Consider the following 56,019-nt stretch of genomic DNA (forward strand, 5'->3'; position numbering starts at 1 on the left):
CCCCTCCCCCATCCCACCGCCCCCCCCCCCCCCCCCCCCCCCCCCCGCCCCCGGCTGGCGCCCGGGCCCCCCCCCCCGGGGCCCCGTCCCCACTGCCGTGGCCGCCGTGCGCGGAAGTGCGGGGAAGCGTGAGGGTGACGGCGGCTCGTGCCCACCGCCCCCACCGGTCCCGCATGCGGATCCGGTGGCAGATCCGCGGCGCATCCCTCGCGTGAAACCTTCCTCGTCCCGGCCCGCGCGCTCATCCGCCGGTGCCCGCCGACGTGCCTCGGCGCCGCCGCCCACCGGGAACAGAGGGCTGCCGCCCATCGGGAACAGGGGAGAGTGCCCCCGCACTCTCCGGTTGCGGGGGCACTCTCTTCGGGCGGCTCACAGGAATCGCCGGATCGGGAGGACCGCGGACTCCTTGGCGCGTTGCAGCACCGCCCGCCGTCTCCACCGCCTGAGGTCGACGTCCATGCTGTCGCGCAGGTCCGCGTCGTAGTCGCGGTCGAGCACGGCGGTGAACTCCTCGTCCAGGACGGCGAGCATCACCTCCTCGTCGTGGTCCATGGACCGGCGGTTGAAGTTCGTGGACCCGATGAGGGAGGCCACCGAGTCCACGGTGATGATCTTGGCGTGCATCATGGTCGGCTGGTACTGGCGGATGTGCACGCCGGCCTCCAGCAGCCGCGTGTAATGGTGCTGACCGGCGAGCTGGCAGGCCCGCTGGTCGGTATGGGGCCCGGGAAGCAGGATCTCGACGCGCACGCCGCGCCGCGCGGTCTCGCACAGCAGGTCGATGAAGTAGGTGTCCGGGGCGAAGTAGGCGGTGGCCAGCCGGAAGCGTTCCTCGGCGGAGGTGAGCATGACCCGGATGAGCGTCTGCATGTCCTGCCAGCCGATGCTCGCGGAGCCGCGCACCACCTGCACCACCGAGGAGCCGGCCTGCGGGTGTGCCGTGAAGCGGTCACGGTCGTCGAAGAGGTCGTCGTGGCACTCCGCCCAGTTCTGCGCGAACGCGGCCGCGATGCCGTCCACGGCCGGACCGCGCACCTGGACGTGGGTGTCCCGCCACTCGCCGGGGTTGCGGGCGTCGCCGCTCCACTCCTCCGCGATGCCCACGCCGCCGGTGAAGGCGGTGTGCTCGTCGACGATGAGGGCCTTGCGGTGGCAGCGGTGGTTCTGCTTGAACGGCGACAGCCACGCGGGTTTGCGGAACCAGGCCACCTGGACGCCCGCCTCGCTCATCAGGTCCAGCAGCCGCCCTTCGATCTCCTTGGCGCCGAAGCCGTCGAGCAGCAGTCGCACGCGCACTCCCTCGCGGGCGCGGTCGGCCAGGGTGGCGGCGAAGTCGTGGGCGATCTGACCCCGCCAGTACACGAAGGTCATCATGTCGATGGTGTGCTCGGCCGCACGGATCGCCCCGAGCATCGCGGGGAAGATCTCGTCACCGTTGCGCAGGGGCACCAGCGCGTTGCCTTCGGTGGCGGCCACGCCGATCAGCCGCTCCAGGCGACGGCGCAGACGCTGCTTGCGCGCCGCCGCGTCGGGTGCGCCGTCGTGAGCGCGGGGTGCCGGTATGTCGTCGAGTATCACGCGGAATCTCCCACTGGACCGTGAAGGCGAACGTCGAGGGCCGCCGCGACGGCCCGGACAACCGGATGCCCGGTCGGCGGCGCGGCACTCCAGCCGTCGCGGGCCGGATTGAGGCCGGGGCACAGGGGCACGTGCATCCCACAGGGACGGCCCCGCCGTACGGGCGGGGGCGGGCGGCAGAGGAGAGGCGGGTCGAGGATGGCGGAGCGAGCGGCGGTGTCCGGGCGGGAGGCCGGGCCGGCGGGCCCCGGTGGCGTGCGGAAACCGCCACTGCGGCCCGGTGGATACGACCCGGCCGACTACGCCCCGCAGGTGGTGCGCTGCGCCGCGGAGGCCGGAGTGTCACCCCTCCTCGTGATGACCGTCCTTTACAACGAGGCGTACAAACCGCACCACCCGCTGCTGGAACGGCTGTGGCAGTGGTGGAAGCCGGGAGCGTCCTTCGGACTGGCCAACATGCACCGTGCGACGTTCGAGCGGGTCCGGCGGACGCACGGCCTGTCGAAGCGGTGGCGGGACCTCCGCGAGGATCCCGCGTTCGCCCTCCAGGCGGCGGCCCTGCATCTGAAGGACCTCGACCGCACCCTTCCGGAGCGGCACGTGCGCCGCTACACCCGCGACGAACTCCTCGCCCTCGGCTACAACACGGGCGAACGCAACATGCGGGCCTTCGCCCGCGGGGTCCCGCCGGGTCCCATGGCACGGTCGTACCTGCGCCGCTTCCGCGCACACCGCGACCGGGCCGCCCGCGCTCTGGCCGCTCCGGCCGACGGCGGCCGGGCGGCGGCGCCTCCGGCCGAGCGGTCGCGGTAGGGGCGGCGGTGCAGGTGCCGTCGGCCGCGCGGCGGATCCCGCACGATCGAGTCCGCGGCCACGGCGGGCGGCGCGCCTCGGCTCAGCCGCCGGCCAGCGACAGCTTGACGGCGAACCCGAGGAAAAGTGCTCCCGCCGCCGACGTGGCCCCCGCCGCCAGCCGCTTGCGCCGCCGGAACGCCGCCGCCAGGCGCGTCCCGCTGAAGATCAGCGCGCTCAGGTACAGCACACTCGCCAGCTGCGCCAACACGCCGAGGACGACGAACGACAGCGCCGGGTAGGCGTAGGCCGGGTCCACGAACTGCACGAAGAAGGCGACGAAGAACAGGATGGCCTTGGGGTTGAAGAGGCTGATGACCAGGGCCCGCCGGAAGGGGCGCTCGTCGGCGACGGCGGCGGACCGCACATCGGACGTGGTCCGCTCGCGCCGGCTGCGCCACATCCCCCACGCGGCCCGGAGCATCCCGACGGCCAGCCAGGTCAGGTAGCCGGCACCCGCGTACTTCACGATGCCGAAGAGCACGGCGTTGCTCTGGAGCAGGGAGGCGACACCGGCGGCGGAGAGCGTCATCAGCACGGCGTCGCCGCACCACACGCCGGCCGCGGCGGTGTAGCCGGCCCGCACCCCGCGCCGGGCGGCGACGGAGAGGACGTACAGCGAGTTGGGGCCGGGCAGCAGGACGATCAGGGCGAGCCCTGCCAGATAGGTGGGGAGGTCGTTGACGCCGAACATGGCAGGAAGTGTCGCACGTCGGTACGGCGTCTCCCAGAGGGATTCTCGGACGCCGTACCCGCATTTACGCCCCGGCCCCCCTCGCGTCTCCGGCACGATCCCCGGACAGGCCCCCGGCCAGCCCTCGAACAGCCCCGGTAGCGCCGCCCCTCGTCGTCACCTCGGCCGTGCGGTCTCCTCGTCGTCCAAGGGGATGCCCAGGCGGTCGGTCACGGCGGTGAGGGCCGTTCCCAGCGGAAGCGCCACCCGGGCCGTCGCGTGCCGGTCGCCCCGGGTCGGGTCGAGGTTGACGATGTGAACCGGTTTCCCCGCCTCGGCCGCCTGGCGGACGAACCGCAGCCCTGACATCACCGTCAGTGAGGAGCCCAGGACCAGCAGTGACGTCGCTCCGCGGACCAGTTCACGACAGTCCTCGACCCGCTGCGGCGGAACGGACTCACCGAAGAACACCACGTCCGGTTTGAGGATGCCGCCGCAGTCCGCGCAGGGCAGCGCGCGGAAGTCTCCGACCTGGTCGTCGGTGAGGTCGGCGTCGCCGTCCGGATTGACTCCCGCGGCCACCGGTTCGAAGCCCGCGTTGGCCTCCGCCAGCCGCCGGGCGAGTTCCCGGCGCGCGCTGACGGCGCCGCAGGAGAGGCAGACGACCCGCGCCAGGCTTCCGTGGAGTTCGACGACGTCCTCGCTGCCGGCGGCCTGGTGCAGGCCGTCGACGTTCTGGGTGATCACACCCGAGAGCAGTCCGTGCCGGCCGAACGCGGCCACGGCCCGGTGCCCGGCGTTGGGGCGGGCGCGGCCGAAGGTGCGCCAGCCGAGGTGGCTGCGCGCCCAGTACCGGCGCCGAGCCCGGGCGCTGGCGGTGAACTCCTGGTAGGTCATCGGGGTGTGCCGGCTCAGGCTTCCGTCCGCGCCCCGGTAGTCGGGGATGCCCGACTCCGTGGAGATGCCCGCCCCGCTGAGGACCAGCACACCGCCGGCGCTCAGCGCCTCGACGACCGGCTCCGGGTCCGTGGTGCCCGGCGGCAGGTCCTCGGTGGGCGTCCAGCTGAGGGTGGGGCGCGTGCGCATGCGAACCAGGGTACGGAACCGGCCGCCGCCGGCAGCGGTCCCCGGACGGCCGGCCCACCGGCCGGTGCGCGGCAGGCCGCGAGGCCGGCCCCGGCACGACGGTGTGGACGGCGCCCCTCGCGGAGTGCGCCTGGGCGCCCACCGTCGTCGACGCCTCCGGTGCCGCGGACCGGCAGAGCCGGTAGCCGACCTCGAACTGCGCTGCCTCGCCGACGAGTTCGGCGTCGTGGGCGTGCAGGCGGGTCGAGGTGTCCTCGATGCCGTCGGCGGCGGACACGACGCGGCGGATGCCCGGTGCGCTCGCCGGCGGGTGCTGCGGCGAGGACGTCGTCCGTCCGCCGGATCGCCAGGCCTCGCCTCCCGGGCGTGCCCCGGCGGGGTACCGCCGCGGCGGACCGCACGGGCGGCCGCCGCGCGCGGGCCTCGGTCATCGAAGCGTGGGGGTCTGCGGGTCGGGGTGGTTCCCGGGGCCTTCGGTCCGGGCGGTCAGCGGGGTCGGTGAGAGGGCCGTGTCCTCCTCACCCGGTTCGAGGAGGGTGGCGGCGGCACCGACGACGAGCGGGTCCGGTTTGCCGATCGCCTCCGGGTCCTTGAGCGTGTAGTCGATCCGGTGGAGCAGGCTGCGCATGGCTTCGAGGCGGGCACGTCGCTTGTCGTTGCTCTTGACGACGGTCCAGGGGGCGTGTTCGGTGTCGGTGGCCCGGAACATCTCCACCTTGGCCGTGGTGTAGTCGTCCCACAGGTCGAGGGACTGGACGTCGGTCGGCGACAGTTTCCACTGGCGGACCGGATCGACCTGGCGGATCGCGAAGCGCGTCCGCTGCTCCGCCCGGGAGACGGAGAACCAGAACTTGACCAGGATGATGCCGTCGTCCACCAGCATCTTCTCGAACGGCGGACACTGCTCGAGGAAGAGCTCGTACTCCCGCTGCGTGCAGAAGCCCATCACGCGTTCGACCCCTGCCCGGTTGTACCAGGAACGGTCGAAGAAGACGATCTCCCCCGGTCCGGGAAGATGGCTGACATAGCGCTGGAAGTACCACTGTCCCCTCTCGCGCTCCGTGGGCTTCTCCAGCGCCACGATGTTGGCGCCGCGCGGATTCAGACGCTCGGCGAAACGCTGGATCGTGCCGCCCTTGCCCGCGGCGTCCCGGCCCTCGAACACCACGACCAGGCGGCCGCCGGTGTCCTTGATCCAGCGTTGCAGCTTGAGCAGTTCGATCTGCAGGACCCGCTTGCGCTGCTCGTACTCCTTGCGCCTCACTTTCCGGTCGTAGGGGTGGTTCTCCCGCCAGGTGGTGATCGGTTCTCGGGCTTCGTCGAGCAGTATCGGCTGTTCCGGGCGGCGGTCGTCGACCGTCAGGCCGTCCAGCAACCGTGCCTCGATCTCCTCGTGGTCCATTCGGTCCTCGCTCCCTGCGTGGGCGGCCGTGCCTTCTGGGCTCCACGGGGCGATTGCCCGAAACGGAGGGCTTCTCACCTCGGCGGCCGCGCGCCGGGTCACTTCCCCGGCACCTGCCTCGAGATGCTGTGCGGACTCCGCGGCGGCCTGCTCGACCGGCTCCGGCGCCGCGCTCTCCGTGAGGCCGGACGCCTTCCGCTCCGCGCATCCGCTCCTCGCGGCGGTGCGCCGCCCGCCCAGGGCACGTGCGATCGCCGAGGTCGCCGAGGTCGCCGAGGTCTCCGCCCCGGCCTTCTCCCGGGCCGTCCCCGTTGCGGTCTGTACGGACTCGGTCATCGGCGGCTTCTCCTCGTCGGATGTGCCGCGTGCAGGGGAGGGAGATGTCCGAGCGCATCGGTGGGGCGGTGCCCGGCCGTCCCGCCGCTGGGGTCCGGTGGTTGGAGGCGCAGGTTCCGCTGCTGCACCGGACCCCAGCTACGAGGCCTGGTGCCCGGGAGTGGACTGCTTCCACCGTTTGTCCGAAGAGGGCTCTGATGGTGGACACGCCTGTGGGCCCCGGGTGTTCCCGGGGCCCACAGTCACGCTGTCGTCCAGCGGGTCACCAGCGGTACCAGCGGCCCTTGCGGCCGCCGGTGTCCGCGCTGCGCATGACGAAGCCGAGCAGCCAGACCACCAGCACGATCACGGCGATCCACCACAGTGCCTTCAGCGCGAAGCCCGCGCCGAAGAGGATCAGAGCCAGCAGGAGAACAAGAAGCAGGGGAACCATGGTTATCAACCTCCGCCGCTCCTGGTGCCCGGTCAATCGCAGAACACACAGCCGAACCACCTGGTTTCTTCGCCGCACGTGCGGGCAGCGGTCACGGACCCGCCACCGGTGTCCGCCTCGCCCGCCCCGGGCACATGGCGCCGGACGACCGATGAGTTTCACGGTGATCCGCAGTCAGAGATCATGGTTGGTGCGCCACAGCCGCGAGTGCGACCCCGTCGCGCGCCTTCCGCACCTCCCGACATCAGAGAACCGGACACGAGACAACCGAGGAACTTCCGATGCGCACCCTGATCAGCACCGCTTTCGTCTCCCTCGACGGCGTCGTCGAGGCCCCGGGCGGCGAGCCCGGCTACCGGAACTCCGGCTGGACCTTCAAGAACGTCGAGTTCCTCCCCGAAGCCTTCGACATCAAGGGGCGCGAGCAGCAGGAAGCCACCGCGATGTTGCTGGGCCGGACCAGCTACGAGGCGTTCAGCCCGGTCTGGCCGGACATGGAGGACTTCGCCGACTACAAGGTGATGCCGAAGTACGTCGTCTCCACCACCCTCACCGAGGACGACCTGGTGTCGAACTGGGGCGAGACCAGCATCCTGCGCTCCCTCGACGAGGTCGCCGCGTTGAAGGAGACCGAGGGCGGCCCGATCATCGTGCACGGCAGCGCGGCCCTGAACCACGGTCTGTCGGACGCCGGCCTCATCGACCGCTACCACCTGCTCGTCTTCCCGCTCCTGCTCGGCGCGGGCAAGCGCCTGTTCAGCACTTCCGACAAGGACGCCCAGAAGCTGACGCTGGTCGAGCACGAGGCCTACGCCAACGGCGTGCAGAAGAACGTCTTCGACGTCGTCCGCTGACCGGGCGGCGGGCCGCACCTCCGGACGGCGGCGGGCCGCACGCCGTCCGGCACGACCGGCCCGTGACCGACGCCGGTCACGGGTCGGTGGACGGCCGGGCCGCGGCCACGTCCACCGGCCCGTGCCCGGCCGGCGCGCTCGGGGGCGCGGGGTCACCGTCGCTCACGTGAGCCATCCGTCGGTGATCCCCTGGCGGTGCGGCCGCGCGGCGCCCACGCCCTCGATGTCGCTCTCGGCGGTCCTCAGCAGCTTCCGGGCGAGGTCGTTCATGGCCCGGCCGGCTGCCAGTTCGTCGCCGATCTCCGGCACGTCCGGGTCCGCCGGATGGCAGTGCGCACTTCCGTGGCCGGTGAGTTCCGTGGTGCCGGTGTCCAGGGTCAGCTGTGCTTTCGTCGTTCCCGAGTCGTCCTCGAACAGATGAAGACGGACCGTCCATTCCGACGTGTGCGACATCGCTTTCCTCCTTGATCCGGATGGGGGCTGTCATGAGGTGCGGGGCCGTGCGGAGGCGGCCTGCATCCTGTCCTCGATGCGGCGCCGGACGCCGGCCGTGAGTTCGCTCAGCCGCTTTGAGGCCGTCGCCCGGGGGGCGACCGGCGCTCGGATCCGGCGGGCGGCCGGGGGCAGTGCCTCCAGGTCCGCGGTGAGCCTCTCCCTGCTCTCGTCGAGCGTGGGCCGCCTCCCGGTGCGCCGCCCCTCCAGCATCACCGTCTCCAGCAGCGGCACGCCGTCGTCGGGGGGCCGCTCGTCGGCGAGCCCGATCACGTCGGCGTAGCCGGGACGGCGGAACACCTGCTTGCGGCCGGGTGCCGTCACCTTCGCCGACGAGAGCTTCATCACCGGCCGGCCGTCGAACTCGACCAGCTTGTAGGCGGAGTCCAGGTAGGGTGCGTCGGCCGACACGCCGACGCGGGTGCCCACGGCGTACGTGTCGATCGGTGCCCCGGAGCGGACGAGGTCGTCCACGGCGTACTCGTCGAGACCGCCGCTGGCCACGATCCGCACATCCGGCAGGCCCGCCTCGTCGAGGAGGGAGCGGGTTCGCACGGCCAGGTTCCCCAGGTTCCCGCTGTCCAGCCGTACGGCCGAGCCGGGCCCGCGGTCCAGGTCCCGCAGCACGCGTGCCGCGACACGGACGCCCTCCTCGGTGTCGTAGGTGTCCACCAGCAGGGTCACCGGACCGGGGTGGGCGCGGGCGAAGGCGCGGAAGGCCTCCTCCTCGGAGGCGAACGCCTCCACGAAGGAGTGCGCCATGGTGCCGACGGCGGGTATGCCGTACGCGGTGGCCGCCGCCACGTTGCTGGTCCCCGCGAAGCCGGCCATCGCGCTCAGACGCGCGGCCCGGAACCCCGCCTCGGGGCCGTGGGTGCGACGCAAGGAGAAGTCGACGACCGGATGACCGGCCGCCGCGAGCGTGCAGCGCACGGCCTTCGAGGCGATCGTCGTCTGGTGGTTGAGCTGGTTGAGCACGTACGTCTCGACCAGCTGCGCCTGCGGAAGAGGTGCGGTCACCTCCAGCAGCGGCTCGTCCGCGAGCACGATCCGCCCCTCCGGGACCGCCCGCACCTGGCCGGTGAACGCCAGCCCGAGCAGGGGTGCCAGGTCCTCCGGCGGCCGGTGCAGCGCCGAGGCGAAGGCGGCGACGTCCTCGGGGCCGACCTGGAAGCCGGCCAGGTAGTCGAGTGCCGACTCGAGGCCCGCCGCCACCAGGAAGCCGCGCCCGGGCGGCAGGGAGCGCGCGAAGAGGCTGAACGTCGCCGGGCCGGTCGTTTTCTCCCGCAGGTAGGACATGGCCATCGTGACTTCGTACAGATCGGTGGTCGTCGCATCCGACATCGCTGTCATCTCCCGGGCTCGGCCGGAGTCGTGTCCGTCACGGGTGGAAGCGCGCGGACCACCGGGGCTCCACGACGTTCCACTCGGCGTCCCACTGCGCGTACCTCCTCCGGTCCAGGACCAGACGCATGCCCGTCCAGGCCGCGGCGGACCCGGCGGCCACGCCGAACGCCGCCATGCCGCCCATCAGCCAGCCGCTGGTCGTCGCGTTGAGCTCGCTCGCGGGCGGACCGGTGACGGTTCCGTTCCGGTTCACCCACACGCGCACGGTGGCGCCCTTGGGGGTTCCCGGTTCGACGAGGGCCGCTCCCGTCCGCACGACCCCGTCGGTGCCGGTCCAGCGGACCTGCGCCGACCGCTTCGCCCAGTCGTCACCCTTGACGTCCGACGTCAGGCGGGCGGTGACCTGGTGCCGTTCCGCCGCCTGGGTGTGCACGGTGTCCATCGACGCCTCGTACACCGTCGTACCCGCGCTCACCGCGGCCGCCGGCAGCCCGATGAGAAGAACCGCCATGAGGGCGCGGCGGCACCAGCACTCGAACCTGTCGGACGGACGCCTCAGGGGGTTAGCGCCCTTGGACGCGTGGTCGCCGTGCCCCGACGGCGGACCTGATGTGTACGGCGAACCTTGTGCGTTCATGAGTCGGCCTCCAGCAACTCGCCGGCCGTTCCCACCACCTGCTCCCACCGTCGGACGGCGGCGGGGCGGGGGAACAGGGCCGGAGGTCCCTGCCGGACCGGTTTCCGGCCCAGTCCGTCGCCCCGGACCGCGGGCGTGCCGGTCGGGCCCGGGGTACGAACGCGCCGGGACCGGGACCGGAGCCGGGACCCGGCGGGTGCTGCGGGTCCGCTCGGACCCGCCGGGGGCCCGGCGGAACCGACCGCCAGGGGAACTGCCATCGCACCCGTCTCCTCTCGCGGTGGGTGCCACCTTCCGGGCCCGCGCCGCGTCGCCGCTCCACATGCGCCGGGAAGGGGATTGGGGTACTCCTCGAAGGAGGGACGCCCCGCGCCGGTGTGCCGGCGGCCTCCGGCGCGTGCACGCCGCCGGATCCGTCGTCCGTCACCCGCCGTCGTACCGCCGTCGTAACGCCGTCGAACCCACCGTCGTATCCAGCTTCGTACGAGACGGAGACCGCCGCCATGCAGCCAGTCGTCACCGTGGGTCCCGACGGCTCGTCCGGACGTCTCTCCGCCGCCCGCGGGGCCGCCGACGGGGCCGCCGACGGGGCCGCCGACCGCGGGCTCACGCCGCGCCCGCCGGGCCCGCCGCACGCGCGGGTCCTGCCGGCGTCCGGACCGGTCCGCGTTCCCCCGCAGGCCGGTCGGAACCGCTCGGCGCAGCGTTTCGTCCGCACCGTGCGGGCGGAGTTCCGAGCCCGTCACCCCCATCGGGACACCGTCGGCAGCCCGGTGGCCGACGCCGCCCGGAACCCCGGGCTCCGGACCGCATCCGGTTCCGGTGCGACCGCGCCCGGCGCACGGCGGCCGGACCCCTTCGGCAGCCGCTGCCCGGCCGGCGTCGGCATGCCGTTCGTGGCCCGGGCGGAACGGCCCGTGGCCCTCCGTGCCGTCGCCCCGGCCGCCGTCCGTCACGGGCGCTTTGCCGCCGTGGTCCCCCATGACTGAGCCCGGCCGTGACGGACGCGCGGCGCGGCCGGTGACCGGGGCCGACGGACCCGTGCTCCGGTCCGGCGCACCCCAGGACGGCGAGCTGCCGCGCGCCGAGGTGTGCGAGACCCACACCGCGATCGTGTTCTTCGCCGGCGACCGCGCCTACAAGGTCAAGAAGCCGGTGGACCTGGGGTTCCTGGACTACACCACGCGGGCGGCGCGCCGGACCGCGTGTGCCCGCGAGGTCGCTCTCAACCGCCGTTTCGCCCCCGACGTCTACCTCGGCCTCGGCGAGTTCCGCGGCCCCGGCACGGAGACCCCCGAGCCGCTCGTGGTGATGCGGCGCATGCCCGCCGACCGACGCCTCTCCCGCCTGGTACGGGACGGGGCCGCCCTCGACGACGTCCTGCGGGCCGTCGCCCGGCACCTCGCCGCGTGGCACGCGGACGCGCCCCGCGGTCCGGACGTGGCCGAGCAGGGCACGCGGGACGCCCTGTCGTCGCGCTGGGAGGCAAGCTTCGCGCAGGTCCACGCGCTGGCCGACGACGGCTCCGTGCCCGACGGGGTGACCGAGACGGAACGGCTGGTGCGGCGCTACCTCGCCGGCCGCGAACCGCTGTTCGCCTCCCGCATCGAGCAGGGCCGGGTGGTCGACGGCCACGGCGACCTGCTCGCCGAGGACATCTTCTGCCTCGACGACGGCCCTCGCGTCCTGGACTGCCTGGAGTTCGACGACCGGCTGCGCCACGTCGACGGCCTGGACGACGCCGCGTTCCTCGCCATGGACCTGGAACAGCTCGGCGCGCCGGAAGCCGCCGCCTACTTCCTCGCGCAGTACGGCGAATACTCCGGCGACCCCGCTCCCGCGTCCCTGTGGCACCACTACGTCGCCTACCGCGCGTTCGTCCGTGCCAAGGTGTCCCTGATCCAGGCCCACCAGGGCGCACCCGGCGCGCGGACGGCGGCACGCCGGCTGGTGTCGACGACGCTGCGTCACCTGCGCACCTCCGCCGTCTCCCTGACCCTCGTGGGCGGGCTGCCCGGCAGCGGGAAGTCGACCCTGTCCGGGGCGCTGGCCGACCGGCTGGGGGTCACCCTGCTCAGCAGCGACCGCGTCCGCAAGGAACTGGCGGGCATCCCACCGGAGCGGTCCGCGGCGGCCGGCTACGGCGAGGGGCTCTACACACCCGAGTGGACCGCCAGGACCTACGCCGTCCTCCTCGACCGGGCGGCCGCTCTGCTGTCCGCGGGCGAGTCCGTCGTCCTGGACGCCACCTGGTCCGACACGGTCCGGCGCGAAGCGGCACAACGCGTCGCCGAACGCACCAGCGCCGACCTCGTCGCCCTGCGCTGCCGGGTTCCGGACGAGGTGTCGGCCGCCCGCCTGAGCACGCGCGCCCCCGGCCCGTCCGACGCCGGCCCGGACGTCGCCGCCGCCATGGCGGCCCGCGAACCGGCCTGGCCCGAGGCCGTCGCCGTCGACACCGGCGGTCCGCTGGATTCCGCCGTCGCCCGGGCACTGGCGGCCGTACGTCCCTGGGGCACCGGGCAGGCCCCGGTCTTCCGCCGTCCCTACATGGAGCCGGACTGAGGGGACGTCCGACCGAGCGGGGTCCGTGTTGCCGGAGTGCCGCGCCGGGGCGACCGTGGAGGTGGGGGAGCGAGGAAGTGAGTACCGTGCGTGCGCTCGTCTACCACGGTCCGGGGCACATCTCCTGGGACACCGTCCCGGACCCCACGACGCAGGAGGCCACCGACGCCGTCGTGCGCGTCGACGCCACCACCGTCTGCGGCAGTGACCTGCACATCCTGCAGGGCGACCTCCCCGAGGTGAAGCCGGGGACGGTCCTCGGCCACGAGGCCGTGGGCGAGGTCGTGGAGGTCGGGCGTGACGTCCACGACCTGCTCCCCGGCCAGGAGGTGATCGTGTCGTCCGTCTCCGCGTGCGGCCGCTGCCAGGCATGCCGGGAGCGTCGGCACGGCCAGTGCCGCGGAGGCGGCGGCTGGCTCCTGGGAAACCGGATCGACGGCGCCCAGGCCGAGTTCGTGCGGGTCCCCTTCGCCGATCACTCCACCCACCGACGGCCCCCCGCCGTCCCGCCCGACCAGGCGCTCCTGCTCGCCGAGGTGTTCCCGACCGCCTACGAGGTCGGGGTACGCAACGGGAACGTCGGCCCCGGGGACACCGTGGTCGTGGTGGGCGCGGGTCCCGTCGGTCTCGCCACGGTCGCCGTCGCACGGCTGTGCTCACCTCGCCGGATCATCGCGGTGGACCTGTCCGAGGCCCGGCTGAAAGCCGCGGCCGGCATGGGGGCCGATGCCGCCGAAGTGCCGGGCAGGATGATCGCCGAGCTGTCCGAGGGACCGGGCGCCGACGTCGTCGTCGAGGCGTCCGGCGAACCGGAGGGCTTCGTCCTGTGCACGCAGGCCGTCCGGGCGGGAGGGCGCATCGCCAACATCGGGACGCACGGCGGACCGGTCACCCTGCACCTCGAATCCCTGTGGCGCAAGAACGTGACGATCAGCACCGGCCAGGTCGACACGTCCTCCATACCGTGGCTGCTGGAACTGGTGAGGTTCGGACGTCTGCCCGTCGCCCGGCTGGTCACCCACACCCTCGGTCTCGACCGGATGGAACAGGCCTACGAGATCTTCTCGCAGGGCGCCGCCACCGGGGCCCTCAAGGTCGTGCTGCGACGGGAGTGACAGGGGCCGGGACCAGAAACCCGCGCGGGCCGGCCGGCCCCTGGGACGCAGCGCCGGGAGGAGCACCGATGCACCGGGAAACCATCCGCAAGGACACCACGTCGGCCGTCCCACCCCTGCTCGCCGACTACGAGCGGGCCCGCTCGGACTTCACCTGGGCGCAGGCCCGTACCGAACTGGCCGGACTGCCCGGCGGCGGCCTCAACATGGCCCACGAGGCGGTCGACCGGCACGCGGCGTCCGACCACGCGGACCGGATCGCCCTGCGCTGCGTCGCCCGGGACGACTCCGTCACCACCGTCACGTACGCCGAACTCGCCCGCCGCACCGCCCGCTTCGCGAACGTGCTGCGCTCCCTCGGAGCCGGCCGGGGCGACCGGGTGTTCACCCTGCTCGGCCGGTGCCCCGAGCTGTACACCACGGTGCTGGGCACGCTGAAGAACACCGGCGTGCTCTGCCCGCTCTTCTCCGCCTTCGGCCCCGACCCGGTCGAACAGCGGCTGCGGCTCGGCGACGCACGCGTCCTGGTCACCACCGCGGCCCTCTACCGGCGCAAGGTCGCCGAACGCCGGGCCTCGGTACCCGCACTGGAACACGTCCTGATCGTCGGGCCCGGCGCCGCCGACCTGCCCGGCACCTCCTCCTTCGACGACCTGATGTCCGCCGCCCCGGACACCTTCACCATCCCGCCCACCGCGCCCGACGACATGGCCCTGCTGCACTTCACCAGCGGCACCACCGGCACCCCCAAGGGCGCGGTCCACGTCCACGAGGCCGTCGTCGCCCACTACGCCACCGCCGCCTACGCGCTCGACCTGCACCCCGGGGACGTGTACTGGTGCACCGCCGACCCCGGCTGGGTCACCGGCATGTCGTACGGGATCGTCGCCCCGCTCGTCCACGGGGCGACGGTGGTCGTCGACGAGGGCGACTACGACGCCCGGCGCTGGTACCGGATCCTCGGCGAACAGCGGGTCGGCGTCTGGTACACCGCCCCCACGGCCCTGCGCATGCTCATGCGCGCCACACCACGCCAGGGTCCGTACGACCTGCCGCGCTCCCACGACCTGTCGGCCCTGCGCTTCATAGCCTCCGTCGGCGAGCCCCTCAACCCGGAGGCCGTCCTGTGGGGCCGGGACGTGCTGGGCCTGCCGGTGCACGACAACTGGTGGCAGACCGAGACCGGCTGCATCATGATCGCGAACTTCGCCGCCTGCGAGATCCGGCCCGGCTCGATGGGGCGGCCGCTGCCCGGCGTCGAGGCGACCGTGCTGGAGCAGGGCGAGGACGGCCGGGCCCTGGTCACCGGCGGCCGGGTCACCGAGGTGCGCGGCGCCGACGTCGAGGGCGAACTGGCGCTGCGGCCGGGCTGGCCGTCCATGTTCCGCGGCTACCTGCACGACCGGGAGCGCTACGACGCCGCGTTCGCCGGCGGCTGGTACCTGACCGGTGACCTGGTGCGCCGGGACGCGGACGGCTGGTACTGGTTCGTGGGGCGCGCCGACGACGTCATCAAGTCGGCCGGCCACCTGATCGGCCCGTTCGAGGTGGAGAGCGCGCTGATGGAGCACCCGTCGGTGGCCGAGGCCGGGGCGATCGGACGGCCGGACCCGGTCGCCGGGAACGTCGTCAAGGCGTTCGTCTCGCTGCGCCCCGGTGTCCCGCCGACTCCGGATCTGGAGCGTGAACTGCTCGCCTTCGGCCGCCGCAAGCTGGGGCCCGCCGTCGCACCCAGGGAGATCGCCTTCGACCAGAACCTGCCCAGGACCCGCAGCGGGAAGGTGATGCGCCGTCTGCTGCGCGCACGCGAACTCGGCCTGCCCGAGGGAGACCTGTCCACCCTGGAGGGATCCGCATGAGCCCGCCCCGAACCACCCGCCCGCGGAAGGCCCCGGCGACCCGGAAGACCGCGGCGACCCGGAAGACCGCGGCGACCCGGAGGACCGCAGACCCGTCCCCGACGACCGCACGGACGACGAGCACCCCGTCTGCGGACGGCCGCCCCGGCGCCGCGCACCGGACGGACCTGCTGGAGGCCATGGTGCGCATCCGGCGCTTCGAGGAGCGGTGCGTCGAGTTGTACAGCGCCACCAAGATCCGCGGCTTCGTCCACCTGTACATCGGCGAGGAGGCCGTAGCCGTCGGTGTCAACGAGGCACTGACACCCGAGGACGCGGTCGTCGCCACCTACCGCGAACACGGCCACGCCCTGGCCCGCGGAATCACGTCCGAGGCCGTCATGGCCGAGATGTACGGCAGGACGACCGGGTGCAGCGGCGGCCGGGGCGGCTCGATGCACCTGTTCGACGCCGGCCGGCGCTTCTACGGCGGCAACGCGATCGTCGCCGGAGGCCTCCCCCTGGCCGCCGGCCTCGCGCTCGCCGACCGCATGCGCGCAGACAGCCGCGTCACCTGCTGCTTCTTCGGCGACGGCGCCTTCGCCGAGGGCGAGTTCCACGAAACGGCGAACCTCGCGGCCCTGTGGCGGCTGCCCCTGCTGCTGGTCTGCGAGAACAACCTCTACGCCATGGGCACGGCCCTGGACCGGCACGAGGCGCAGACCGACCTGGCCATGCGGGCCGCCTCGTACGGCATGGTCGCCTGGGCCGTCGACGGCATGGACGTCGAGGCCGTGGAACAGGCCGCCCGCCGGGCCGCCGAGGCCGTCAGGGCCGGCGCCGGGCCGCATTTCCTGGAACTGCGCACCTACCGCTTCCGCGCCCACTCCATGTACGACCCGGACCGCTACCGAGGCAAGGCGGAGGTCGAGCGGTGGAAGGAACGGGACCCCGTCGACCGGCTCCTCGACCGCATGCGCGAGGACGGCGAGCCGGTCGACGAGACGCTCGCCGGGATCGAGCGCCGGGTCGCCGCCGAGGTCGACCACGCCGTGCAGGCGGCCGAGCAGGCCCCCGAGGAGCCGGTGGAGCATCTCCTGCGCCACGTCACCAGCGCCGCGAGGGAGGCGAGTTGACCATGGGGGACGGCGGGCCGCAGGAGGCGGCGAGGACGACCTACCGGGAAGCGATGCGCGAGGCGCTCAGGGACGCCCTGCGCTCGGACGACCGCGTCTTCCTGATGGGCGAGGACGTGGGCCGCTACGGCGGGTGCTTCGGCGTCAGCCTCGGCCTGCTGGAGGAGTTCGGCCCCGCGCGCGTCCGCGACACCCCGCTGTCGGAATCCGGGTTCGTGGGTGCCGGCATCGGCGCCGCCCTGGCCGGGATGCGGCCGATCGTCGAGATCATGACCGTCAACTTCAGCCTGCTCGCCCTCGACCAGATCCTCAACAACGCCGCCACCCTGCTGCACATGTCGGGCGGCCAGCTGCCCGTACCGCTGGTCATCCGCATGACCACGGGCGCCGGCCGGCAGCTCGCGGCCCAGCACTCGCACAGCCTGGAGGGCTGGTACGCGCACATCCCCGGCATCCGCGTCCTGGCCCCCGCCACCGTCGACGACGCCCGCCGCATGCTCGCCCCGGCGCTCGCCGACCCCGACCCGGTCCTGATCTTCGAGCACGGAAGCCTCTACAACGCCTCCGGCGAACTCCTGCCCGGCACCACACCCGTGGACCTCGACCACGCCGCGATCCGCAGGCCCGGCACCGATGTCTCCCTGATCACCCACGGCGGTTCGCTGCCCAAGACCCTCGCGGCGGCGGACGAACTGGCCGCCGCGGGCATCAGCGCCGAAGTGATCGACCTGCGCACACTCCGGCCCCTCGACGCCGGGGCCGTCGCCGCTTCCGTGGCCCGCACCCACCGTGCGGTGGTCGTCGACGAGGCCTGGCGGACGGGAAGCCTCGCCGCCGAGGTGTCCGCCCGCATCGCCGAGGAGTCGTTCTACGAACTGGACGCACCCGTCGAACGGGTGTGCAGCGCGGAGGTGCCCATGCCCTACGCCAGACAGCTTGAGGAGGCCGCCCTCCCGCAGACCGCCGACATCGTCGCGGCCGCCCACCGGGCGGTGGACTGACCATGGCCGAGTTCACCATGCCCTCCCTCGGCGCGGACATGGACGAGGGCATCCTCCTGGAGTGGCTGGTGGCACCGGGCGACCTCGTCCACAAGGGCGATCCGGTCGCGGTGGTCGAAACCGCGAAGTCGACCATCGAGGTGGAGTGCTTCGCCACCGGAACCGTGGCCGAACTGCTCGTCGAACCCGGTACGACGGTGCCGGTGGGCACACCGCTCGCGCTCATCGGTGCCGGTGCCGGTGCCGGTGCCGGTGCCGAGACGTCCGGCGGACCGCCGGGGGAGGGGGAACCGCCCCGGACCCCGACGCCCCGCAAGGACGGGCAGCCGGTGGGCACGGAGCGCACCGAGAAGGCCCACAAGGCCCACAAGGCCCACAAGGCCCACAAGGCCCACAAGGCCCACAAGGCCGACAGGGTGGAGAAGGCCGGCAAGGCGGAGGAAGCCGAGAAGGCTGCCAGGACCGACAAGGCCGTCAAGGCGGAGAAGCGCCGAGCGGCCCGTCGTGCGTCGAAGAAGGGCGGGCCTGCCGAGCCGCCGCCCCCGCCTCCCGGAACCGCCGCCGCCCCGGCCCCGGCGCCGACCACCGCGCGGCAGGGCGGCCACCTGGAGGCGGGCCCCCTGGTCCGGCACCTGGCCGAGGAGAGCGGCGTCGACCTGGAGAGACTGCACGGGTCCGGCCCCGGAGGGCGGGTCACCCGGACCGACGTCGAGGAAGCGGCGGCCGCCCGGTCCGTCACCCGGCGCTCGCGCGTGCGGGCCACGCCCTTCGCCCGGCGGCTCGCCGCCGAAACGGGCGTCGACCTGGCCACGGTGCCCGGGACGGGCAGGGACTCGGCCGTCCGCGCCGTGGACGTACGCCGGGCGGCCCTCCGGCCGTCGGCTCCGGCCGCGCTCGCGCAGGCTCAGGTGTCCCCTTCCGCGGAACGTCCGCCGGACACGCAGGTGTCCCCTCGCGCGGAACGCCGGCCGGACACGCAGGGGGCCGACGAGGGGGCCGACGCCCGGGACACGGCCATGCGCCGTGCGATCGCCGGGCTGATGAGCCGTGCCAACCGGGAGATCCCCCACTACTACCTCGCCACGACCGTGGACATGGCCGCCGCGGCGGCCTGGCTGCACGAGCACAATCGGCGCAGTCCGGTCGGTGAACGGCTGCTCCCCGCCGCCCTGCTGCTCAAGGCGGCGGCCCTGGCGGCCCGGGAGGTACCCGAGCTGAACGGGTCCTGGACCGACGACCACTTCACGGCCGGCGAGGGCGTACACCTCGGCGTGGCCGTGTCGCTGCGCGGCGGAGGACTCGTCGCGCCCGTGCTGCACCACGCCGACACCCTGGCACTTCCGCGGTTGATGACGGCCCTGAAGGACCTGGTCACCCGGGCCCGTACCGGCCGGCTGCGGGGATCGGAGGTCTCGGACGCCACGATCACGGTCACCAACCTCGGAGACCAGGGTGTCGAGACCGTGTTCGGAGTGATCCACCCGCCGCAGGTGGCCCTGGTCGGCTTCGGGCGGGTGGTCGACCGGCCGTGCGCCGTCGACGGCCTGCTCGGCGTGCGGCCCGTCGTCACCGCGACCCTCTCGGCCGACCACCGGGCGACCGACGGTGCCGTCGGCGCCCGCTACCTCACGGCGGTCACCCGCCTCCTGCAGAACCCGGAGCGACTGTGAACATCGACCGAACCGAAGCACTGGACATGGTGCGGGAATCGATCTCCCGCGTCGTCCCCGACGCCGATGTCGCCGCCCTGGGGCCCGACGAGGCGTTCCGCGACGCGCTGGAGATGGACTCGCTGGACTTCCTGAGTTTCGTCGAGGTGCTCGGCGAACGGTCCGGGGTCCGCATCGAGGACGAGGACACGCCCCGGCTGACCACCCTGTCCGGCAGTGCCGACTTCCTCGTCGCCCGCTCGGGCTGACGGGCCCTCCGCGTGACGGGCCCCGCGCGACGTGTCCGCCGTGGACGCGAACCGCTCGGACCGCCTCGGCGCGGATCCCGGTGCCGTCACGGATCAGGACACGCAACAGGCCGTACCGGCGCACCACACCGACGAGCCGGCCGCGTACGGCCGGTGACCGCGAGGAGGCCCGGCGCTCCGCGCCGACGCGGCGCCGGCGACGGCCCGAGGCAGCGGCGCAGGAGGCCCTGGCGAAGCGTCTCCCGGGGTGCCCAGGCGCGGCCCGGAGCGGTGTGGCGGGCTTCTTGCTCCGCCCGGCTGTGCTCGAAGTCGCTCACGGCTGCCTTCCGGGAACGACGTTCGCCACGGGCTCACTCTCGCACCGATCAGCCGCCGTGGCCTCTGGGTCGACGCCCCGTCGGGGGCGGGCGGCCGGGACGGCGCGACAGGTCACCGACCACCGGGGAGACTGGGGAGCGGGGCCTGGTCCACTTGGAGGAGAGCGTGTGACGCGTTTCCGGGACTTCCTGACGCGGTTCCGGCCGGCGGTCTCGCCGGGCCGGGCCGCACCGGGCGGTGTCCCCGCGGACCGTTCCGCCGAACTCCGTGCCGAACTCGTACCGCCCCTGGCTCTGCTCGAACAGACGGAGGCGGAAGCCCGGCGCGTACGCGAACGGGCCGAGGCCGCCGCCGCCTCGCGCCGCCGTGCGGCCGAACAGCGGGCCGAGGCCATCGTGGCCGCGGCGCGTGAGGAGGCCCGTCAGGTGCGGGCGCGCACCGCCGAGCAGGTGCTGCGCGCGGCCGACGGCGAGGCCGCGGCGCTGCTCGCCGAGGCGGAACGTGAGGCGACCGCCGTACGCGACCGTGCCGGGAACCGGATCCCCGTGCTCGTCGACCGGGTGCTCGCCCTGGTGCTCGAGGACCTCGCGGCGGACGGGGCGTCGGCCGTGCCGTCGGGAGGCCGCCGGGCCGAGGAGTCGTCGGTCGTGCCGCCGGGAGGCCATCGGGCCCAGGACCCGTCGGCCGTGCCGTCGGGAGGCCGCCGGGCCCAGGACCCGTCGGGAGGCCACCGGGCCGGGGAGCCGGGGAGCCCGCAAAGACCACGGGCAGGGGGTTCCTGATGGGGGCGGGCCGGGTGGCGGGTGTGACCCGGGCACGGGCGCTGCGGACCAGGTGCCTGGGTGCCGAGGGCATCGGGCAGGTGGCGTCCGCAGGCGGACTCGACGACGCGCTGCGCTACCTGGCGGCCACCCCGTACCGGCGCGACGTCACCCCGGGCACCACGCCGGCCGAAGCCCAGCGGGCCGTCTCGACGACCCTGCTGTGGCATCTGCGGGTCCTCGCCGGCTGGCAGCCGGCCGACGGCACGGACGCCGTCCGGGCACTCGCCGCCGGATTCGAGATCTCCAACACCGAACACCGTCTGCGCGCACTCACGGCCGACCCGGAACCCCCGGGCGGGCAACGCCTCCACCCCCCGCCCTACCGTCTGGGCGCGCTGTCGATCGCCTGGACACGGGTCGCCGCCGCTCGTTCGCCCTCGGAACTGCGCACCGCGCTGGCGGCCTCCGCCTGGGGCGACCCCGGGGGCGACCCGCCGGCCGCGATCGCCACCGGCATGCGGGTCGCGGCCGCCCTGCGCCTCGCCGCCGCCGTTCCCGGCGCGCAGCGCTGGGCGGCGGCCCGGCTCGCCCTGCTCCTCGGGCGCGAGGTGTTCGTCGTCGGCCGCCGCCTGCCGGACGTCTCCGCCCACCGGGCGGCACGCCTGCTCGGCCCCCGAGCGGTGGCCGCCGCGTCGTACGCGGAATTCCGGCAGGCGCTGCCGGCCACCGCCGGGTGGCTGCTGGAGGACGTCGAGGACGCGGCGGGCCTCTGGCGGGCGGAGGCCCGGTGGTGGGACGCGGTCGAACGGGACGGCCGTGAACTGCTGCGCCGGGCCCGCTTCGGTCCCCAGCCGGTCGTGGGAGCCGCCGCACTGCTGTCGGCCGACGCATGGCGGACCCGCGGCGCGCTGGAACTGGCCGCACGCGGCGGTGGGCCGGGGGACCGGACCGGGGATGTGTTCGATGGTCCGGGCTGAGCCGGTGGTCCCGGTCAGGATGCGCAGGGTGGCCGTCGTGGCCCCCGAGAAGGCGCTGCGGGAGAGCCTGGTCCGGATCGCCGAGGCGGGCCGCGTCGAGATCGACGTCACCGGCGAAGGCGGGCCGCGAGCACACGGGCCCGCCGCGACGCGCCTGCGACGGCTGCGCACCGAGCCGGCCCGACCGGTCCTCAGCGGGGCTCCCCCCGACCTGGACGCCCTGGAACGCGCGGGCCGGACCGACCTCCTGGCGGGCGAGGCACAACTGGAGGAACGCCTCGGCAGCGCCGTCCGGCACGGCGAGGCCGCCGCGCTCGCCGGCTGGTGCCCCGAGGCGGAGGTGGACGCCACCGCGGCCCGCATCGCCGGTGCCGGGGGCGCGCTGCTGGTGCTGAGGACCCCGCGCGGCGTCGATCCGCCGACCCTGCTGACCGGAGCGGACGGCGCGCACCCGGCGAGAGCCGTGCGCCGCTCCTTCACCCCGCTGGTCAGCACGTACGGCACCGTGCCCTACGCCGACCTCGACCCCACCCTGCCGGCCGGGATCGTCTACGCGGTGATGTTCGGCGTGATGTTCGGCGACGCCGGGCACGGGCTGCTGCTCGTCGCCCTCGCCCTCCTGCTGCGCGCCGGCCGGCCGCGCCGGCTCGCCGCCCTGCGCCCGCTGTGGCCCTTCGTCGCCTCGGCCGGACTCGCCGCCACGCTGGCGGGGGTGGCGTACGGCGAGTTCTTCGGCCCGACCGGAGTCCTCCCCGCGCTGTGGCTGGCACCGCTGGAGGAGCCCATGCGGCTGCTGGCCGCCGCCGTCGTGCTCGGCGCCGTGCTGCTGGCCCTCGCCCACGCCGTGGGCATCGTGAACCGGTGGCGGGAGAACGGACCGGCCGCGGCCACGTACTCGCAGACCGGCATCGCCGGAGCCGTGCTTTACCTCGGTCTCGCCGCCGTCGCCGGCTGCGTGTGGCTCGGCCGGCCGGCGTTCGCCGCCGCGGGAGCCGTCATCGCCCTCACCGGCCTGGCCCTGGCCGGGGCGGGGCTGTACGCCACCACGGCGGGCGGCCCCGGCGGAGCCGTGCAGACCGCCGTCCAGCTCCTCGACACGACGGTCCGCACCGCCTCCAACGTCGTGTCCTTCGCACGGCTGGCGGCCTTCGGGCTCACCCACGCGGCGCTCGGCGCGATCGTCTGGGACGGCACGAGGGCCCTGGCGGGCCGGGGCCCGGCCGGAGTGGCCGCCGCGCTGCTGGTCCTCCTCGCGGGCAACGCCCTGGCCTTCTCGCTGGAGGCACTGGTGGCCGGCGTCCAGGCGCTGCGCCTCGAGTACTACGAACTCTTCTCCCGGCTCTTCGAGGGAGAGGGACGTCCCTTCAGACCCTGGCACCTGCCCGTCGAGCACGTCCCGGGCCCGGCCGGCGGCTCCGGGCCGCCCGCGGCGGCGGAGCCCGCCCGGCCCGGCCCGGCGAGGGAGGAGCACCCGTGACCACCTGGTTCCTGGCACTGCCCGTCATCGCGGCGGGCTTCGTCGCCGCACGCCTGGCGCTGCGGCGCTCGGGCCGCACGGCCCTGTGGTGGATGGTCGCCGCCGACGCCGTGCTCCTGGTCGCCGCCACCGTGGTGCTGACCCTGGCGCTGGGCGGCGGATCCGCACAGGCCGCGACCTCGGCGGCCCAGGACTCGGGCTCCGGCTCCGCCGCCCTGATCGGCGCCGCGATCGCGGTGGCCGCGTCCACCATCGGCGCCGGCATCGCCGTCGCCTACACCGGCGCGGCCGCCCTCGCCGCGCTCAGCGAACGGCCCGAACTGTTCGGCCGGGCCATGGTCATCGTCGGCCTGGCCGAGGGCATCGCCATCTACGGGCTGGTCGTCGCGGTCATCCTCATCGGGAAGGCGTGACCGTGGGACGCGTCGCCGCCCTCGGAGAGCGGTCGCGGGTGGCCGGCCTCGCGCTGGCCGGCGCGGTCGTCCTGGCCGCCGACGACCCCGAGGCCGTACGCCGGGCCTGGCGGAGCCTGCCGGACGGCGTCGACCTGGTGATCCTCACCCCTGCCGCGGCCGAGGCCCTGGACCGGGACCGGGACCTGGACCCCACGGTGTCCACGGGCCGCCGCCGGCTGACCACCGTGATGCCGCCATGACGTCCCGGGCCGCCGACCGCGCGACGCACGCCTGCGACCCGGGCCGGGCCGACGCCCTCGACCCGGTCCGGGCGGAGCTGCTGCGAGCCGCTCACGCCGACGCGGAGGCGCTCTTTGCCCGCGCCGGGCGGGAGGCCGCCGCCCGGCTCGGCCAGGCCGAGGACCGGGCCCGGTCCATCCTCGAGGAGGCCCGGCTGCAGGGCGAGGCCGACGGCGCCGAAGCCGCCCGGGGCCGCCTCGTCAGGGCCCGCCGGGAGGCCGGGTCCCGCACGCTGTCCGCCCGGCGCGAACCGTACGAGGAACTGCGCCGCCGGGCCGCCGAACGAGTCCGTGAACTGCGCCGGACCGACGGTTACGCCGGTCTTTGCGAGCGGCTGGAACAGCGCGCCCGCACGCTCCTCGGCCCGGACGCCGAGGTCACCGAGCCCGCCGACGGGGGAGTGATGGCCCAGGTACCCGGAAAGCTGGTCGACCTGTCGCTGACCGCCCTGGCCGACCGCGCCCTGGACAGCATGGCGGCGGAGGTGCGGACCCTGTGGGAGGAGTGAGGCAGTCCACCGGGACGGACGCGCCGGCCGGCGCCGGGCAGCCGGTCTCCCGGATCCTGCGCGTCACCGGACCTCTGGTCGAGATCGAGTACGCGCGCGGCACCGCGATGTACGACCTGGTCTCGGTCGGCCCCGCCGGACTGCCCGGCGAGGTCGTGGCCATCAGCGGCGACGTGGTCACCGTCCAGGCGTACGAGTACACCGGCGGGCTCGCTCCGGGACAGCCGGCGCTGCCCCGTGGCCGCCCGCTGTCGGTGCGGCTCGGACCGCAGCTGCTCGGGGGGATCTTCGACGGACTGCTGCGCCCGCTGGACGCCGCCGGCGACTGGCTGCTGCCGGGGACGCGGCGGACCGCGGCGGGGGAACGCACCTGGGCCTTCTCCCCCCTCGCGGCGGAGGGCGAGGAACTCGCCGAGGGGCAGCCGCTCGCCGAGGTCGCCGGCGCGGGACCGGCACGGCTGAAGGTCCTCGTGCCCCCCGGCTGCGGGGGCACGGTGACCCGGATCGCCGCTGCCGGGAACCAGGCGCAGGACGCCGTCGTGGCCGTGGTCGGCGGCACCGGCGTGGGACTGGGCGCCCTGTGGCCGGTGCGCAGGCCCCGCCCCGTGCGGGAGCGCGTCGACACCCACGAGGCACTCGACACCGGCCAGCGGGTGATCGACCTGCTCTTCCCGGTGGCCCGGGGCAGCACCGTCGCGGTGCCCGGCGGCTTCGGCACCGGCAAGACGATGCTGCTCCAGCAGATCGCCAAGTGGTGCGACGCGGACGTCATCGTCTACGTCGGCTGCGGAGAGCGCGGCAACGAGATGGCCGACGTCATCACCGAACTGGCGGAGCTCCGGGACCCGCGCACGGGCGGCCGCCTGGCGGACCGCACGGTGACGATCGCCAACACCTCCAACATGCCGATGATGGCGCGCGAGGCCAGTGTCCACACGGGGATGACGGTCGCCGAGTACTTCCGTGACATGGGCCTGGACGTGGTGGTCATCGCCGACTCGACGTCCCGCTGGGCCGAGGCGCTGCGCGAGTTCGCCTCCCGTACCGGCGCCCTGCCCGCGGAGGAGGGCTACCCGGCCGGACTGGCCTCGGCCATCGCGGCGTTCTACGAGCGGGCCGCCGCGGTGACCACACTCGGCGGGGACCGGGGCTCGGTGACCGTGATCGGCGCGGTGTCCCCGCCCGGCGGCGACCTGAGCGAACCGGTCACGGCCCACACCGAACGCTTCGTCCGCTGCCTGTGGACCCTGGACCGCGACCTCGCCTACGCCCGCCACTACCCGGCGGTCTCCTGGGCCGGCTCCTTCTCCCGGGACGTCCCCGTGCTGGCCGCGGGACACCGGGCGGCCGGGGACCCGCAGTGGTCCCGGCACCGCGACCGGGTGGGAGCGGCACTGGCGGAGGCCGACCGGCTGGCCGACCTGGTGGACCTGATCGGGATCGCCGCCCTCCCGGCGCGCGAGCGTGTCAGCGTGCTGGCGGGCCGGCTGGTGCGGGAGGGCGTGCTCCAGCAGAGCGCGCTGTCGGAGCGGGACGCGTACTGCGGGCCGGAGAAGACGGCCGCCCTGGCCGACGCCGTCCTGGCGGTCGTCGACCGCTGCCGGGAACTGGTGGACTCCGGTGTGCCGGCGGCGTCGGTCGAGGAGGTCGACTTCGGCACGCTGCTGCGCGCACGGGAGGACACCGGACCGCACGACGCCGCCGGTGTGACGGCACGGCGGGACGCCATGCTCGCCAGGCTGGGAGAGTTGCGGTCATGAGCCCGTCCGGCGGAATCGAGTACACGGCGGTGCGCGAACTCCGGGGCCCGCTCGCGGTCGTCGAGGGCGTCTCGGGGATCGGCTGGGACGAGTACGCGCACCTCACCCTCGCCTCGGGCGAACGGCGCCACGGCATAGTGCTGGACGCCGACCGCGACCTGGCCGTCGTCCAGGTGCTGGAGGGCACCGCGGGCATGGACCCGCAGGGCGTCCGCGCGGCCTTCACGGGCAGCCCGCTGCGCGTCCCGGTCGGTACGGACTGGCTCGGCCGGGTCTGCAACGGCCGCGGGGCCCCCCTCGACGACGGGCCGCCCGTGTTCGGCTCCCACCTGGCCGAGGTGGGCGGCGCCCCCGTCAACCCGGTGCGGCGCGAACCGCCGTCCGAACCGGTGCTCACCGGCGTCGGCGCCATCGACGCCCTGACCACACTGGTCCGCGGGCAGAAACTGCCGGTGTTCTCGGTGGCCGGGCTGCCGCACCTGGAACTGGCCGCCCAGATCGCCGCGCAGGCCACGGTCGGCGGCGAGGCGTTCAGCGTCGTCTTCGCGGGCATGGGGCTGACGCACGCCGACGCCTCCTCCGTCCGCGACGTCCTGGAGGAACGGTCCGCGGCCGGGGAACTGGTCCTGCTGCTGAACACCGCCGACGACCCGGTGATCGAACGGATCCTCACCCCCCGCATCGCGCTCACCGTCGCCGAACACCTCGCCTTCACCGAGGGACGGCACGTCCTGGTCGTCATGACCGACATGACGACGTACGCCGAGGCCCTGCGCGAGGTCTCCGCCGCCCGCGGGGAGATCCCCGCCCGCCGCGCCTACCCCGGCTACCTCTACAGCGACCTGGCCTCCCTGTACGAACGCTGCGGACGCATCCGCGGGCGTCCCGGCTCGGTCACCGTGCTGCCGGTGCTCACCATGCCCGCCGGCGACATCACCCATCCGGTCCCCGACCTGACCGGCTACATCACCGAGGGCCAGATCGTGCTCTCGCCCCAGACCCACGCGCGGGGCGTGTACCCGCCGCTGGACGCCCTGTCCTCCCTCTCCCGGCTGATGCGCAAGGGCGCGGGCCCTGGCCGTACCCGCGACGACCACCTCGACGTCGCGGCCCAGCTGCTGGCCGCCCTGGCCCGCGCCCGGCAGGTCCGCGACCTCGCGGACCTGGTCGGCCACGCCGCACTGAGCCCCACCGACCGCCGCTACCTCGACTTCGACGAGGCGTTCCTGCGCGACTTCGCCGACCAGCGCGGTGACGAGTCACGAAGCCTCGACGCCTCACTGGAACGCGGCTGGCGGGCCCTGCTCACGCTGCCCCGCAGCCAGCTCTCCATGCTCCCCGCCGATCTCCTCGACGCCCACGGGGCGAAGGACCTCGACCGTCCCGACGACCTCGGCCGTCCCGACGACCGCGACGCCGTCGACGAGCGTGACGGGGAGGTGCCCGGATGACCGGTGCCCGTCGTACGCCGCCCGGCCGTGCCGGACGGCTGCGGCTGCGTCGCAGCCTCGACGTCGCCGAACGCGGGGCCGGCCTGCTGGAGCGGAAGCTCCGCGTCCTGCGCACCGAGCACCGGCGGCTGCTGCAAGCGGAGGAGGCGGCCGCCCGTGCGTGGGGCGACCTGCTGTCCGAGGCCGAGACCTGGCTGCTGCGGGGCCTGCTCCTCGGCGGGGAGCAGGCCCTGGACGCGGCCGCGGCAGGCATCGGCCCCGCCGAGGTCACGGTGGGCTGGACCGCTTCCCTCGGAGTGCACCGCCCGGCCGCGGTCTCCGTGGCGGTGCCCGCCCGCACCCCCACCTCCGCCGCGCCCACCAACACGGCACTCGTCCACGCCGAGGCGGTCTACGGCCGTGCCCTGCGCGCCGCCGCCGAGTACGCCGTCGCCCACGACGCCGCCGAGCTGATGGGCGCGGAGGTCGTCAGCACCCGGCACCGGGTCCGTGCCCTGCGGCGCCACTGGATCCCACGCCTGCGGGAGGCGCTCGACCGGGCCGAGCTGACCCTGGAGCAGGCCGAGCACGAGGACGGTGTCCGGCGGCGCTGGGCGGCTCGCACCTTCGAGCGGTGACCGCTCAGGTCCGGCGCTCGCGGGATCCGCGCCTCACACCGGGACCGTGATGACGGGGCAGTGGGCGTGGTGCAGCACGCCCTGGCTCACCGAGCCGAGGACCATGCCGCTGAAACCCCCGTGCCCGCGGGTGCCGACGACCAGGCCCAGGGCGTGTTCCGAGGCCTCCGTCAGGACCTGCACGGGGTGGCCCCGGACGACCTCGTGGTGCAGTTCCACTCCCGGATACCTCGCGGTCCGGCCCGCGACCGTCTCCGACAGCACCCGGCGGCACTCCTGCACGGCGGCGTCCTCGTCCAGCACGCCGAGGAGCGGCGGATGCCACACGTACAGGGCCCTGAGGACCGCTCCGCGCAGGGCCGCCTCCTCGAACGCCACGTCCACCGCCGCCGCCGCGTGCGGACTGCCGTCGACACCGACGACGAAGTACGGGGGCTCCTCGGTGACGTGCTCCGGCTCGGGAAGGACGACGACGGGGCAGGGAGCGTGGGCGGACACCGGGAGCGCCACGGAGGCGGAGGTGAACAGTTCGCGCCGGGTACTCAGGTGCCAGGAGCCCACCACGACCAGGGAGGCCTTCCCCGCCTCCTCGCGCAGCACCCACGCCGGCTCTCCCTCCGCCAGCACCGTCGACACCTCCACGGCCGGCTGCCGGGACTCCACGAAGGCGACCGCCTCCTCGAGGGTCCTGGCCCCCGCCTCGTGCAGCGTGCGGTTCCACTCCTCCCAGGACGCCCGCGCCTCGCCCGTGCGGTATCCGCCCGTCGGCACACCCTGGGCGTGGACGAGCCGCACCGGCAGACCACGGCGTTCGGCCTCGTCGGCGGCCCAGGCGAGGGCCAGCCGCTTCGAGGGATCCGGGTCGACGCCCACGACGATCGGCTCACGCCCGTGCGCACCACTCATGGCACCTCCAGCAGATTCCCGTGCCGCCGTCCGTTGCCTGTCCTTCCCAGCGTGACCGCACTCGTCGGGGGCCGCCACGGCACCGCCCCGCGGGGCACGCCGCCGCAGCGGCTCACCGCGCCTCCTGCGCGCCGGTGTCGTCCGGCCCGGGCCGGACGGTGAGGTGGGGCTCGACGTCCACGACGCCCTCCACGGCGCGTACGAGGCGTACGGCGACCGGGACGAGCGAGGTGTCGCGAATGTGCCCGCGGAGGGTGACGACCCCCTCGTGCACGTTCACGTGGATGGCGTGGCTGAAGCCCGGGAAGAGGTACGACACCACGGTGCGCCGGACTTCCTCCTCGATGTCGTCGTCCGGACGCAGGAAGACCTTCAGCAGATCGGCCCGGCTGACGATGCCCTGGAGCATGCCGATGTCGTCGACCACGGGCAGACGCTTGACGTGCCGGACGGCCATGATCCGGGCGGCCTGCGCCAGCGTGACGTCGCCGTGGACCGTGATCGCGGGAGCGCTCATGAGCTCCGCCGCCGTGGCCGCCCCGGCCTTCGCCACGTCGGACAGCCGTTGGCGTTCCTCGACGAGGCCCTGGTCGCCGTCGCGGAACTCCTCCTTGGGCAGCAGGTCGGCCTCGGAGACGACGCCGACCACCCGGTCCTCGCCCTCGAGGACGGGCAGGGCACTCACCTTCCACTGCTCCATGGTCCGGACGATCTCCTTGAAGGGCGCGTCACGGCCGACGGCCACGACCGTCGGGGTCATCACGTCGCTCACGATGTGCGGGGTCTGCGGCACTGCCGAGCACCTCGTTCCGTTGTGTCTCGTTCCGCCTGGTCAGGGAACCTCGCCCGCACCGTGCGGCGCGTACAGGTCGAGCAGTCGCACCCGGGCGGACCTGAGCCGGCGCGCGAGCACGCCGGAGACGTAGGTGCACAGCTCGTGATCCAGCCCCGGATCCTTCGCGCACATCTCACGGACCGCCGCCGCGTCGAACTCGTAGGCACGCACCGGGCTGTCGGCCTCCGCCCCCAGGTGCCACCGGTGGGGAGGGACCAGCCAGGACCAGCCCAGCAGCTTTCCGGCACCGAGGGTCTCGACGACCGCCGGCCGCTGACCGGGCACGCGCAGGTCGAGTGCCACCGTGCCCGTGTGGATGATCCAGAAGCGGTCGGCCACGCCGCCCTCGTCGAAGATGCGCTCGCCCGCCGCGAACGACACCTCGTGCGCGAGCGCCATGAGCTGCTCGCCGTGCTCTTTGCTCAGGGCGCCGAAAACGCCGGTCCTCGCCACCACGATGGACTCCCTTCTCCGTGACCTCGACGGGGGATACGGACTCCGGTCCGGTCACCGAGGTCTCGGCACGCGGCCGACGCGCGGGCCGACGCGCGGCCGGGGCGGGGACCGGGACCCGGTGGCCGCCCGCTCCCGGCCGCATGACTCCACCATCGCCGCAAACAGGCCCGGCGCAACCCGGACGGGGGACGGCGGCCGCGGACCACCCCCGACGACGCGGGTGCCGTACCGCCGGCGCGGTGGGCCCGTCCGCGGCCGCCCGCTGCTCGGTGACGCGGACCGCGAGCGCCGGGCGGACGGCGGCGGCGCGTCGGCCCGATCGTGGCCAGGAGCGACGCGGCGAAGGCGGCCGCCGCCAGGCCGCCGATGCCGCTCCAAGCGACGACGGCATCGAGGTCGGTGCCGGCCGGGGTGCCCGCCACCGAAGGCGCCGGGCACGCGATAACGGCGCGATAGGTGGCTCATATCCACCGCCAGCACAGTGGATCCGAACTCGCCGGCAGCGCCGGTCCCCCCGACAACCGACTGAGGTGACAGCCGTGAGCATCGACGCGCAGACGATCGTGCACACCATCCTGGCCGAGGACCTGGAGGTCGACCCCGGAGAGATAGCCGACGACGTCAGCCTGCGCACGCTGGAGCTGGACTCGCTGGCCGTCGCCGAACTGATCGTCCGCATCAAGGAGGAGACGGGCATCGACCTGGAGGGCGAGGAGACCCGCATGGCCGACCTCACCGTCGGGGACATCGTCGCCCTGGCCGGATCGGGTCGGGAAGCGGCGTGACCGACGGGCCCGTCGCCATCACCGGCACCGGACTGGTGACGCCGGCCGGCACCGACACCGACTCCACCTGGGACGCGCTGTGCGAGGCCCGCTCCCTGGAGTCCGGGGACCCCGAGCCGCTGGAGGGCACCGGCGTCCGGCACAGCCTGCGGGTGCCGCCCCTGCGCCCCGGACAGCTGGAAGGGCGGGGAACGGCACGCACCGACCCGTTCATCCGCTTCGCCCTCGCCGCCGTCGACGAGGCCCTGGCCGCCTCCGGCCTCGACTCCGCAAGCTGGGACGGCAGCCGGGTCGGCGTCGTCGTCGGCTGCGGTCTCGGCGGCACGACGACCCTGCACGAGCAGCACGAGCGGCTCGCGCGCGGTGGCCCCGGGATCGTCTCCCCGTACCTGCACCCCCGCTCACTGACCAACATGGCGGCGGGCGCCGTCAGCCTGCGCCACGGCATCACCGGACCCAGCCACACCGTGGTGGCGGCCTGCGCCTCCGGCGCGGTGGCGCTCGGCCTCGGCAAGACCCTCCTGGACGCGGGCCTGTGCGACACGGTGATCGCCTGCGGCACCGACGCCGGGGTGACCCCCGTGGTGGTGTCCGGCTTCGCCCGCATGGGCGCCCTGTCCGCGCAGAAGGGGCCCGACGCCTCCCGGCCGTTCGCCGCCGACCGCGACGGGTTCGTCATCTCCGAGGGCGCCGCCGCCGTGGTCATGGAGAAGCCCGCCAAGGCACGTGCCCGCGGCGCCGAGGTGCTCGGCCGGCTGCTCGGCTACGGCAGCACCTCCGACGCCCACCACCCCACCGCCCCGCGTCCCGACGGCGCGGGCGCCGAGGCCGCCGTGCGCCAGGCCCTGGAACAGGCCCGCCTGAGCCCGGCCGACGTCGGGACGGTCAACGCCCACGGCACCTCCACCCCGGCGAACGACCTGACCGAGAGCCGGCTCATCGCGCGGCTGTTCCCGCACGGCCCGTCGGTCACCGCCAACAAGGGACTCCTCGGCCACACCCTCGGCGCGGCCGGAGCCATCGAGGCGGTGCTGACCCTGCGCAGCCTGCGCACCGGCATCCTGCCGCCGATCGCGCACACCGAACGGCCCGACCCGGAACTGCCCGAGCTGGACCTGGTCCTGGGCGGCGCCCGCCGGCACGGCGCCACCGTCGCCCTGAGCACCTCCTTCGGGTTCGGCGGCAGCAACTGCGCCCTGCTGCTCGACGCCTGACCCACCGCCGCCACCGAACCGAGCGACCCGTTCCTGGGGGAGTCCATGACGCAACGCGAAGAAGAACTGGCCCGGGTGCTCGCCGGGCCCGAGTTCACCCCTGTGCGGCCGGCCGGCCAGGGCCTTTACGACTACAGCCTGCTGACGCTGCGCCGGGCACGACTCCTGAACCGGGCAGGGCTGACCGCCAACTCCCTCTGGCTGGGCCGCGGGGACGGCGCCGACTTCCCCGGCTTCCTGCGCACCATGGGCTGGATCGGCGCCTACGACCTGTCCCTGCTCAACGTCCTGGTCTCGCACCAGATCGCCGGAGACGCGCTGCTGAGCCACGGCGGCCCCGGCCAGGTCCGGTCCTACGGTCCGGAGATCGACCGGATGGCGAAGGTGTACTGCTTCGCCGCCTCCGAACTGCACGCCGGCTCCGACCTGAAGCGGGTACGCACCACGGCCGTCTACGACCCCGACGAGCACACCCTGGTCCTGAACACCCCGAGCGCCGCCGACGCCAAGGTGTGGATCGGCAACAGCCTGCACACCGGTGACGTCGCCATGGTCCTGGGCCGGCTGGAGGTCGCCGGCCGCGACGAGGGCCACCACTGGTTCCGGGTGCCGCTGCGCGAGGGCGGCCGGACGCTGCCCGGGGTGCGCATCGGCCGGGCGGAACCCAAGGGCGGCGTGACGGCCAACCAGACCGGACTGCTGACCTTCACCGACTGCCGGCTGCCGCTGTCCGCGCTGATGGACCGGTGGGCCACCGTCGGCCCCGACGGCGCCTACAGCTCCCCGCTGCCCCGCCACCGGCGGTTCGAGGAGTGCCTGGCCACCTTCACCCACGAGCGGCTCTTCCCGTCCGTGGGCGCCGCCCACGCCCAGCGTCTCGCCTGCGCGGTCACCACCCGGTTCGCCGTCGTCAAACACGCCTTCGGCGCACCGCTGATCGGCCACGCCCACTACCGCATGCGGCTGACCACCGCCGTGGGCCGGGCGCTCGCCGCCCGGCACGCCATGGAGGCCCTCACCTCCGTCGCCGTGACCCGCGCCGCCCGGGAACGCCCCGCCCGCGACCAGGTGGTGCACGCCCTGATCTCCTGCGGCAAGTCCGGCTGCACCGCCGACGCCCGGCACACCCTCGCCGAGACCCGCGAACTCTGCGGCGGCCTCGGCTACCACGACGACAACCAGATCGCGCCCCTGCTGCACGACTACGAGATCGCCGTCACCTTCGGCGGCGACAACACCGTCCTCGGCTACCAGGCCTCGCGCTACGCCCTGCGCCACCGCGAGGACTTCGACGCCGTCCTCGACGACACGGTCGCCGCGTCCGGCGGCGCGGACCCGGTGCTGAAGCTGCGCCGGATCTGCGACGCCCTGCTCGACCACGTCGAACAGTCCGGCCCCGGCGAGGCCAGCAACCGGTGGGCGCGCGCCGTCTACCAGACGCTGGCGCTCGGGCACTGGTACGCCCACCCCGAGAGCTCCCCGGGCGCCCGGCTGAGGGGCCAGTACGCGGCCGGCTGCCTGCTGGAACACGCGCTGACCGGGCTGCGGGCCGGGATCCTCGATTCCGCCGCGGTGCTCCGGCTGGAGGAGACCCGCCAGGCCGCTGCCGCCGCCCCGGCGGACGGGCCGGAACTGCTCGACGCCCTCGCCGTCCCCGAGGCGCTGATCACCGCGCCCATCGCCCGCCCTGACTTCGCCGAACGCCACGTGATCGCGGCCCACGAGCACCTCGGGGCCGCCGTCGCGCCCACGGCCGCACCGGAAGGAGGCACCCTCGCATGACCGGTCCGTACCCCGCTCCGGCCGCCGTCGTCACCGGCCTCGGCACCTGTCTGCCGGAGACCGTCGTCACCAACGACGACCTCTCCCGCCACCTGGACACCGACCACGCCTGGATCCACAGCCGCACCGGCATCGCACGCCGTCACCGGGCCTCGCCCGGCACCGGCACCGGAGACCTGGCCGTCGCCGCCGGCGCCGCCGCGCTGAAGTCGGCCGGCCGGGACGACTGCGACCTGGTCCTGCTGGCCACCACCACACCGGACCGGCGCTGCCCCGCCACCGCCCCCACGGTGGCCTCCCGGCTCGGCCTGGAGGCAGCCGCCTTCGACCTGTCGGCCGTGTGCTCCGGCTTCGTCTACGGGCTCTCCGCGGCGGCCGCCATGGTCACCTCCGGAACCTGCGAACGCGCCCTGGTCATCGGCGCCGATGTCTACTCGTCCATCGTCGACCCGACCGACCGCACCACCGCCGTCGTCTTCGGCGACGGCGCCGGAGCGGTCGTCCTGGAACGCGGAACGCGGGACGCGCCCGGCGCGCTGCTCCACTGCGAACTCGGCAGCGACGGCACCGGAGCGGACCTGATCACCATCCCGCCCGGCGGCGACCACCTGACCATGCAGGGCCGCGCCGTGTACACCCGCGCCGTGACCACGATGACCGGGTCGGCCCGGTCGGTGGCCCGGGCAGCGGGCTGGAGCCCCGACGACATCGACGCCTTCGTCGGGCACCAGGCCAACCAGCGCATCCTCACGTCCGTGGCCAAACGCCTGGGGCTGCCCGCCGAGCGCGTCGTCTCCAACATCGCCGACGTCGGCAACACGGCCGCCGCCTCCATCCCGCTCGCCTTGGCCGACGCGGCCGCCGACGGCCGGATCCGGCAGGGCGACCGCCTCGTCCTGACCGCCTTCGGCGGCGGCCTCACCTGGGGCTCCGCGGCACTCGTCTGGCCCGACACGGAAGCCGTGTGCGACGTACGGGCGTGAGCCCGCCCTCCCGACCGTCGGCCGGACACCGCACCACCCGCGCACTGTCACCGGAACGCACTGCCATCGAAACGCACTGCCACCGATACGGAAGGACCCAGCGGTGCCCAAGGTACGGATCGCGATCGTCGGCGCGGGCATGGGCGGACTCGCCGCGGCCGCCGCCCTGACCCGCGCGGGCCACGAGGTGCGGGTCCACGAACAGGCCGCCGCCCTCGGCGAGGTCGGCGTGGGCATGCACCTGACCCCCAACGGCACCCGCATCCTGCAGCGCCGGGGCCTCCACGACCGCGAGCCCCTGGCCTCCCGGGGGCGCGGCGCGATCACCCTCCTCGGCGACGCCGCCCACCCGATGCTGCCGCACCACGGCCAGGGCGTCGGCCGGGCCGTCGAGGACGCGGCCGTCCTCGCGCACTTCCTCGGCGCCCCGCACCCGCCGCGCGCCCGTGCCGGCGACCGGCGCGGGCGGATCGCCGAGGCGCTGCACCGCTACGAAGCCGTCCGCCGCCCGCACACCACCCGCGTCCAGCTCGGCTCCCGCGACGGCGGCTCACAGCGGCTGCGCGCGACCCCGCCGACCGGCTCCGCGTCGCCGAGCTGCCGCGCGGCGTCGACGGTGTGGCCGACGTCCTCGACGACACCGGCAAGAAGGAGCACGGCCTCGACCACGAACGCGTCGGCGAGCTCGTGGCCGTCGCGGCGCCCGACTCCTGGTTCACCTGCTACTACTGGCTCGACGACACCCGGGCCCCGGACCTCGCCCGCACCGTCGACATCCACCGCAAACCCGGCTACGACCCGGCCGAACTCGCCTCCGACCACACCGATCCGCTGGTGAGACTGCGCGCCGCGACGGCACCGGCCCGCAAGAAGCTCGGCCTGCGCCACACGATGAACGTCGTCCCACTGGACGGCTCCCGGGTCCGCGGCAGCCACGGACGCCTGCCCGACGACCCCCGTGACGCCCCCGTGCTGCTGGTCTCCGACCCCGGCGCTCCCGCCCGCGAGGCCATCGCCGCCACCGACGTCAAGGACCTGCTCCTGGAACTGGCCGGACTGCGCCCGTGATCTGCCGGAAAACCGTTCCGAGTGAATTCTGGAAACGGCCGGCCATGCTCAACCGATACGCGGGCGATAACGCATCGCCCTAACGTCCGGAGTGCACCCGATAACGATGTGGACGGAGGCCGCCTGACGATGGCTGCGAATACCGGACGCACGACTGCGCCCTACGAAACGACCCTCACCGGGCAGGAAGCGCAGCTCGTCGAGGAAATAGCTTGGAAACTCGCCAACCGGACCTCGGGCATGCCCGACGATCCGGAATGGGTGGCGGCCGCCCGCAATTCCTGGCATGAATTGCCGGTGGCGCTGCGCCGCATTCTCGCTGAATTCCGCCGCGACTCCGGCCCCCAGGGCGCACTGGTCGTGCGCGGGCTCCCGGTCGAGGCGGTGGAACTCCCGCCGACTCCCGGCGTCAACGGCTCCGTCCAGCGTGAGCCCTCCCTCGCCGCCGCGATCCTGCTCATGGTCGCCAGCGGGCTCGGCGACCCCGGCGCGTTCCGGCCCGAGAAGGGCGGCGCGCTCGTCCAGGACGTCGTGCCCGTGCCCGGCATGGAGGAGTTCCAGGGCAACGCCGGCTCCACGCTGCTGACCTTCCACAACGAGAACGCCTTCCACGAGCACCGCCCCGACTTCGTCATGCTGCTGTGCCTGCGTGCCGACCCCGAGGGCCGGGCCGGGCTGCGCACCTCCTGCATCCGGCAGGTGCTGCCGCTGCTGCCCGAGGAGACGCTGCGGACCCTGTGGGCGCCGGAGTTCGTCACCGCCCCGCCGCCCTCCTTCGGCCTCGGCGACGTCGAGACCCCGCCGGCCCCGGTGCTCTCCGGGGATCCGCACGACCCCGACATCCGCGTCGACATCGCCGCCACCAGCCCCGTCACCGCACGGGCCGCCCAGGCGCTGCGCACCCTCCAGGACCACTTCGACCGCACCGCGGCCACCCACCGCCTCACGCCCGGCGAGCTGGCGATCGTCGACAACCGGGTCACCGTGCACGGCCGCACCGAGTTCACCCCCCGCTACGACGGCACCGACCGCTGGCTGCAGCGCACCTTCGTGCTGAGCGACCTGCGCCGTTCCCGCGCACTGCGCCCGGCCGACGGCTACGTGCTCGGCGCGGCCGGCTGACCCGTCGTACGGCGAACCGACCGAACCGAGACACGTAAGGGAGAGCGATGACCAGCACGCAGACCAGGGAGCGGCCCGCCGCCGCGCGGCCGCAGGCGACGGCGCCCGGCGCCGGGGCGGCAGGCGCCCCCGCCTCAGGCGTGGGTCTGCGCTCCCTGCTGCCCCACCTCAAGGGCCACTGGCCGACCCTGGGCGTCGTCGCCCTGCTGTCGCTGGCGACGACCCTGCTGACCCTCAGCCAGCCGGTGCTGATCCGGGACGTGCTGACCCGCATGGAGGCCGACGAGGCCGTGGGCGGTCTCGTCGGCCTGCTGCTGGCCGCCCTGGTGGCGGCGGCCGTGCTCACCGGCTTCCGCGACTACATGCTCCAGCGGGTGGCCGAGGGCCTGGTCCTCGGCACCCGCCGCCGGCTGGTCGCCCGCCTGCTGCGGCTGCCCATCGCCGAGTACGACCAGCGCCGCACCGGGGACCTGCTGTCCCGCGTCGGCGCCGACACCACCCTGCTGCGGGCCGTGGTCACCTCCGGGCTGTTCGACATCGTCACCAACGTCCTCATGGTGGGCGGCTCCGCCGTCATGATGTTCCTCATCGACCCGACGCTGTTCGGGGCCACCGCCCTGGGCCTGGCCACCGGTGTCGTCGCGGTGGTGGGGCTCTCCCGCCGGGTGCGCGGCGCCTCCCGGGCCGCCCAGGACCGCGTCGGCGAGATGACCTCCGCGGTGGAACGCGCCATCTCTGCCGTGCGCACCATCCGGGCCAGCGGAGCCGAACACCGCGAGGCACAGGCCGTCGACGGCTACGCCAAGGGCGCCTACGACGCCGGCCTGCGCATCGCCACCCTGCAGGCGCTGATCAACCCGGTCACCTCCACCACCGTCCAGCTGGCGTTCCTGGTGGTGCTGGGCATCGGCGGCGCACGGGTGGCCTCCGGCGCGATCGAGGTCGGTGACCTGGTCTCCTTCCTGCTGTTCCTGTTCACGCTCTGGTTCCCGCTCGGCCGCGCGCTCAACGCCTACTCCCGCCTCCAGACGGGCCTCGGCGCCCTGCACCGCATCGAGGAGGTGCTCACCCTGCCCCAGGAGTCGGACCTCGCCGACCCCCCGGCCGCCACCGCGCTGTCCGTGCGGGAGCGGACCGCGCCCGCCGCCGGCGGCACCGCGAGCGCCCCGTTGCCGCCCGCGATCGAGTTCGACCACGTCGCCTTCGGCTACGCCGGCGGCGAGACGGTACTGAAGGACGTGTCCCTGGTGGTGCCGCGCGGCACCCGGACCGCGCTCGTCGGCCCGTCCGGCGCGGGCAAGTCCACGCTGCTGTCCCTGGTGGAGCGGTTCTACGACGTCACCTCGGGCACCGTCCGCGTCGACGGAAGCGACGTGCGCGAACTGCCGCGGCCCCTCCTGCGCCACAGGCTCGGCTACGTCGAGCAGTCGGCGCCCGTGCTGGCCGGAACCGTCCGGGACAACCTCGCCCTGGCCGCACCCGACGCCACCGACGAGGACATGCGCGAGGTGCTGCGCTCGGTCAACCTGGAGAACGTGATCATGCGGGCTCCGCTCGGCCTCGACACCCAGGTCGGCGAGGGCGGTGTGCTGCTGTCCGGCGGCGAACGCCAGCGGCTGGCCCTGGCCCGCACCTTCCTGGCCGCCCCGCCGATCATGCTGCTGGACGAGGCGACCAGCAACCTGGACGCCCGCAACGAGGTCCTGATGCGGGACGCGATCGGCTCCGTCACCGCCGACCGCACCCTGCTCGTGGTGGCGCACCGGTTGTCCACCGTCGTCGACAGCGACCAGATCGTGGTCCTCGAACGCGGCGAGGTCGTCGCCGCCGGCCGGCACGACGAACTCACCGACAGCAGCCCCCTCTACCGCGAACTCGCCGCGCACCAGCTCCTCATCAAGTAGTCCGCCGCACGGCACATCACGAAGCGGCACAACACGAAGGGGCACGACGCGAAGGGGCACGACGCGAAGGGGCACGACACGAAGGGGCCTCCCGGCCGACGGCCGGGAGGCCCCTTCGCGTGCCCCGAGGGGTTCCCTCAGCCCGCGAGGCGCATCACCCGCTCGCGCACCGCCTCCCACGCGGCGTCCAGCCGCGCGGCGCGGGCCACGGACACCTCGTCCGTGAACCGGCTGTGGGCGCGCCGCTCCCGGTACAGCAGCAGGGTCAGGTTGACCAGGAACGGCACCATGCCCTCCCGGGCGTCGTCGAGACGTTCCACCTCGGCCTCGATCCGCTCGCGGGCACCGGGGACGTCGCCCAGCAGCAGCCACAGCTGGGCCAGGTCGAGGCAGGGCAGGAACACGGCAGCGCTCGCCCAGTCGATGAGCGTGTACTTCCGGCCGGTGCGCATCACGTTCGCCAGGACCAGGTCGCCGTGGCCGAACTCCCGGGACTCACCGGCGAGTTCCAGCATGTGCACCAGGGCCGCCTCGTGCCGTTCGTCGAGATCCTTGCGCTCCAGGACGCCGTCCACCAGCGGGCGGTAGTCGACCCGCCAGCTCTCCGGCACGTCGGGACGCCACGGGCGCAGCCGCCGCACGGCCTTGAGCACCCCGGTCAGGTCCCGCTCCGCCAGCGGCGGGGCCGGGAACCGCTCCGGCGCCAGCACCGTGCCCGGCAGCCGCTCCGTCACCAGCACCGCACGCCCGGCGTCCGCGGCCAGCCGCCGCGGCACCCGCACCGGCGGGCGCTCCCGGTCGAAGAGGTCGTAGGCCTCGATCTCGCGCAGGCACTGCCGGCGCCAGTCGGGGGTGCGCACCTTGGCGATCACCTCGGTGCCGCGCAGCACGCCGGCCACCACCAGGGAGGTGCGGCTGCGGTGGACGACGGCGGTCGGCTCCAGCCCCGGGCACACCTCGTGCACCAGGGCCATCAGCGCCAGCTCGTCGACGGTCGGTTCGAACGTCTTATCGATCTGCGTCAAGGGAGTTCTCACCGCCCCAGGAATTCGGTGATCAGCTTGTTGACGGCGTCGGGCGCCTCCAGATAGCCGTAGTGCCCGCAGTCGGCCACGACCTCGAACTCCGCGCCCGGGATCGCCTCGGCGACCTCCCGGCCCAGCACCGGAGGGGCGATCAGGTCGTCCTGGAAGGCGATGACCCGGGTCGCCGCCCGGATGCCGCGGTAGGCCGGACGCCGGTCGGGCATGGCACCCACCGCGAGCTGAGCACGGTGACCGGGACCCGACACCCGCGTGAGCTCCAGCACGTCCAGCCAGTCGCGCGCCCGCTGGTCGTCGTCGAGGGTGCGCGGAGAGAGATTCTGCAGGGCTTGCACCACCGCCTCGTACGCGGCGGGCAACCGCACCCCGTTGTCGTACAGCTCCGTCTCCGCCCGGCACAGCGCCTCGCGCAGGACGTCCGAACGGCCTCGGGTGGCCATCAGCACCAGCCGGTCGACCAGTTCGGGCCGGGACACGGCGAGCTCCTGCGCGATGTGCGCGCCCATCGAGATCCCCACCACCGGGCACGGGCCCAGCCGCAGTTCCTCGATCAGCGCCGCCGTGTCGGCGACCAGGTCGTCGATGCCGAACCCGTCCGCGCCCTCGTCGCTGGGCGCGATCCCGCGGTTGTCGAAGCTGATCACCCGGAACCCGGCGGCGACCAGCGCCGGCACCTGGTGCAGGTGCCAGGCCCGGCCGCTGCCGCCCGAGCCCATGACCAGCAGCACGGGCGGGGCCGACGTCCCGCCGCCGGGGGGTGCGTTGTCGTAGTAGTGGAGCCGGACTCCGTTGACGTCTAGGAAGGGCATGGCGGTGCCTCCGGGGGATCGTGGAAGAAGGGACAGGGAAGGAAGGCGGAGCGGCGCCCTGAGACGGCGCCGCTCCGCCGGTGGTTCAGCCGATCCGCTCGGCCAGTGCCTCGGCGATCCGGGCGAGCGCGGCGTCGGACTGCACGAGGCCGAGGTGGTCGGCGTCGACGTCGACCCGGTCGATACGGCCCGACACGTACGGCCGCCACGACTCGTGATCCCGGCGCGCGAGCTTCTCGCCCGGCACCCGCGTCGCCGCCACCACCAGCACGTCGCCGTCGTGGCGGGGCGGGGTGTGCCCGCGCATCAGCCGGGCGTTGTTCATGAACACGGCGAGCACTGCGGCCAGTTCGGACACGTCGAGCCGGCCCATCGGGTCACCGGTGGCCTGCAGGAACGACCGGTAGCGGGCCACCGGGAAGGTGCCCGACGCCAGCTCGGCCTCCTCCCGCCCGGTGAGTTCGAAGCCCGCGTCGCGCAGGTTGTGCGCGAAGACCTCCGCCAGCTCGGGCTCCGGGCCGGCGCCGGCCCGCCGCGGATAGGCGTCCAGGAACGCCAGCAGCTCCACCTGCTGCCCGCGCGCCCGCAGTTCGGCCGCCATGGCGAAGGCCACGTTGCCGCCCAGCGACCAGCCCAGCAGCCGGTACGGCCCCTCGGGCTGGGCCCGCCGGATCAGGTCGACGTACTCGGCCGCCATCTCCTCCAGCGTCGCGGGCAGGCCCCCATCCCCGTCCAGGCCCGCGGCCTGGACGCCGTACACCGGGACGTCCGCGGGCAGATGGCGCACCAGACCGGCGTAGCACCAGCTCATCCCCGAGCCCGGGTGGACGCAGAACACCGGCCGGGCCGAGCCGGCCGCCCGCAGCGGCAGCAGCCGTTCCATCGGCTCGCGGTCGCCGCGCGAGGCCAGCCGCGCCGCGAGCTCGGCGGCCGACGGCGCCGCGAACAGATCCCGCACGGCCACCTCGACCCCCAGCTCGGCGCGGACCCGCTCGGCCAGCCGGACCGCGAGCAGCGAGTGGCCGCCCAGATCGAAGAAGCCGTCGTCGGGCCCCACCAGGTCCAGGCGCAGCACCTCGGCGAAGAGCCGGCACAGCACCTCCTCGCGCGGGCTGCGCGGGGCGCGGCCGCCCCCGGCACGGAACTCCGGCGCGGGCAGCGCACGGTGGTCCAGCTTGCCGTTGGCGGTCAGCGGCAGCCGGTCGAGGACCACGAACGCCGCGGGCACCAGATACTCGGGCAGCACCTCGCGGATCTGCCCGCGCAGCGCCGCGCCGTCCACGACCGCGCCGTCCTTCGGCACCACGTACCCGACCAGCCGCCGCTCGCCCGGGGTGTCCTCACGGACCAGTACGGCGGCCTGCCGCACCCCGGGCCGGCCCGCCACGACCGCCTCGATCTCGGCCGGCTCCACGCGCATGCCGCGCAGCTTGACCTGGGTGTCGGTGCGGCCCAGGTACTCCAGCTGCCCGTCCGCCCGCCAGCGCACCAGGTCACCGGTGCGGTACATCCGCCCGCCCGGCGCCCCGAAGGGCCCGGGCACGAACCGGGAGGCCGTCAGGCCCGGGCGGCCCAGATAGCCGCGGGCGAGCCCGGGGCCCTGGACGTACAGTTCCCCCGGCACGCCGGGGGCGACCGGCTGCAGGGCGGTGTCCAGCACGTAGACGGCGGTCTCGGCGATCGGGCCGCCGATCGGCGGGGCGACGGAGCCGGTCAGCGGGCCGCTCATGGTGGCGCACACGGTCGCCTCGGTCGGGCCGTAGGAGTTGAGCATCAGCCGCCCCGGGGACCAGCGTGCGACCAGCTCCGGCGGGCAGCTCTCGGCGGCGACGACCAGCGTCATGCCGGCCGGCAGCGCCCCCTCGGGGATCAGCTGGAGCACACCGGGCGTGATCGCGGCGTGCGTGACCGACTCCCGCACCGCCAGCTCGGCCAGCTCCCGTCCGGGGGTGAGCTCCGGCGGGGCGACGACGAGGGTGGCCCCCGTCAGCAGACCCATCGTCAGTTCCCAGAAGGCGCCGTCGAAGCCGGGGGAGAGGTGGTGCAGCACCCGGCTGCCGGGCTCCACCCCGCACTGCTCGGTGAAGATGTCCACCAGACCGGGCAGGCCCGCGTGGGTCACGGCCACGCCCTTGGGGCGGCCCGTGGTGCCCGAGGTGTAGATGACGTACGCGGGGTGCGCCTGCCGCAGCGGCGCGAGCCGGTCGGCGTCGGCCAGGTCGGCCGAGCCGGCCCGCTCCAGCTCCGCGAGCACCTCGGACGAGTCCACGACGACGGCCGGTACGTCCGTCGCCGGGAGCTTCGCCCCGGCCCCCCGGGTGGTGACCAGCGCCACCGGTGCGGCGTCCGCCAGCGTGCCGGTGATCCGTTCGCCCGGGTGCCCCGGATCGAGGGGCAGGTAGGCGGCGCCCGCCTTGGCCACCGCGAGGACCGCGACGGCCAGGTCCGCCGAGCGCGGCAGCGCCAGCGCCACCAGCCGCTCGGGACCGGCACCGCGCGCCACGAGCAGCCGGGCCAGCCGGTTGGCGCGCGCGTTCAGCTCGGCGTAGCTCAGCGCGACGCCGTCGAGCACCAGCGCCTCGGCGCCGGGCCGCGCACGCACGTGCTCCTCGAAACGCTCCGGCAGCGTGGCCGGGGCGAGGCCCCTGGCGGTGGCGTTCCACTCGTGCAGCACCCGCCGCCGCTCCTCGGCGCCGAGCACGTCCAGCCGGCTCAGCGCCGTACCGGGCCGGGCCGCCGCGTCGGAGAGCAGGCGCGTGAACCGGTCGGCCAGCGCCTGTGCCGTCGACCGGTCGAACAGATCCGTGCTGTAGTCCAGGACGCCCGCCATCCCTGCGGGCGTGTTGTCCTCGGCCCGCCGCTCCACCACCGAGAAGCCGAGATCCACCTTGGCCGCGGTCGCCGTGCCGCCGAGCCCGGACACCACCAGGCCGCCCGGCAGCGGCGGCAGCCCGGCCGTGTCGATCGCGCGCGGGCCGGCGTTCTGCAGGGCCAGCACCACCTGGAAGAGGGGGTGGTGGGCCAGCGAGCGGGCCGGGTTGAGGACTTCCACCAGGCGTTCGAAGGGGAGGTCCTGGTGGGAGTAGGCGGCGAGGTCGGTGGCGCGGACCCGGCTCAGCAGCTCGCGGAAGGTGGGATCGCCGGCGGTGTCGGTCCGCAGGACCAGGGTGTTGACGAAGAAGCCGACGAGCTGGTCGGTGGCGTCGTCGGTACGTCCGGCGACGGGGGTGCCGACGGGGATGTCCTGACCGGCGCCGACCCGGGTGAGCAGGGCCGCCAGTGCCGCCTGCAGCACCATGTGCAGCGTGGTGTCGGTGGAACGCGCCAACTCGGCCAGCCGCTGGTGCAGTTCGGCGCCGAGCGTGAACTCCACCCGGTCGCCCGCCTGGCTGGCGACCGCCGGCCGCGGCCGGTCGGCGGGCAGGTCGAGCCGCTCCGGCAGACCGTCCAGGGCCTTGCGCCAGTAGGCCAGCTGGGCTCCCGCGACGCTGTCCGCGTCCGTGTCGTCGCCCAGCACCTCGCGCTGCCACAGCGCGTAGTCGGCGTACTGGACCGGCAGCGGCTGCCACTCGGGCGCCCGGTCCGCGGACCGCGCGGTGTAGGCGGCCGCCAGGTCGCGGGCCAGCGGGCCGCGCGACCAGGCGTCGCTGGCGATGTGATGGATGAGCAGCAGCAGCACGTGGTCGGTGTCGTCGACGCGCAGCAGCCGTGCCCGTACCGGGATCTCCGCCGCCAGGTCGAAGCAGTGCCGAGCGGCCCGCGCGAGGTCCGCCTCCCAGCCGTCCCCGGTCGTGTCCGCCGTCTCGAAGTCCGGCCGGACCTCGGCGGCATCCAGCACGATCTGGTGCGCGCCCTGCTCGTCCTCGGCGAAGACGGTGCGCAGACTCTCGTGCCGGGCCACGACGTCCCGCAGGGCCAGCTCCAGCGCCCGCCGGTCCAGCGGGCCGGTCAGCCGCAGCGCGGTCGGGATGTTGTACGTCGGGCTGGGCCCCTCCAACCGGTGCAGGAACCACAGGCGTTGCTGCGCGTACGACAGCGGGATCCGCTCCGGCCGCTCCCGGGCGGCGAGGGGAGTGCGGGCCCGTGCCGCACCGTCCAGGACGCCGGACAGGCCGGCGACCGTCGGCGTCTCGAAGAACTGCCGGATGGACAGCTCCGCACCGAGCGTGGAACGGATCCGGCTGACCAGCCGGGTGGCGAGCAACGAGTGGCCGCCGAGGTCGAAGAAGCTGTCGTCGACGGTCACGTCGGACACCGACAGGATCTCGGCGAACAGCGCGCACAGGATCTCCTCGCGCGCGGTGCGCGGGGCCCGCCCGCCGCCGGCCGGGGAGTACGTCGGGACGGGCAGCGCCTTGGCGTCCAGCTTGCCGTTCGTGGTCAGCGGCAGCGCGTCCAGCGTGACGAGGGCCGACGGCATCATGAAGTCGGGCAGCCGCCGGGCCAGCCCCGCCAGGGCGGCGGACTCGTCCCAGTGCCGGGGGTCGGTGACGACGTAGGCCACCAGCCGCTGGTCGCCGGGGGTGTCCTCGCGCAGCAGCACCGCGGAGCGCACGACGCCGGGCTGGGCGGCCACCGCGGACTCGATCTCACCCAGCTCGATCCGGTAGCCGCGCAGCTTCACCTGCTGGTCCGCGCGCCCGACGAACACCAGCTCGCCGTCGCCGTTCCACCGGGCGACGTCGCCGGTGCGGTACATCCGGCTGCCCGCCGAACCGAAGGGGTTGGCGCAGAACCGCTCGGCCGTCAGGCGGCCGCGGTTCAGATAGCCGCGGGCCAGCTGGCCGCCCGACAGATAGACCTCACCGGCCACCCCGGGCGCCACCGGCCGCAGCGCGGAGTCGAGCACGTACACCCGGACCCCCGCGTGCGGCACGCCGATCGGCACCGGACCCTCGGGGACCTCCTCGCCCGGCCCGATCCAGCGTTCCAGACAGTGGCCGGTGGCCTCGGTGGGACCGTAGACGTTCACCACGGTCGCCTCCGGCGCCTGGGCCCGCCACACCGCCAGGTGCTCCCCGCGCAACTGTTCGCCGCCCAGCGTCAGCAGCCCCGACGGGGAGACCTCGTGGGGCATCGTCGACAGCAGCGCCAGGTGCGACGGCGTGGCCTTCAGGAACGTGGCCCGGCCGAAGTCCGCCTCCCGCACCGCCGCCTCCGCCAGCGTCGGCAGGTCCGCGAGCCGGACGCAGCCGCCACTGATCAGCGGCGTGTGCAGCGAGCCGACGCTCTGGTCGAACGACGCCGACGCCTGCATCACCGACAGGCCGCGCACATGCGGACTCTGCGCGGCGCGCCCGTGCCGCACGAACGCCGACAGCGCCCGGTGCTCGGTGATCACGCCCTTGGGGCGGCCAGTGGAGCCGGAGGTGTAGATGACGTACGCCGGATGGTGCGGCAGCAGCGGGGCACTGCGGTCGGCGTCCGTCAGATCGCGGCCCGGATGCCGGGCCAGGGTCCGGCCCAGCCGCGGATCGTCCATGACGAACGTCAGCGGCCACCCGCACTCCTCGCCCACGCGCGCGTCCATGCCGCTCGTGGTCAGCACCAGGGCGGGGGCCGAGTCCTCGATCATGTGCCGCATCCGCTCGGCCGGATACTCCGGGTCGACCGGCACGTACGCGCCGCCCGCCTTCAGCACCGCGAGCATGCCGACGACCAGGTCGGTGCGGCGCGGCACCACGATCGCCACGTACCGCTCCGGGCCGACCCCCAGCTCCACCAGGCGCCGCGCCAGCCGGTTGGCCCGGGTGTTGAGCTCGGCGTAGGTCAGCCGGCCGTCGGGCGCGATCAGGGCGGGCCGGTCCGGGGTGCGCGCGACCTGCTCCTCGAACAGGCCGGTGAACAGCTCGGCGGGGTGCGGGCCGTCGGAGCCGCTCCAGTCCCGCACGACCGTGCGGCGCACCTCGGGATCGAGCAGCGGCACGCCGCCCACCGGCGTCCGCGGGCTGTCCAGCACGGTACGCAGCGTCCGGCGGAACGCGCCGATCACCTGCTCGACACGGGCCGCGTCGAACACCTGCGGCAGATAGCCCAGCGAGAAGCGCAGCGTCTCCCGGGGCAGCGCCAGCAGCCCCAGCGGATAGTGCATCTGGTCACGGGAGTGGATCTTCAGCACGGTCGGCAGGTCCGCGTCGGGAGCCGGGGCCGCGGGACGGCCGCGGCTGGAGTCCAGCGGATAGTTCTCGAACACCATCGCGGTGTCGAAGAGTTCACCCGCGCCCGCCCAGCGCTGGATCTCCGCGAGCCCCACCCACTGGTGGTCGATCAGCCGAGTCTGCTCGGTCTGCATCCGCCGCAGGAACTCCGCCAGCGGCTCCGCCGGACGCAGCCGCACCCGCAGCGGCAGGGTGTTCATGAACAGGCCCACCATCGTGTCGACGCCGGGCAGCTCGGGCGGCCGGCCGCTGACCGTCACCCCGAACACCACGTCGTCCCGGCCCGTCAGATGGGACACCACCAGCCCCCACGCACCCTGGACGACGGTGTTCGCCGTCACCCCGTGCGACCGGGCGAACCGGGTCAGCGCCTCGCTGACCCGCGCGTCCTCCTCGAAGTGGATCCGCTCCGGCGCCGCGGTCAGCGCACCGCGGCCCGGCGCCACCACACTCGGCGTGTCGAACCCCTCGAACGCCTGCGTCCACGCCCGCCGGGCCCCCTCGCGATCCCGCGAGTCCAGCCACGCCAGATAGTCCCGGTACGGGCGCACCCGCGGCAGCGCCGACGCGTCACCGCGCACGGTGTACAGCGTCATCAGCTCCCGCAGCAGCACCGGCATGGACCAGCCGTCCAGCAGGATGTGGTGGTTGGTCATCACCAGCCGGTGCCGGCCGCCCCCGAGCCGGATCAGGGTGAAGCGCATCAGCGGCGGCCGGGCCAGGTCGAAGCGCCGCCAGCGGTCCTCCTCCGCGATCCGCTCCGCCACCGCCTCCCGCTCGGCCTGCGGCACCCCGCTCAGGTCCTCCTCCCGCCAGGGCGGTGTCACCTCGCGGGGGATGAGCTGCACCGGACGCTTCAGGCCCTCGTGCCGGAACGCGGCGCGCAGGTTCGCGTGCCGCTTCAGCAGCGCCCCGATGGCCCCGCGCAGCCGGTCGGCGTCCACGTTCCCCGCCAGTTCCACGAAGACCTGGACGTTGTAGGCGTCCAGCTCCTCCCCGTCGAACAGGTTGTGGAACAGCATGCCCTCCTGCAGCGGGGACAGAGGCAGGATGTCTTCCAAGCCCGACTTGGCCATCAGACGGAACCCCATTCACTTTCGAGTCGTGTGATGTCGTCCTCGCTGAGCGCGGCGAGGGAGACGTCCGACGGCGTCAGACCGCTGGCCTCCGGACGGCTCGCGTGCTCCACCAGCGCCCGCAGGGCCCGGAACCAGCCCTCCGCCAGCCGCCGGATCTCCTCTTCGCCCAGTACGGCCGACGCGTAGGTCCACACGCTGTGCAGCCGCGGCCCCTGCTCGGTGTCATGGGCGCCCGCCACCAGGTCGACCGGATGCGCCAGGGCGGTCCGCGGGTCCTGGCCCGCCACGCCGCGGCCCAGGACGCTCCACGCGGCGGGCTGCCCGGCCGCTCCGGCCGAGCGGCCGCCCGTGTACCTCCCCAGGTAGTTGAAACCGAAGGCGGGCACGGGCCGTTCGGCCAGCCGCTGTCCGGTGCGCGGGTTGAGGTAGCGCAGCAGCCCGTGGCCGACGCCGTCGCGCGGCACCGCGCGCAGCCCCTCCTTCACGCGCCGCAGCGCCCGCCCGGCCGCCGCACCGCCGTCCCGGACGTCCGCCCGGTCCGTGACCTCGTGGCGCAGCGTCACCGGGTACAGGGCGGTGAACCAGCCCGTGGTCCGGGTGAGGTCGGCGCCCGGGGCGAGGTGCTCGTGGCGGCCGTGGTTCTCCAGGTCGACGACGACCGGCGCGTCACCGCCGTGGCCGCGATCGCGCCGCCAGTCGGCGACGGCCAGGCCGAACGCGGTGAGCAGCAGCTCCTCGACGTCGGCGTGGAAGATCCCCGGCACCCAGGTGAGCAGGGCCTCGGTGGTCCCGGCGTCCAGGTCCAGGACGACCTGCCCGGACCGGGCGTGCGTGTCGCGCGCCGGATCCAGCGCCGGCTCGGACCCGGTCCCTTCGTACGCGTCCGGCGAACCCGCCCAGTACTCCGCCTCGGCCTCCACCGCCGGGTCCTCGGCCAGCTCCCGCAGCGTCGCCGCCCACTGACGCCAGCTCGTGCCCCGCGGGCTCGGCTCCCGGCCCTCGTAGGCGGCGGCCAGGTCCGGCACGAGGAGCCGCCAGCTGACCGCGTCGACGGCCAGGTGGTGGGCGACCAGCACCAGCAGCCCGTGACGCTTCGGCCCCCGGTCCAGCCAGACGGCCTGCAGCACCACACCCTCCGCCGGGCTGAGCCGGTCGCGGGCCGCGGCCGCCAGCTCGGTGAGCACACCGTGCGCGTCCGCGTCGTCCAGGCCCGGCGCGTGGTGCCGGACCAGCAGCCCGGCGGCGTCGGGCGTGCCAGGCTCGGCCACGGACATCGCCCAGTCCGCGCCGACCCGCAGCCGGAGCGAGTCGTGCCGGTCCAGCACCACCCGCAGCGCGCCCGCCAGCCGGTCCCGGTCCAGGTCCGCCGGCACCGCCACGACCACGGACTGGTTGAACGGCGCGAGGGGACCGCCCAGTTCGGCCAGCCAGCCCATGATCGGCGTCAGCGGGACCGGTCCGCTCGTCTCCTGCTCCTGCGACGGCTGCCCGGGCCCGCTCTCCGGCTGCGCGGCCTTGAGCGCCTCCGCGAGCTGCGCGACCGTCTGGTGCTCGAAGACGTCCCGCACGCCCAGCACCAGACCCTGCCCGCGCGCCCGGCTCACCAACTGGATCGACAGCACGCTGTCGCCGCCCAGGTCGAAGAAGCCGTCGTCGATACCGACCGCCTCCACCCCGAGCGTCTCCGCGAAGAGCGCGCACAGCGCCTCCTCCCGGGGCGTGCGCGGCGCCCGGCGCGTGCTGTGCGCCGCGTAGTCCGGCGCCGGCAGCGCCTTGCGGTCGAGCTTGCCGTTCCCGGTCAGCGGCACCGCGTCCAGCCGCACGAACGCCGCCGGCACCATGTAGTCCGGCAACGACGCCAGCAGGTGGTCGCGCAGTTCCGCGTCGCCGGGCACCGACCGTTGCTCCGCCACGAGGTACGCCACCAGACGCCGGTCGCCCGGCCGGTCCTCCCGGACCACCGCCACCGCCTCGGACACGGCCGGATGCCGGGCCAGCGCCGCCTCGACCTCACCCAGCTCCACCCGGAAGCCGCGGATCTTCACCTGGTCGTCGACCCGGCTGATGAACTCCAGCTCCCCGCGCCGGTTCCAGCGCACCACGTCACCGGTCCGGTACATCCGCCCGCCCGGGCCCTCGAACGGATTCGCCACGAACCGCGACGCCGTCAGGCCCGGCCGGCTCAGATACCCGCGCGCCAGCTGCACCCCGGACACGTACAGCTCGCCCGGCACCCCCACGGGCGCCGGCTGCAGGAACCGGTCGAGCACCAGCATCCGGGTGTTCGGGAACGGCCGCCCGATGGTCAGCACCCCGTCGGCGAGGTCCGCCGCGCCGGAGGCGTCCCACGTGGTGCAGCCCACGATCGTCTCCGTCGGGCCGTACTCGTTGAGCACCCGCGCCCCGGGGTGCGCGTCCAGCAGCGCCCGCACCGCCCGGCCCGTCAACGACTCGCCGCCCAGCACCAGTTCGCCCCGCGGCACACACACCGGCGGCAGCCCGGTGATCAGCGGCAGATGACTCGGCGTCGCCTTCAGGAACGTCATCTGCGGCAGCTCCGGCGGCACCTCGCCCGCCAGGCCCCGCTCGTGCAGCGCCTCCAGGTCGGCCAGGTGCACGTGACCGCCGTTCAGCAGCGGCGCGAACAGGCCGGTCACCGTCAGGTCGAACGACAGCGGCGAGTGCACCAGCGCCTCACCGTCCACGCCCGGATACAGCTCCGCCGACACCGCCAGGTAGTTGACCGCCGGCTGGTGCTCGACCAGCACCCCCTTCGGGCGCCCGGTCGACCCCGAGGTGTAGATGACGTACGCCGCGTTCCACGGCGACAACGGCTGCGTACGGTCCTCGTCGGTGAGGTCGTGCTGCGGATACTCGGCGAGCCGCCCGGCCACCTCGGGGTCGTCCAACACCAGCCGCGCCAGACTCTGCGGGAACAGCTCCTCGGGCACCGCCGCCGAGGTCAGCGCGCACACCGGGTCCGCGTCCTCCAGCATCACCGCCACCCGGTCCGCCGGATACCCCGGGTCGACCGGCAGATACGCGGCGCCGGTCTTGAGCACCGCCAGGACCGCCACCCCCATCTCCACCGAGGGCGGCAGGGAGATCAACACCACCTGCTCCGGGCCGGCCCCGCACTCGGCCAGCAGATGCGCCAGCCGGTTGGCCCGCGCGTTCAGCTCCGCGTACGTCACGGTCGCACCGCCCGCCGACAGCGCCGCCCGCCCGGGGGTCCGTGCCACTTGCTCCTCGAACAGCTCGGGCAGGGTCGCCTCCCGCTGCGGGCGGGCGGTGTCGTTCCACTCGACCAGCAGCCGGTGCCGCTCGGCCGGGTCCAGCAGACCGATCCCGCCGATCGGCAGATCCGGGTCCGCCGCCACCGAACCGAGCACGCCCAGCAGCCGCGTCACCATGGACTCGGCGGTCTCCCGGTCGAACAACTCGGTGCGGTACTCCAGCGAACCGCGCATCCCCGCCGCCTCACCGGAAGCGGACGCCCCCTCGCCCAGGGTGAGCGACAGGTCGAACTTCGCCACCTCGGTCCGGGCCGTCATCCGCGTCACCGCGAGCGCCGTCCCGTCCGCACCGGCCGCCGCGACCCCGCTCGCGCCGGGCGCCTCGGCCGCGCTGTTGAACGTGATCATCACCTGGTACAGCGGGTGGTGCCCCAGACTGCGCACCGGATTCAGCGCCTCCACCAGCCGCTCGAACGGCAGGTCCTGATGGGCGTACGCCGCCAGGTCCCGCTCCCGGACCCGGGCCAGCAGCTCCCGGAAGGTCGGGTTGCCCCCGGTGTCCGCGCGCAGCACCAGCGTGTTGACGAAGAACCCGACGAGGTCCTCGGCCGCCGCGTCGTCACGCCCCGCCACCGCCGTGCCGATCGGGATGTCCTCGCCCGCCCCCAGCCGGGTCAGCAACGCCGCGAACGCGGCCTGGGCCACCATGAACGTCGTCGTGTTCGTGGCCCGCGCCAGCTCACCGAGCCGCCGGTGCAGGACCGCCGGGACGGTGAACTCGATCCGCTCGCCGCCGTAACCCGCGGTCGCCGGACGCGGCCGGTCGGTGGGCAGCTCCAGCTGCTCGGGCAGCTCCGCCAGCGCCTCCTTCCAGTACGCGAGCTGCCGGCCCGCGACGCTCTCGGGGTCCGACTCCTCGCCCAGCACCTCGTGCTGCCACAGCGCGTAGTCCGCGTACTGCACCGGCAGCGGTTGCCAGTTCGGGCGCGCGCCGGTGCGGCGCGCCCCGTACGCCGTGGTCAGATCACGCGACAGCCGCGTCATCGACCAGCCGTCGCAGGCGATGTGATGGATGAGCAGCAACAGCACGTGCTCGTCCTCCGACAGCCGGAACAGCCGCGCCAGGAACGGGATCTGTGTCGTCAGGTCGAAGGCGTGCCGCGCCGCCGCGGCCACCTCGGCCTCGACGGTGTCCTCCGTCGCCTCGGACACCTCCAGGGCCCGGCGCACGTCCTGTGCCGACAGTACGATCTGCCGCGCTCCCGCCTCGTCCTCGGTGAACACCGTCCGCAGGCTCTCGTGCCGCTCCAGCAGATCGCCGACCGCCAGCTCCAGGGCCGTGCCGTCCAGCGGCCCGGACAGCCGCAGCGCCGTCGGCACGTTGTACGTCGCCGACGGACCCTCGAACCGGTGCAGGAACCACAGCCGTTGCTGCGCGGGCGACAACGGCACCCGCTCCGGCCGGGGGCGTGCCGTCAGCGGCGCACGGGCCCGCCCCGCACCGTCCAGGGCGCCCGCGAGGCCGGCCACCGTCGGAGTCTCGAAGAACTGCCGCACCGACAGCTCCACGCCCAGTGTGGAGCGGATCCGGCTCACCAGCCGGCTCGCCAGCAGCGAATGACCGCCGAGCTCGAAGAAGCTGTCGTCGATGTCGATCCGCGCGGTGCCCAGCACCTCGCGGAACAGCCCGCACAGGATCTCCTCCTGCGGCGTGCGCGGCGCGCGTCCCGTCCGCTCCGCCGCCTCGTCCGGCGCGGGCAGTGCCTTGCGGTCCAGTTTCCCGTTCGGTGTGAGCGGCAGCGCCCCGAGCGTGACGAACGCCGTCGGCACCATGAACTCCGGCAGCCCGCGCCGCAGCAGCTCGCGCAGCTCGCCCACGTCGGGCACGGCGCCGTCCCCGACCAGGTACGCCACCAGCCGCTGATCGCCCGGCCGGTCCTCACGCACCGACACCGCCGCCTCGGCGACCCGGGGAACATCCGCCAACGCGGCCTCGATCTCGCCGAGTTCGATCCGGAAACCACGCAGCTTCACCTGCTGGTCGACCCGGCTCAGATAGCGCAGCGCTCCGTCCCGCTCCCGGCGCACCAGGTCGCCCGTGCGGTACATGCGCGAACCCGCGCCGCCGTACGGGTCGGCCGTGAACCGCTCCGAGGTCAGCCCGGGCCGCCGGTGATAGCCCTCGGCGAGCTGCGCACCCGCCAGATACAGCTCACCGGGCACGCCCACGGGCACCGGACGCAGCGCCCCGTCCAGCACATAGGCCCGCGTGTTGGCCAGTGGCCTGCCGATGGTGACCCGATCCTGCGCGGTCACCTCCGCGGCCGTGGCCCAGATCGTCACCTCGGTCGGACCGTACAGGTTCGTCACCGAGCGGGCCTGTTCCGCCAGCGACCGCGCCAGCTGCGCGGGCAGCGCCTCACCGCCCACCAGCACCCGCACTCCGGCGAGCTCGCCCGCCGCCTCGGCCGCGACGCCCTGCCAGAGGCTCGGCGTCGCCTGCACCAGGGTCGCCCCCGACCGCTCGACGGCGCGCAGCAGCGCCCGCGGATCCCGTGCCGTCTCCTCGTCGGCCAGCACCAGGCGCGCCCCGTGCAGCAGCGGCAGGAAGATCTCCAGCCCCGCGATGTCGAAGCCGACCGTGGTCACCGCCAGCAGCCGGTCCCCGGCCCCGGGCGCGAAACGCGCCCCCATGCCGGCCAAGAAGTGCTCCAGCGCGCCCCGGGGCACCACCACGCCCTTCGGCCGTCCCGTGGAACCCGAGGTGTAGATCGTGTACGCGGGATGCGCCGCCGACACCGGCCCGCGCAGTTCCGCCGCGCCCAGGACGTCACCGGAGTACGCCCCGAGCTCCGCCGCACCGACCGGCTCCCTCAGGGTCAGCGCCGGCGCGGCGTCGTCCAGCATGTACGCCACCCGGTCCGGCGGATACCCCGGGTCGATCGGCAGATAGGCCGCCCCCGACTTCAACACCGCCAGCAGCGTGACGACCAGGTCGAGAGAGCGGGGCAGCACCACCGCGACGAACCGTCCCGGAGCCGCGCCCTCCGCGACGAGATACCGCGCCAGCCGGTTGGCCCGCGCGTCGAGTTCGGCGTACGACAACGCGTCGTCACCGAACTGCACCGCCGGGGCGTCCGGTGTCCGGGCTGCCTGCCGCGCGAACAGCTCCGGCACCGACGCGGCCGGCACCTCCCGCGCCGTGTCGTTCCACTCGCCGAGCACCCGGCGCCGCTCGGCCGCGGTCATGATCTCCAACTGCCCGATCGACCGGTCGGGGTGGGCCACCGCCGCACCCAGCAGCCGCACCAGCCGCTCGGCGATCCCCTCGACGGTCTCCCGGTCGAAGAGTGCCGTGCTGTACGTGACGCCGCCGCCCAGCCCGGCACAACCGCCGTCCTCGGCGAATCGCTCCGCCAGCGCGAACGACAGGTCGAACCGCGCCGACACCTGGTCCGCGGCCCGCACCCGCGCGCCCAGCCCGGCGAACGACGTGACCGCCTCCGCCCCCGCGGCATGGGTGTTGTGCAAGGTCAGCATCACCTGGAACAGGGGATGGTGGGCCAGGGAACGAGCCGGGTTGAGCACTTCCACCAGGCGCTCGAAGGGGAGGTCCTGGTGCGTGTAGGCGGTGAGGTCCGTGGCGCGGACTCGCCCGAGCAGTTCACGGAAGGTGGGGTCGCCGCCGGTGTCGGTGCGCAGGACGAGGGTGTTGAGGAAGAAGCCGATCAGCTGGTCGGTGGCGTCGTCGGTGCGTCCGGCGACCGGGGTGCCGAGGGGGATGTCCTCCCCGGCGCCCAGTCGCGTCAGCAGGGCGGCCAGCGCCGCCTGCACCACCATGAAGACCGTCGTGTTCGTGTCCCTGGCCAGCCCGGTCAGCCGCTCGTGCACCTCCGCCGGCACCCCCAGCTCCACCCGGTCGCCCCGGTAGTCGGCGACGGCGGGGCGGGGGCGGTCGGTGGGCAGGTCGAGTTGTTCGGGGAGGCTGGTGAGGGTGTCCTTCCAGTGGGCGAGCTGTCGTCCGGCGAGGGTGTCGGGGTCGGTGTCGTCGCCGAGGAGGTCGTGCTGCCAGAGTGCGTAGTCGGCGTACTGGACGGGCAGGGGCGCCCAGTCGGGGGCGTGGCCCTGCAACCGTGCGGTGTAGGCGGCGGTGAGGTCCTGGGCGAGCGGGCCGCGCGACCAGGCGTCACTGGCGATGTGATGGATGAGCAGCAACAGCACGTGCTCCGTCTCCGACAGCCGGAACAGCGTCACCCGCACCGGGATGTCGGCGCCCAACTCGAAGGTTTCCGCCGAGGCCCGAGCCACCCGGCCGTCCACGTCCTCGGCACTGGCCTCCACCACACGGAAGGGCAACTCGGCGGAATCCAGCACGACCTGGTGGGACCCGAGCTCGTCCTCGGCGAAGACCGTGCGCAGGCTTTCGTGCCGGGCGACGACGTCGTTGAGTGCGTGGCGCAGGGCGTCGGTGTCGAGGGTGCCGGTGAGGCGGAGGGTGGTGGGGATGTTGTAGGTGGCGCTGGGTCCTTCCAACTGGTGCAGGAACCACAGGCGTTGCTGGGCGTAGGACAGCGGGACCCGCTCGGGCCGGGGCCTCGCGGTGAGCGGCACGCGCGCTGCGCCGGCGCCGTCCAGTACGCCGGAGAGGCCCGCGATGGTGGGCGTCTCGAAGAGTTGGCGGATGGTGAGTTCGGTGGCGAGGGTGGAGCGGATGCGGCTGACGAGTCGGGTGGCGAGGAGGGAGTGGCCGCCGAGGTCGAAGAAGTTGTCGTCGATGGTGACGTCGGTGACGGAGAGGACTTGGGCGTA

Annotated in this window: 39 protein-coding genes and 2 pseudogenes; 26 read left to right on the forward strand and 15 right to left on the reverse strand. The window is 74.3% G+C overall.

From position 1 onward, the window contains the following. Nucleotides 1–369: 369 nt before the first annotated feature. Nucleotides 370–1,578 (reverse strand): phosphatidylserine/phosphatidylglycerophosphate/cardiolipin synthase family protein, encoded by a 1,209-nt coding sequence (locus tag ACIP5W_RS33940; protein WP_401481613.1) that lies wholly within the window; start codon nucleotides 1,576–1,578, stop codon nucleotides 370–372. Nucleotides 1,579–1,776: 198 nt separating this feature from the next. Here ACIP5W_RS33940 and ACIP5W_RS33945 point away from each other — a divergent pair, with 198 nt between their 5' ends. Then, complete coding sequence (locus ACIP5W_RS33945; protein ID WP_401481614.1) at nucleotides 1,777–2,391, forward strand: lytic transglycosylase domain-containing protein; 615 nt, start codon at nucleotides 1,777–1,779, stop codon at nucleotides 2,389–2,391. 82 nt (nucleotides 2,392–2,473) lie between these two features. Here the strand turns inward: ACIP5W_RS33945 and leuE are convergent, their stop codons facing one another. The 4 genes from leuE to ACIP5W_RS33965 form a co-directional block, all read right to left on the reverse strand. After that, complete coding sequence (leuE, locus tag ACIP5W_RS33950; RefSeq protein ID WP_401481616.1) at nucleotides 2,474–3,124, reverse strand: leucine efflux protein LeuE; 651 nt, start codon at nucleotides 3,122–3,124, stop codon at nucleotides 2,474–2,476. A gap of 156 nt (nucleotides 3,125–3,280) precedes the next feature. After that, on the reverse strand, nucleotides 3,281–4,189 hold the full coding sequence (locus ACIP5W_RS33955; RefSeq protein WP_401481618.1) for an NAD-dependent protein deacetylase: 909 nt from the start codon (nucleotides 4,187–4,189) through the stop codon (nucleotides 3,281–3,283). Between the two features lie 427 nt (nucleotides 4,190–4,616). Then, nucleotides 4,617–5,591, reverse strand: coding sequence for a polyphosphate kinase 2 (gene ppk2, locus ACIP5W_RS33960; protein ID WP_401481677.1), 975 nt, complete (start codon nucleotides 5,589–5,591; stop codon nucleotides 4,617–4,619). Nucleotides 5,592–6,189: 598 nt separating this feature from the next. Next, a complete protein-coding gene (locus ACIP5W_RS33965) occupies nucleotides 6,190–6,360 on the reverse strand; it encodes a DUF5670 family protein (RefSeq protein WP_030933194.1) in 171 nt (56 codons plus the stop codon). Nucleotides 6,361–6,641: 281 nt separating this feature from the next. Between ACIP5W_RS33965 and ACIP5W_RS33970 the strand changes: the two genes are divergently transcribed. After that, on the forward strand, nucleotides 6,642–7,214 hold the full coding sequence (locus ACIP5W_RS33970; protein WP_401481620.1) for a dihydrofolate reductase family protein: 573 nt from the start codon (nucleotides 6,642–6,644) through the stop codon (nucleotides 7,212–7,214). Between the two features lie 162 nt (nucleotides 7,215–7,376). Here the strand turns inward: ACIP5W_RS33970 and ACIP5W_RS33975 are convergent, their stop codons facing one another. From ACIP5W_RS33975 to ACIP5W_RS33985, 3 genes are read right to left on the reverse strand one after another with little or no spacing between them, the layout of a single operon-like run. Beyond that, nucleotides 7,377–7,667 carry a DUF1876 domain-containing protein gene (locus ACIP5W_RS33975; protein ID WP_401481622.1) on the reverse strand — a complete coding sequence of 97 codons (291 nt, stop codon included), beginning with the start codon at nucleotides 7,665–7,667 and terminating at the stop codon, nucleotides 7,377–7,379. A gap of 30 nt (nucleotides 7,668–7,697) precedes the next feature. Further along, nucleotides 7,698–9,050 carry a nicotinate phosphoribosyltransferase gene (locus ACIP5W_RS33980; RefSeq protein WP_401481624.1) on the reverse strand — a complete coding sequence of 451 codons (1,353 nt, stop codon included), beginning with the start codon at nucleotides 9,048–9,050 and terminating at the stop codon, nucleotides 7,698–7,700. Nucleotides 9,051–9,087: 37 nt separating this feature from the next. Beyond that, the gene (locus ACIP5W_RS33985; RefSeq protein ID WP_401481626.1) at nucleotides 9,088–9,564 is read right to left on the reverse strand and encodes a hypothetical protein; all 477 of its coding nucleotides are present in this window, start codon (nucleotides 9,562–9,564) and stop codon (nucleotides 9,088–9,090) included. Nucleotides 9,565–10,779: 1,215 nt separating this feature from the next. Between ACIP5W_RS33985 and ACIP5W_RS33990 the strand changes: the two genes are divergently transcribed. From ACIP5W_RS33990 to ACIP5W_RS34065, 16 genes are all read left to right on the forward strand, one after another. After that, the gene (locus ACIP5W_RS33990; RefSeq protein ID WP_401481679.1) at nucleotides 10,780–12,255 is read left to right on the forward strand and encodes an AAA family ATPase; all 1,476 of its coding nucleotides are present in this window, start codon (nucleotides 10,780–10,782) and stop codon (nucleotides 12,253–12,255) included. An 86-nt stretch (nucleotides 12,256–12,341) separates the two neighbouring features. Beyond that, on the forward strand, nucleotides 12,342–13,370 hold the full coding sequence (locus tag ACIP5W_RS33995) for an alcohol dehydrogenase catalytic domain-containing protein (protein ID WP_401481681.1): 1,029 nt from the start codon (nucleotides 12,342–12,344) through the stop codon (nucleotides 13,368–13,370). Nucleotides 13,371–13,438: 68 nt separating this feature from the next. Beyond that, a complete protein-coding gene (gene acsA / locus ACIP5W_RS34000) occupies nucleotides 13,439–15,229 on the forward strand; it encodes an acetate--CoA ligase (RefSeq protein WP_401481628.1) in 1,791 nt (596 codons plus the stop codon). Then, nucleotides 15,226–16,344 (forward strand): pyruvate dehydrogenase (acetyl-transferring) E1 component subunit alpha, encoded by a 1,119-nt coding sequence (pdhA, locus tag ACIP5W_RS34005; RefSeq protein WP_401481630.1) that lies wholly within the window; start codon nucleotides 15,226–15,228, stop codon nucleotides 16,342–16,344. Before acsA ends, pdhA begins: the two co-directional genes overlap by 4 nt. Nucleotides 16,345–16,346: 2 nt before the next feature. Beyond that, complete coding sequence (locus tag ACIP5W_RS34010) at nucleotides 16,347–17,345, forward strand: alpha-ketoacid dehydrogenase subunit beta (protein ID WP_401481683.1); 999 nt, start codon at nucleotides 16,347–16,349, stop codon at nucleotides 17,343–17,345. A gap of 2 nt (nucleotides 17,346–17,347) precedes the next feature. Beyond that, nucleotides 17,348–19,015: a 2-oxo acid dehydrogenase subunit E2 gene (locus ACIP5W_RS34015; protein ID WP_401481632.1), complete on the forward strand. Its 1,668-nt coding sequence runs from the start codon at nucleotides 17,348–17,350 to the stop codon at nucleotides 19,013–19,015. Beyond that, nucleotides 19,012–19,263 carry an acyl carrier protein gene (locus ACIP5W_RS34020; protein ID WP_401481634.1) on the forward strand — a complete coding sequence of 84 codons (252 nt, stop codon included), beginning with the start codon at nucleotides 19,012–19,014 and terminating at the stop codon, nucleotides 19,261–19,263. Before ACIP5W_RS34015 ends, ACIP5W_RS34020 begins: the two co-directional genes overlap by 4 nt. Nucleotides 19,264–19,748: 485 nt before the next feature. Then, on the forward strand, nucleotides 19,749–20,363 hold the full coding sequence (locus tag ACIP5W_RS34025; protein ID WP_401481636.1) for a hypothetical protein: 615 nt from the start codon (nucleotides 19,749–19,751) through the stop codon (nucleotides 20,361–20,363). A gap of 23 nt (nucleotides 20,364–20,386) precedes the next feature. Beyond that, on the forward strand, nucleotides 20,387–21,322 hold the full coding sequence (locus ACIP5W_RS34030; protein WP_401481638.1) for a V-type ATPase subunit: 936 nt from the start codon (nucleotides 20,387–20,389) through the stop codon (nucleotides 21,320–21,322). Continuing rightward, nucleotides 21,309–22,799, forward strand: a complete 1,491-nt coding sequence (locus ACIP5W_RS34035; protein WP_401481640.1) for a V-type ATPase 116kDa subunit family protein — start codon at nucleotides 21,309–21,311, stop codon at nucleotides 22,797–22,799. Before ACIP5W_RS34030 ends, ACIP5W_RS34035 begins: the two co-directional genes overlap by 14 nt. Then, entirely contained in the window at nucleotides 22,796–23,212 is a 417-nt protein-coding gene (locus ACIP5W_RS34040) for an ATP synthase subunit C (RefSeq protein WP_401481642.1), read from the forward strand. Before ACIP5W_RS34035 ends, ACIP5W_RS34040 begins: the two co-directional genes overlap by 4 nt. Before the next feature lie 2 nt (nucleotides 23,213–23,214). Then, nucleotides 23,215–23,454: a hypothetical protein gene (locus tag ACIP5W_RS34045; protein ID WP_401481644.1), complete on the forward strand. Its 240-nt coding sequence runs from the start codon at nucleotides 23,215–23,217 to the stop codon at nucleotides 23,452–23,454. Beyond that, nucleotides 23,451–24,002 (forward strand): hypothetical protein, encoded by a 552-nt coding sequence (locus ACIP5W_RS34050; RefSeq protein ID WP_401481646.1) that lies wholly within the window; start codon nucleotides 23,451–23,453, stop codon nucleotides 24,000–24,002. The genes ACIP5W_RS34045 and ACIP5W_RS34050 overlap by 4 nt, the downstream gene beginning before the upstream one ends. Then, entirely contained in the window at nucleotides 23,990–25,762 is a 1,773-nt protein-coding gene (locus ACIP5W_RS34055) for a V-type ATP synthase subunit A (RefSeq protein WP_401481648.1), read from the forward strand. The genes ACIP5W_RS34050 and ACIP5W_RS34055 overlap by 13 nt, the downstream gene beginning before the upstream one ends. After that, nucleotides 25,759–27,213, forward strand: a complete 1,455-nt coding sequence (locus ACIP5W_RS34060) for a V-type ATP synthase subunit B (protein ID WP_401481650.1) — start codon at nucleotides 25,759–25,761, stop codon at nucleotides 27,211–27,213. Before ACIP5W_RS34055 ends, ACIP5W_RS34060 begins: the two co-directional genes overlap by 4 nt. After that, nucleotides 27,210–27,830 carry a V-type ATP synthase subunit D gene (locus ACIP5W_RS34065; protein WP_401481652.1) on the forward strand — a complete coding sequence of 207 codons (621 nt, stop codon included), beginning with the start codon at nucleotides 27,210–27,212 and terminating at the stop codon, nucleotides 27,828–27,830. Before ACIP5W_RS34060 ends, ACIP5W_RS34065 begins: the two co-directional genes overlap by 4 nt. Nucleotides 27,831–27,863: 33 nt before the next feature. Here the strand turns inward: ACIP5W_RS34065 and ACIP5W_RS34070 are convergent, their stop codons facing one another. From ACIP5W_RS34070 to ACIP5W_RS34080, 3 genes are all read right to left on the reverse strand, one after another. Next, a complete protein-coding gene (locus ACIP5W_RS34070) occupies nucleotides 27,864–28,736 on the reverse strand; it encodes a universal stress protein (RefSeq protein ID WP_401481654.1) in 873 nt (290 codons plus the stop codon). Between the two features lie 112 nt (nucleotides 28,737–28,848). Beyond that, nucleotides 28,849–29,529 carry a CBS domain-containing protein gene (locus ACIP5W_RS34075; protein ID WP_401481656.1) on the reverse strand — a complete coding sequence of 227 codons (681 nt, stop codon included), beginning with the start codon at nucleotides 29,527–29,529 and terminating at the stop codon, nucleotides 28,849–28,851. Nucleotides 29,530–29,568: 39 nt separating this feature from the next. Further along, complete coding sequence (locus ACIP5W_RS34080; protein WP_401481685.1) at nucleotides 29,569–30,024, reverse strand: Crp/Fnr family transcriptional regulator; 456 nt, start codon at nucleotides 30,022–30,024, stop codon at nucleotides 29,569–29,571. A gap of 542 nt (nucleotides 30,025–30,566) precedes the next feature. Between ACIP5W_RS34080 and ACIP5W_RS34085 the strand changes: the two genes are divergently transcribed. The 8 genes and pseudogenes from ACIP5W_RS34085 to ACIP5W_RS34120 all read left to right on the forward strand — a co-directional run bounded on the left by ACIP5W_RS34085 (nucleotide 30,567) and on the right by ACIP5W_RS34120 (nucleotide 38,885). Then, entirely contained in the window at nucleotides 30,567–30,812 is a 246-nt protein-coding gene (locus tag ACIP5W_RS34085) for an acyl carrier protein (RefSeq protein ID WP_311680651.1), read from the forward strand. Then, complete coding sequence (locus ACIP5W_RS34090) at nucleotides 30,809–32,026, forward strand: beta-ketoacyl-[acyl-carrier-protein] synthase family protein (protein ID WP_401481659.1); 1,218 nt, start codon at nucleotides 30,809–30,811, stop codon at nucleotides 32,024–32,026. The genes ACIP5W_RS34085 and ACIP5W_RS34090 overlap by 4 nt, the downstream gene beginning before the upstream one ends. 45 nt (nucleotides 32,027–32,071) lie before the next feature. Further along, nucleotides 32,072–33,808: an acyl-CoA dehydrogenase family protein gene (locus ACIP5W_RS34095; protein WP_401481661.1), complete on the forward strand. Its 1,737-nt coding sequence runs from the start codon at nucleotides 32,072–32,074 to the stop codon at nucleotides 33,806–33,808. Then, nucleotides 33,805–34,791 (forward strand): beta-ketoacyl-ACP synthase III, encoded by a 987-nt coding sequence (locus ACIP5W_RS34100; RefSeq protein ID WP_401481663.1) that lies wholly within the window; start codon nucleotides 33,805–33,807, stop codon nucleotides 34,789–34,791. Before ACIP5W_RS34095 ends, ACIP5W_RS34100 begins: the two co-directional genes overlap by 4 nt. Nucleotides 34,792–34,894: 103 nt before the next feature. After that, nucleotides 34,895–35,296 (forward strand): annotated as a pseudogene (locus ACIP5W_RS34105) (FAD-dependent monooxygenase); the annotation flags it as partial. 59 nt (nucleotides 35,297–35,355) lie between these two features. Continuing rightward, nucleotides 35,356–35,859 (forward strand): annotated as a pseudogene (locus tag ACIP5W_RS34110) (alkaline phosphatase family protein); the annotation flags it as partial. Between the two features lie 129 nt (nucleotides 35,860–35,988). Then, nucleotides 35,989–36,981, forward strand: coding sequence for a TauD/TfdA family dioxygenase (locus tag ACIP5W_RS34115; RefSeq protein ID WP_401481665.1), 993 nt, complete (start codon nucleotides 35,989–35,991; stop codon nucleotides 36,979–36,981). Between the two features lie 47 nt (nucleotides 36,982–37,028). After that, the gene (locus ACIP5W_RS34120) at nucleotides 37,029–38,885 is read left to right on the forward strand and encodes an ABC transporter ATP-binding protein (protein ID WP_401481667.1); all 1,857 of its coding nucleotides are present in this window, start codon (nucleotides 37,029–37,031) and stop codon (nucleotides 38,883–38,885) included. A gap of 137 nt (nucleotides 38,886–39,022) precedes the next feature. On the opposite strand, the gene ACIP5W_RS34125 is transcribed toward ACIP5W_RS34120, so the two are convergent. The 4 genes from ACIP5W_RS34125 to ACIP5W_RS34140 form a co-directional block, all read right to left on the reverse strand. Further along, nucleotides 39,023–39,910, reverse strand: a complete 888-nt coding sequence (locus ACIP5W_RS34125) for a 3-hydroxyasparagine phosphotransferase (protein WP_401481669.1) — start codon at nucleotides 39,908–39,910, stop codon at nucleotides 39,023–39,025. An 8-nt stretch (nucleotides 39,911–39,918) separates the two neighbouring features. After that, complete coding sequence (locus ACIP5W_RS34130; RefSeq protein ID WP_401481671.1) at nucleotides 39,919–40,737, reverse strand: alpha/beta fold hydrolase; 819 nt, start codon at nucleotides 40,735–40,737, stop codon at nucleotides 39,919–39,921. Between the two features lie 85 nt (nucleotides 40,738–40,822). Beyond that, nucleotides 40,823–47,971, reverse strand: a complete 7,149-nt coding sequence (locus ACIP5W_RS34135) for an amino acid adenylation domain-containing protein (protein WP_401481673.1) — start codon at nucleotides 47,969–47,971, stop codon at nucleotides 40,823–40,825. Beyond that, nucleotides 47,971–56,019, reverse strand: an 8,049-nt coding sequence (locus ACIP5W_RS34140; protein WP_401481675.1) for an amino acid adenylation domain-containing protein, incomplete at its 5' end; no start/stop codon positions are given. The genes ACIP5W_RS34140 and ACIP5W_RS34135, both read right to left, overlap by 1 nt.

The organism is Streptomyces sp. NPDC088766 (assembly GCF_044750845.1).
Taxonomy (GTDB): Bacteria; Actinomycetota; Actinomycetes; order Streptomycetales; family Streptomycetaceae; genus Streptomyces.

Excerpts from the sequence above, each read along its gene's own strand:
- ACIP5W_RS34060 (WP_401481650.1), top strand. The coding sequence starts at position 25,759 with ATGAGCCCGTCCGGCGGAATCGAGTACACGGCGGTGCGCGAACTCCGG.
- acsA (WP_401481628.1), top strand. The coding sequence starts at position 13,439 with ATGCACCGGGAAACCATCCGCAAGGACACCACGTCGGCCGTCCCACCC.
- leuE (WP_401481616.1), bottom strand. The coding sequence starts at position 3,124 with ATGTTCGGCGTCAACGACCTCCCCACCTATCTGGCAGGGCTCGCCCTG.
- ACIP5W_RS34035 (WP_401481640.1), top strand. The coding sequence starts at position 21,309 with ATGGTCCGGGCTGAGCCGGTGGTCCCGGTCAGGATGCGCAGGGTGGCC.
- ACIP5W_RS34050 (WP_401481646.1), top strand. The coding sequence starts at position 23,451 with ATGACGTCCCGGGCCGCCGACCGCGCGACGCACGCCTGCGACCCGGGC.
- ACIP5W_RS33965 (WP_030933194.1), bottom strand. The coding sequence starts at position 6,360 with ATGGTTCCCCTGCTTCTTGTTCTCCTGCTGGCTCTGATCCTCTTCGGC.
- ACIP5W_RS33970 (WP_401481620.1), top strand. The coding sequence starts at position 6,642 with ATGCGCACCCTGATCAGCACCGCTTTCGTCTCCCTCGACGGCGTCGTC.
- ACIP5W_RS33980 (WP_401481624.1), bottom strand. The coding sequence starts at position 9,050 with ATGTCGGATGCGACGACCACCGATCTGTACGAAGTCACGATGGCCATG.
- ppk2 (WP_401481677.1), bottom strand. The coding sequence starts at position 5,591 with ATGGACCACGAGGAGATCGAGGCACGGTTGCTGGACGGCCTGACGGTC.
- ACIP5W_RS34120 (WP_401481667.1), top strand. The coding sequence starts at position 37,029 with ATGACCAGCACGCAGACCAGGGAGCGGCCCGCCGCCGCGCGGCCGCAG.
- ACIP5W_RS34065 (WP_401481652.1), top strand. The coding sequence starts at position 27,210 with ATGACCGGTGCCCGTCGTACGCCGCCCGGCCGTGCCGGACGGCTGCGG.
- ACIP5W_RS34070 (WP_401481654.1), bottom strand. The coding sequence starts at position 28,736 with ATGAGTGGTGCGCACGGGCGTGAGCCGATCGTCGTGGGCGTCGACCCG.
- ACIP5W_RS34095 (WP_401481661.1), top strand. The coding sequence starts at position 32,072 with ATGACGCAACGCGAAGAAGAACTGGCCCGGGTGCTCGCCGGGCCCGAG.
- ACIP5W_RS33955 (WP_401481618.1), bottom strand. The coding sequence starts at position 4,189 with ATGCGCACGCGCCCCACCCTCAGCTGGACGCCCACCGAGGACCTGCCG.
- ACIP5W_RS34010 (WP_401481683.1), top strand. The coding sequence starts at position 16,347 with ATGGGGGACGGCGGGCCGCAGGAGGCGGCGAGGACGACCTACCGGGAA.
- ACIP5W_RS34135 (WP_401481673.1), bottom strand. The coding sequence starts at position 47,971 with ATGGCCAAGTCGGGCTTGGAAGACATCCTGCCTCTGTCCCCGCTGCAG.
- ACIP5W_RS34130 (WP_401481671.1), bottom strand. The coding sequence starts at position 40,737 with ATGCCCTTCCTAGACGTCAACGGAGTCCGGCTCCACTACTACGACAAC.
- pdhA (WP_401481630.1), top strand. The coding sequence starts at position 15,226 with ATGAGCCCGCCCCGAACCACCCGCCCGCGGAAGGCCCCGGCGACCCGG.
- ACIP5W_RS34015 (WP_401481632.1), top strand. The coding sequence starts at position 17,348 with ATGGCCGAGTTCACCATGCCCTCCCTCGGCGCGGACATGGACGAGGGC.
- ACIP5W_RS33975 (WP_401481622.1), bottom strand. The coding sequence starts at position 7,667 with ATGTCGCACACGTCGGAATGGACGGTCCGTCTTCATCTGTTCGAGGAC.
- ACIP5W_RS33945 (WP_401481614.1), top strand. The coding sequence starts at position 1,777 with ATGGCGGAGCGAGCGGCGGTGTCCGGGCGGGAGGCCGGGCCGGCGGGC.
- ACIP5W_RS34100 (WP_401481663.1), top strand. The coding sequence starts at position 33,805 with ATGACCGGTCCGTACCCCGCTCCGGCCGCCGTCGTCACCGGCCTCGGC.
- ACIP5W_RS33985 (WP_401481626.1), bottom strand. The coding sequence starts at position 9,564 with ATGGCGGTTCTTCTCATCGGGCTGCCGGCGGCCGCGGTGAGCGCGGGT.
- ACIP5W_RS34115 (WP_401481665.1), top strand. The coding sequence starts at position 35,989 with ATGGCTGCGAATACCGGACGCACGACTGCGCCCTACGAAACGACCCTC.